The sequence below is a fragment of the Fictibacillus sp. 23RED33 genome (genome assembly GCF_015903925.1).
In the GTDB taxonomy this organism is placed as follows: domain Bacteria; phylum Bacillota; class Bacilli; order Bacillales; family Fictibacillaceae; genus Fictibacillus; species Fictibacillus phosphorivorans.
In genome coordinates, this window is sequence record NZ_JACZDX010000005.1 from 115,343 (window position 1) to 173,013 (window position 57,671).

Consider the following 57,671-nt stretch of genomic DNA (forward strand, 5'->3'; position numbering starts at 1 on the left):
TTCCCTTCAGCTATTCGATTCCTTCACCGATTACAAATGATAAACCAATTGAGATGATCATTGATATGAAACCAACTGCTCGGTTATCGTTCTCAATCTCTTTATCGATCTGAAACTTTGGGGTTAAGAATTCAAAAATAAAATAACCGATCAAGAGCAGAATGAACCCATAGGCACTCCACATTATCATCATAAGTATGGAATCATTTTGAGCGATCGAGTAACGAAAGATGTTCGCGATACCGAAAATCTTGCCCCCTGTTGCCATAGCAACGGAAAAGTTTCCTTTCTTGATCTCGACCCAGTTTTTATAACGCGTAACCAGTTCAAACACAGCCAAAAAAACGACTAAACATAGCACGACAACGCTATAGTTTGCTGCTGTTCTAATAAAAGCGTTACTCATAAAATCCATTCAACAATACCCCTTTGTAAACGGCTTGGTTTAATTCACTATACTATTTCAATACAGCGACTGTTACTCCGCCTCCGCCTTCACCAGCTGCACCCATACGAGTGGATTTAACATTACGATGCGTTTTCAACAGCTCTTGAACACCTTTTCTAAGTGCACCTGTCCCTTTACCATGTATGATATATACTTGGTTAAAACCAGCTAGAAGTGCTTCATCTAGATATCGATCCACCTCTAGCATCGCATCTTCATACCTTTTTCCTCTTAGGTCAAGTTCAGGACGAGAAGAATCAGAGTTTCCAGATACTTTTACGAATGAACGCGGTTCAGGTTTCGGTTTACTTTGTTTTACCCACTCTAAATCTTTTTCAGATACATTCATCTTTAGAATTCCAATCTGAACTTGGTATTCGTTGTTGCTTACTTTTTCAACAATATGTCCTTTTTGACCTACAGTAAGTACTCTTACCTCGTCACCTGGAACATACTCTTCCTTTGTAGATACTGCTTTTTGCTTCTTGTTTTTTGCTTTTGATTTCGGAACAGCTTCTTCTAATCTCTTTTTTGCTTCGATCAGTTTATGTTCTTTAATCTGTCCTCCAGATTTTTGAAGTTCACGAATCTCATGGATGATCTCTTCTGCCGTTTCACGTGCTTTTTCAATTGCTTGTTCCGCTTCCTGCTTCGCTTTTTCATACAATCGATCTTTTTCATTCTGAAACAGTTCGAGTTCTCTTTCTAGATCACCCTTAATAGACTCTGCTTCTTTTCTTTGGTTCTCTGCTTCTTCCATCTCTTTTTCTGCGTTTTTACGATTATCTTCTAGAGACTTTATCATATTATCAATCTTGTTCTCATCTTCACTGATCTGAGAACGAGCTGAATCAATGATATCTTGACGGAGTCCGAGTCTTTTAGAGATCTCAAACGCATTGCTTCGGCCTGGCACTCCCACTAATAATCGATATGTAGGTCTTAACGTCTGCACATCAAATTCTACAGATGCGTTCATAACACCAGGTCGGTTGTATGCATATGCTTTTAACTCACTATAATGGGTTGTAGCTACGACACGTGCTCCCCGCGCAAAAACGAAGTCTAGAATCGAAATAGCAAGGGCAGCCCCTTCTTGAGGATCAGTTCCTGCTCCTAGTTCATCAAAGAGAACGAGTGATTCGAAATCGATCTTGTTTAAGATGTCTACGATGTTAACCATATGTGAAGAGAATGTACTCAATGATTGTTCAATAGACTGTTCATCACCAATGTCAGCATAGATATTCTTAAAGACAGCCATTTCTGATTCTTCTCCAGCAGGTATCTGCAGGCCACATTGTGCCATAAGAGTAAGCAGTCCGATCGTTTTTAGGGTAACTGTTTTACCACCTGTATTCGGACCTGTTATAACGAGTGATTGATACTCACCACCTAACATCACACTCGTTGGAACAACCGTTTCTTGATCGAGCAGAGGATGCCTGCCGCTATTCAGTGATATAAATCCTTTGTCATTCATAATCGGACGCGTACATTTTAGCTCATTGGCAAACCTAGCTTTTGCTAGAATAAAATCCATCTCTGCTAAAATATCTACGTTCAACAGAATATCATCAGCATGTTCTGCTACTCCAGCAGTTAGTTCTCTTAATATCTTCTCGATCTCACGAGCCTCTTTCGCTTTAGCTTCTTTCACTTGATTGTTAACTGTCATAACAGATTGAGGTTCAATGAACAAAGTTGCTCCACTCGCTGATTGATCATGGACCATTCCGCCAAAATTACCTCTGTACTCTTGTTTAACAGGAATAACGAATCGGTCGTTACGAATCGTGATAATCGAGTCAGACAACATTTTTTGATAACTGGATGATCTAACGATTGATTCCAGTTTTTCTCTTACGCGTGTTTCATACGTACGCAACTGCTGACGAATCGCACGAAGTTCAGGGCTAGCGCTATCCATCATATGTCCGTTGTCATCGATACAGCTTTTAATTTCTTGTTCTAGCTCATGAAGAGGAATGATGTTTTCTGCTGCATTCTTAAGAATACGCAGTTCAATTCCATCCTCAACCAAGCCTTCGATAAACCGCTTAAAGCGTCTACCACCATAAAGAGTTGAAGCGATGTCCATTAAATCTTCTTCGTTTAGGAGACTGCCAATCTTTGATCGCTTAACATTTGATGAAACATCAAAGATCCCGCCGAATGGAACTTGTCCTTTTAATCGGAGAACTTTTACCCCTTCATCTGTAGCATCTTGAGCTTCGTTTACTTCTTCAAGAGCTGTAAACGGCATTAAAGAATCTATTTTATTTAGTCCAAGTGAGCAGCTTGCATGCTTTTTTAGACGGTCTATCACTTTTCTTAGTTCTAAAACACGTAGCATTTTTTCTTGCATATATTCTTCCCCCTGATCATAGGATCTAGAGCTTTCTACGGTTTAAATAGGTTTTGAGTTCTTTTAAAGTCATTGTGTTTAACACATTGCTTTTTTGAATGTAACCTTTTCGGGCAACCGCTGCTCCAATCTCCATATGTTTCATCGTGTCTTTATAATGTGCATCTGTATTAATCGCTATCTTAACCCCAAGATCCTGAGCTTTCCTTAACCAGTGTGGAGCAAGATCAAGACGATTCGGATTCGCATTCAACTCAACAGCGGTACCTGTTTCATAAGCAAGCTGCAGCAGTGTTTCAACATCCACGTCATAACCTTCTCTGCGTCCGATCAAACGCCCTGTTGGGTGGGCGATCAGATCAACTTTCTTATGTGTTAACGCTGTCTTTAAACGATCCATGATTTTGCTTTGATCTTGAGAAAACGCAGAATGGATGCTTGCAATAACAAAATCCATTTCCTCTAACAATTCATCATTATAATCAAGTGTACCATCTGGGAGAATATCCATCTCGATTCCAGCGAGTATCTTAAAATCTGTATACTTTTTATTTAACTTATTAATCTCTTGCCGTTGCATACGTACTCTCTCTGGAGTTAGACCGTTCGCTACTCTTAAATATTGAGAATGATCCGTAATCGCCATATATTCATAGCCTTTACTTCGTGCTTCTTCAGCCATTTCTTCGATCGAGAACGCCCCATCGCTCCAAGTAGAATGCAGATGAAGATCGCCTTTTATATCAGATAACTGAATAAGGTCATGACCATCCTTAAATAACTCTATTTCTTCACCAGTCTCTCTCGCTTCAGGCGGAATCCAACTTAACGAGAAATGAGCATAGAAATCCTGTTCCGTTTCAAACGTAAGAATTTCACCTGTCTCTACATTTTCTACACCATATTCACTGATCTTTTCGCCTCTTGCTTTTGCGAGCTGACGCATTTTAACGTTATGCTCCATCGAGCCTGTAAAATGATGCAGTGTAGTAGCAAACTGAGAGGGTTGGACAATACGAAAATCTACGGATACAGAAAGCTTTTCATCTAGTACGAGGGAAACCTTCGTATCTCCGCTCGCAATCACATCGATAACCCCATCAAGTTTCAATAGTTGCTCTTTTACTTCATTCGGATGTTCACTTGAAATAATAAAATCCAAGTCTTTGATCGTTTCACGGTATCGTCTTAGACTTCCTGCTCTAGAGTATTTCTCAATACTTTTCATTCTTTTTAACTGAGATTCTATTTTCTCTGCGATTGGCAGCATATAGGCAATAGGAAGCCTCTCTGGTCTTTTCCCAAGATCTTTTAAGGATGCTAAGATCTTCTCTTCCGTTTTAGCGCCGAACCCTGCCAATTCTCTTACTTTACCATTTTCACATGCATCTTTTAGAGATTCAATATTCGTTACACCTAACTCGGAATAAAGTTTAGCGATTTTCTTACCTCCGAGATTTGGAACTTGCAGCAGTGTAATCAATTCAGACGGAACTTTTTCCTGTAGTTCACCTAAAAGATCCGACTCACCCTTATCAATCATTTCAATAATTACAGCAGCTGTACCTTTGCCTATTCCTTTTAGTTTTGAGACATCCCCGATCTCTTCCATCGTTCGCTCATCACTCTCAAGAGCGTTCGCTGCTTTACGATATGCAGAAACTTTAAACGAGTTCTCTCCTAAGATCTCAAGGTACAAAGCAATCTGTTCAAGTGCACGTACTACCTCTTTTTTATTTACCATAATGAGCTCACCTCTATTTCATTGTCATGCTAGTATGATAATGGCTTTAATAATTTGTGTTATTATCCCTATAGCACTTTACACTCTTGCTTCATCGACCAAAGTTGATTGTAGCGTAAGGTTGCTGACTCCTGCGGGACAGGCGGGCAGGTGAGACACTTATACGGGAAGCGTACGAATGTGGCTCACCGCCTGCCCCGCGGAAAGCATGCAACCTGAAGCGGAAAACAACCACTTTCAAGAACAACTGAGTATAAACTGCAAAGAAAAAAACTTCTCCGCTTTGGGAGAAGTTATGCCATATGTTTCATCCACATTTCCTTTACGGACTCAGAAAATACGGGGGTGTTTTTGACCATTCCCTGTGCGATCCATGAATTTTCATAATGAGCTTGAAATGCCTCAATTGGAACTAATGTTGCGATATACAATAAAATAAACACGATCAAATAGACTTCTACAAAACCTAATAAACCACCGAGCCATCTGTTGAACGTGTGAAGGATCGGTAAGTTTGCAAGAAAATCGAGCATAGACCCTAAAATCTGTAGGATAATCTTGGTTGCGAAGAACAGAATCGCAAAGGCTATTGCATTATAATAAGCTTGTTCAAGTGATATGCTGTTCATTAAAAAGGAAACAGAACTATCATTTGAAGAAGGGTATGGAATCCACAACTCTAGCTTTGGCGCAAGTTCATCATAATAAAGATAAGCAACGATATACGCTGCTATGAATCCGATCAAATGAACAAGCTGCATGATGAAGCCTCTTTTTAAACCGATTAAAAATCCACCTGCTAATACGATAATTAAAATTAAATCCAACATACTAACTTTCCTCTTTTCCAATTCGCTGTTGCAATTTTTTCAGCTCTTCTTTAATCTTTAAATATTCGTTCATTGTATTTACTGCTGTAAGTACAGCTAGTTGTTTCGTGTCGAGAAACCGGTTATGAGATTGAATCTCTCTCATTTTCAAGTCTACTTTATCAGCTACTAAATGAATGTGGCTGGAGGATTCGGTCCCTGCAATTACATATCGTTGTCCATAGATTTCGACCGTCGTACGGTTTTTCTTTTTCTCTTCCGCCACAAAATAACCTCCTTAACATACAAAGGATCATTCATTTAATGAATACTCTAATCTTTATCTTATCAAATATCGTTCATAGTTGAAAATATTTCTGTTCTATTGTAGCGTTTTTTTGATATATTTGGAAATCTCTTCATTTTTAGGAGGATCACTATTATGTCTCACGTTGTTAAAAAAATGACAAATGCAGAAATACTTAAGATGAAAAAAGAACTCACTTCCGTTCTATCAGCTAAGACGCCACCTGGAGCTGTTTTTTCTGCAAAACTCTCAGATTGCACAGTTACAGCTTACCAATCAGGCAAAGTCCTGTTCCAAGGAAAGGGAGCAGAAGCTGCTTCTCAAAAATATTCGGGTGAAGTTGCTATTCCAAAAGAGAAAACCAAAACAGTTAAACCGCCTCATCAGTATGCCCCACCACAGAACGCTGCAGAATTGTCGATGATCGGAAGTGACGAAGTTGGAACAGGAGATTATTTTGGTCCGATGACTGTTGCTGCGGCTTATGTTTCTCGGGAAAATCTAGAACTTGTAAAAGAACTCGGGGTGAAAGATTCTAAGCACTTAAATGACAAACAGATCATTCAGATTGCAAAGGAACTGATTCATACCGTTCCATACTCACTTCTCGTACTGAATAATGAAAAGTATAACGAACTTCAGCAAAAAGGTATGACTCAAGGTAAGATTAAGGCTATCCTTCATAACCGAGCTCTGCAAAATGTAAAAGCAAAAATTGAAGGTGAAGAGATCGAAGGTATATTAGTCGATCAGTTTTGTGAACCTGGTGTTTACTTTAACTACTTAACAAGAGAGAAGAATCTCTTAAAAGAAGGTCTTTATTTTGCCACAAAAGGCGAATCGATTCATCTTTCTGTTGCTGCTGCTTCAATCTTGGCCAGATATAGCTTTTTAAAGGAAATGGATAAGTTAGGGCACCGATTTAATACCGTTATTCCAAAAGGGGCAGGTCCTCACGTGGATGTGAAGGCGGCTGAGCTGGTAGAAAAATATGGAGAGACTGTATTTGATACCGCAACAAAGAAGCATTTTGCAAATACTCAAAAAGCGCTAAAATTATTACGTAAAAAGAAGATTTAAGGAGCGGAGAGGATGAATTCATAAGGAATCATCCTCTTTTTCGCAGAACGAGCATCCGCTATTGGTTACTAAAAAGTTATAATCACATAAAAAATGAAGTCCATCACATAAAAATGATCCCTTTTCACATAAAAGTGTCCAGTTCGCATTGACACCATTTTCAAGAACAGCAAAATATGCAAAAACAGCCTAATAATAAAGACAAAAAAACTGGCCATCTCTCGATGAACCAGCTTCTTCAACAATTATTTTCTTAGCTGAGCGCCGAAGCGTTCTTCTAAGCTCTTTAATACGCGGTTATGCGCCGTTACTACTTCTTCATCTGTTAACGTTCGTTCTGGATCAAAATATTTCAGTGAGAATGCAAGTGATTTCTTGCCTTCTTCCATCTTTTCTCCTTCATACAGATCAAAAAGATTCACTTCTTTTAACAGCTCTCCACCTGCAGCTTGAATCACAGTTGTCAAGTCTCCTGCTGGAAGTTGTTGATCTACAACAAGAGCGATATCTCGTGTAATAGATGGATAACGCGGCAATGTTTGATAAACCATCTGATCTGTTTCTTTGTCTAAAAGACTTGTTGCGTTCAACTCGAACACGTACGTATCTTTTACATCCAACTCTTTTTGAAGAGCTGGGTGAAGTTGACCTACAAACCCTACAGAAATACCATCGAGTTTCACGATCGCCGTTCTTCCTGGATGCATGTTTTCTATTTCTCCAGCTTCATACGTGATTCGTTCAGATAGGTTCAATTCACCCATGAGACCTTCTAGAATTCCTTTTAACACATAAAAATCAACAGTCTTTCTCTCTCCTTGCCATAGATGCTCGTTAAATACACCTGTAACAGCGCCTGAAACGAATACATACTCTTCTGGAAGATCCGTTAGTACCTCTTGGCGATTGATGAAGACAGATCCCATCTCATAAATAGCGAGATCTTCCATCGAGCGATTTCTGTTGTATTGAAGCACTTCAAGAAGCTGTGGCAATAAGCTCATTCTTAACGTACTGCGTTCTTCACTCATCGGATGTGCAACAGAGATCGGATATACCTTCTCATCACTAAACGAAAAATGAGTAGACTTTGCCGGAGTAGTCAATGCGTAAGTTACAGCTTGATATAGTCCAGCTCCTTCTAGATACGTTCTGATATTACGGCGTAGTGCCTGATTCTTCGTTAGTCCACCAGGACGCGCTTCTGATAAAAGATACGTAGTTGGGATGCGATCATATCCGTAGATACGTCCTACTTCCTCAATTAAGTCCGCTTCAATCGTTATGTCTGGTCTTCGTGAAGGAACGTTTACTTCGAACTGTCCGTCCGACTCTTTATATGCAAAACCTAAACGATTAAAGATCGATGCTGTCTGTTCTGATGTGATCTCTGTCCCTAAAAGATTATTCATTCTAGAAACATCCATCTTCACGCTGTAAGAGTTGACTTCACGCTTACCTGCTTCAACGATTCCTTCAGCAACTTGACCACCAGCAAGATCTGCCATAAGGCTAGCCGCTCTCATTGCTGCAGCGTATACTCGGTTACGATCGATGCCTTTTTCATATCTCGAACTTGCTTCACTGCGTAAACCAAGGTCTTTAGAAGCTGCTCTTACACGACCTGAAGTGAAATAAGCTGCTTCTAAAAGTACGTTTGTTGTGTCAGATTGAACTTCACTCGTAGCCCCGCCCATAACACCTGCTACTGCAATTGGATCTTTACCATTTGTGATTACTAGATGAGATTCTTTAAGCTTACGATCTTGATCGTCAAGCGTTTGAATGTGTTCACCTTCTGCTGCACGACGGATCACAATCTCTTTTGAACCTAATCGGTTATAGTCAAATGCGTGTAGTGGCTGACCATACTCAAGAAGTACGTAGTTTGTGATATCAACAATGTTATTGATCGGACGAATGCCAGATGCCATCAGTCGATTCTGCATCCAAAGCGGAGAAGGACCAATTTTAACATCACGGATGATCATCGCTCCGTAATATGGATTGTCTTCAAGCGACTCGATATGAACAGAAATAAAATCCTCTGCTTTTTCTTCTGTCGTAGTGATCGATGTGTTTGGAAGTTTCACTTCTTGTTCTAAAATCGCAGCTACTTCATTCGCTACACCGATCACGTTCAGACAGTCAGCACGGTTTGGTGTCAGTCCAAGTTCCAACACATGGTCATTGAGATTTAAGTATTCTAAAGCATCGCTTCCTGGCTCTGCATCAGATGGCATCACAAAGATTCCTGTTGAATATTCTTTTGGTACTAATTTTGTATCTACACCTAACTCTGTAAGTGAACAAATCATTCCGTGAGATTCTTCACCGCGAAGTTTTGCTTTTTTTATTTTAAAGTTACCCGGAAGCACGGCACCAGGTACAGCAACAGCAACCTTTTGCCCTTGAGCTACGTTTGGTGCACCGCAAACGATCTGTGAGACTTCTCCTTGACCCACATCTACTTTACAAACTCTCAGCTTGTCAGCGTTAGGGTGCTGGATGCATTCTTCAACATATCCAACAACTACTCCACTGATTCCTTTGTTTAGTGACTCGACCATCTCAACTTCAATACCGCTTTTTGTTATCTTATCTGCGAGTTCAGACGGTGAGATTTCTACGTTTACATATTCTTTTAGCCAGTTATAAGAGATTAGCATATAATTCCCCTCCTCAAGTTATGCATTTTTGAATTGTTTTAAAAACCGGATATCGTTCGCATAGAAATGACGAATATCATCAATTCCATATTTGAGCATCGCGATACGCTCAGGTCCCATACCAAATGCAAAACCTGTGTATTTCTTTGAATCGAACCCTGCCATCTCAAGCACGTTCGGATGAACCATTCCTGCTCCTAATATTTCAATCCAACCTGTTTGTTTACAGATCGAACAGCCTTTTCCACTGCACTTAAAGCAAGAGATATCCATTTCGACAGATGGTTCTGTAAAAGGGAAGAAACTTGGACGAAGACGAATTTTACGATCTTCACCAAACATTTTTTTAGCGAACGTTTCAAGTACACCTTTTAAATCACTTAAACGAACATTTTGGTCAACAACTAGCCCTTCAATCTGCATGAACTGATGCGAGTGTGTAGCATCATCATTATCTCTTCTGTAAACCTTACCAGGAGAAATGATTTTCACAGGGCCTTCTCCTTCATGTTTTTCCATCGTACGTGCTTGAACAGGTGAAGTTTGTGTACGAAGAAGGATATCTTCTGTAATAAAGAAAGAGTCCTGCATATCACGCGCAGGGTGTCCTTTTGGCAAGTTTAACGCTTCAAAATTGTAATAATCTGTTTCGACTTCAGGACCTTCAGCGATTGTAAAGCCCATGCTCAAGAAAAGATCTTCAATCTCCGTAACAACAGCTGTTAAAGGATGGGGATTTCCTTTCTTTACAGGTCTTCCTGGTAATGAAACATCAATCGTTTCTTTTGAAAGCTTTTCAGCAATTGCTGCATTTTCAAGCTCTGCCTGTTTTTTATCTAATTCCTGCTGGATGCTGTCACGAACTTCGTTAGCATAAGCACCAACAACAGGTCTTTCTTCAGCAGACAATTTCCCCATCCCTTTTAATACTTCAGTAATGGGTCCTTTCTTTCCTAAATAAGCTACCTTAACAGCTTGCAGATCTTTTAGATCCTGGGCTTCTTTGATCTGGCCGATCGCTTCTACTTTTAGAGCTTCTAAACGGTCTTTCACCGTGCAACCCCTCCTTAAAAATATAAAAACTCCTCATCCAATAAGGGACGAGGAGTTCGCGGTACCACCCAATTTAACAATGAAAAATACACTGTTCACTTCATTTTAATAACGGCTCTTCACCGGTCAGCCCTACTTAACGTTTCAGGTGACAACTCAGGAGTGAATTCAATAACACCTACCAAAGAAATGCTCACAGTCCAGGACATTTCCTCCCTTTTTGGCGGAATCATTATCTACTTTTCTCCATCTTCGTTTTTGACACTATTCCATTCATCTTTTTCATTATATATGAAAAAATTCTATAATTGCAACGCTATGTCACAAATTACATGCGATTTCGCTGCAATTCATACAAAAGGATACCTGTTGCTACAGAAACGTTCAGAGACTCAGCACTGCCGAAGATCGGGATCTTCACATTCAATGTTGATTCCTGCTGAAGGATCTCCTGCACACCTGCGCCTTCATTGCCCATGATTAAGGCAAAGCCATCCACTTCAGCCAATTCTCGCATATCTACAGCGTTTTGAAGGGAAGTAGATAATACCGGTAAATCATGTTCCTTACATTGCTCAATTATCTCCAGAAGGTTCGCTTTCACGATCGGTAGATGAAACAACGATCCTTGTGTTGATCGAACGGTTTTACCATTATAAAGATCCGCTGTACCTTCACCTAAGAATACACCATCGAGGCCCGCGCTATCAGCTGTTCGAATAATAGTACCAAGATTTCCAGGGTCTTGAACACCGTCGATTAAAAGGTAGCGTCCTCCGTTTTTAATGAGTTCTTCAGATTGATCCATCATTTCACAAACGGCAATGATCCCTTGAGGTTTTTCCGTTTCAGAAAGCTGTTTCATTAATTTCGCCGTAACAGACCATAGGCTGAATTTTTCCTTTAACCACGTCTCGTTGATTTCAAAATTTTCTTCAACGATCACATGTTGAAGTTTTGCACCAGACGCGATTGCTTCTTCTATAAGATGTGGACCTTCAAGTAAAAAGGTCCCGGATTTTTCACGTTCCTTTTTGGTATGAAGTTTTTTCCATTGCTTCAAGGAAGCGTTGGATTCTGATTCAATGTGCTTCATTTTCAAGTGTTCTCCTTTAAATCATAAATATTTTACTTTTTTCTCATAAAACATACTCAAATCGTACACAATAAAAAAAGAAAAAATTAATAGAGGTGCATATCCATGAATCTAGACTTAAGAAAAGCTGTATTGCATAACGTTACTGGCAATAATAAAGAGCAGTTACAAGATACGATCGTAGATGCTATCGAGAGTGGAGAAGAAAAAATGCTTCCTGGTCTTGGTGTTCTTTTTGAAGTAATCTGGAAAAACTCTGATCAGCAAAAGAAGGAAGAAATTTTAAACACCCTTTCAGACGGCTTGAAGTAAAACCCGGATTCCCGGGTTTTTTTGTTTAATGTTAATTATTTTATTAATAGCCAGTATCTTGACGTTCATGATTTACTCTATTCTTTGCAAAGTAAGCTTCTTCGATCTCTTCAAAAGAAAAGCCGAACTTCACACCGAGCCCTAAAAATGTGTCAAAAAACGATTGGAATTCTTCGTTTAATAAAGATTTAGACCCCGATTGATATAGAGTTAAAAATAAAGTATTGATATCTATCTTGTCCATTTTCTCGCCAAGATCAACCTCAGTGGTTATCTCTACCTCTTTAAAGCCCAAATCTAATCCTATTGATAAGACAAAATGTAGTCCGTCTACATATTCTTCTAAAATTACTTCTTTTTCAGAAGCAGGACGTTTACTCCAATATTTAAAGCATCTTGTTTCATTCGCTAGTTCACCTAGCTCAACAAGAAATGCTAATCTTCTTTGTTCAAATAATGATGAGTTATCAAGTTTATGTTCTTTTACTATGCGCATATTTAATTCGTTCTGCATCGAAAAGAGTTCTTTAATTTTCATGGTCCATCCCTGCCTTTCATACCTAAGCTATTATAACGTTAACTAGCCCTACATTCGAGGATGAATTTTTAGTTGTTCTTAATACAAAGGATTCCATATTGAGAAAGGCCTGTTAAGATTGGTGCTTTGATTTTATTAAATAACTTCATTTGCAAGTTGGTTGGAGCGGAAGGTGAGTGCCAACTACTTGAGATACTTCTTGTAAGGCATGCGACGAGGAAAATTTTCTACTAAGCATTAACGTGTAGGCGCAGGAGCAAGAAAACTCTTAAGAGTACAAATGTGGCTCACCGTTCGCCCCGAAGCGAGCAACATGGAGTGGAAATCAACCACTCAAAGAGCTCCATCTTATGCAAAAAAATTTCTAATAAAAAAGCACACCTTATGCAGGCATGCGTTGTTTTTGCTGATCTTCTCTCTCTTCCTCAAAGAACTCACTCCATTTAATCACCCATTCTTTTCTTCTCAATAAATAAAACAATACAGATAACGCGACAATGATAGCTGCAGAAGTAACGAGCGAGAGAGAAAGTAATACCGATCCGAACGAAGAATAGAAAATAGCGATCGGAACGTTTGATATGATACTAGCTTTTGTATACTCTTTGAAATTTGACGAGATCTCGATCAAGCATAGACTCAACAGATGAAAATGCATAAAGGGTATCATTTTTAAAATAGCAATCTGACCTACCGAGAACGGCATTCGTTTACCAATCCACTTTTTCTGCAGTTTTTTTACTTTTTTCATAAGCTTCGGCATACTTTTCATTCCCCAGTAAAAAAGAACACTCGAGAGCGTGATCCCTATGACTGAATAGAATGCGCCGGCAACTGCACCAAACAAGATTCCTCCTGTAAGACAGATCAGCCCTACCGGTAGAAAGAAGAACTGTCGAAACGCTTGAAGAAGAATGAACAATAAAGGGGCAAAGATTCCACTGAACTTGAGCACCTCGATGAACACACTACTATTGTCTAACACGCACTCATCCCCCCTTTAAGTCAGCATATGACAGAAGACGAGCTCTATATGACAGAATGTTCGTATGCATAAACCATACTTCTTTTTGACACCTTAAAGATAGATTGTTTGCTTACATAGTTCTTAGTTTTTTAGGAGGAGTCCATCATGGATACAGTTGTACTCGCGAGAGCATTCTTTGGAACATCGCTAGGTTTTCATATTATTTTTGCAACCCTTGGTGTTGGTCTTCCTTTGATGATCGTCATCGCAGAAATCATACATCAAGTTAAAGGTGACAACGATTACGCTATTATGGCTAAGCGTTGGACAAAGGCGTTTGCCGTTTTATTGGGTGTTGCCATTCCATCAGGAACGATTGTCGGTGTTCAATTATCATTGCTCTGGCCTGGATTTATGGAAATTGTAGGAAAGGTTATTTCCCTTCCCTTTCAGATCGAGATCTTCGCTTTCTTCTTAGAAGCCTTATTCATGTCTATTTACGTATATGCGGCTGACAGGTTACCGAGATATTTCCGGTTGATCTCAGTATTCTTTGTTGCACTTGGAGCTGTTGCGTCAGCCATCTTAATTTCAGCCGTTAATACGTGGATGAATACACCGGATGGATTTAAGATCAAACCAGATGGGACGATCTATGATGTCTCCCCTTGGGATGCTTTCTTCAATCCTAGCTTTCTATCCTCTTCCTTTCATGTTGCCATAACCGCTTATATGACCGGCGCTTTTGCCGTTGCTTCTGTAGCAGCATTTAAACTTTTAAAGAAGCGACCTGAACGTGAACGATCTTATCACTTGAAAGGGTTGTTCATGTCTCTTACCGTCGCTCTTTTGATGAGCTTTGTCTCTGCGGTTTCTGGGCATCATTCCGCCCAAATTTTGCATCAGCATTCTCCTGAAAAACTAGCTGCTGCAGAAGGTCTGTTTGAGACTCAAAGATATGCACCACTCGCAATAGGTGGTTATACAGATCCTAAGACTGAGGAAGTGAAGTACGGGATCGAGATACCTTGGGCTCTTAGCTGGCTTGCTGCCGGCAAGTTTGATACAGAAGTGAAAGGACTGTACGAATTTCCTCGGGAAACATGGCCACCTTTTTATGTACACACGCTCTTTAACTTAATGGTCGGGATCGGAACACTTTTATTAGGTCTTGCAGCAGTGGCTTTAGCCTACTGGTGGTTCTTCGTAAAAAGAAGAGGAAAACCTTTTCCAAAGTGGCTGTTATGGTCTCTTGTTTTATCCGGACCACTTTCTATGCTCGGCATTGAGTTCGGGTGGGTTTTCAGCTGTAGCGGAAGACAACCATGGACCATCTATCGCGTTCAGACGACAGCGGAAGCTGCGACTAAGAATGAAGACCTTGGCGTGCTCTTCCTGTTATTTTTAGGTCTATATGCGCTACTCAGCGTGTTAACCGTTTTAATTTTAACAGCTTATTTCAAACGAAACCCTGTTTCAAAAGATATGGAAAAACTTCAGAGTTAGAAAGGAGGAATGAAGGATGAGCGAAGAAGTTTTAGCGATTCTGATGATGTGGACCTTTATCTTTATCTATAGCATTTTCGGTTCAATCGATTTTGGTGCTGGATTCTGGGCGATGATTTATAACAATCATAAGACGATGGCTGGAAGAATAGCGAATCGTTTCTTGTCTCCCACTTGGGAAATCACAAACACGTTCTTAGTTCTTTTAGTGGTTGCGTTCGTTGGTTTCTTTCCAAAGGGCGCGTACACTCTCGGAACGGTCATGCTCGTTCCAGTTTCTTTGATTCTCTTTTTACTCGCTATCCGAAGTGCATTTATGGTGTTCTCGTATTCCGTTCAAGGATATCGCAGAACGATGTTTATCATCTCGGGTATCTCTGGCCTGCTTATTCCATCCTTGCTAATAGCCGTTCTTCCTATTTCACAAGGGGGATTCATCGCTGTTGATGGTGATACTCAGAGCCTACTTCTATCAAAACTTCTCACAAGTCCAACCCTCTATTTGTATGTGCTTTTCGGGCTTACATCTGAGTTGTATCTTTCTTCGTTGTTTTTAGCAGATTACGCAAGAGTCTCGAAAAAAGAAGATGCCTATAGGTTATATCGGAGCAATGCGATTCTGTTAGGACCACTTACGCTACTCGCCGCTCTGTTCACTTTGTTATTTATAACACCAGAATCTCGATGGCTCATCGATAATTTAATGGATCACAAGATCTGGTTTATTCTTTCTTTGATCGCCTTTCTTATTGCATACGCTTCTCTTTGGTGGCCAAAACAAAACCGCCCAGGAATTGGACGGCCGCGTCTTACACTATTAGCAACTGTTTTACAATACGGTCTTGCAAGTGTGGGTTATGGATTAGCTCATCTGCCTTATATCGTATATCCTGATTTAACCATCTATGAGGCATTTACCGCACCAGAAACGTTTTATTCCTTAATGATTATGTATATCGTTGGTCTTGCCATCTTAGCACCAGGTTTCTATATTTTCTGGAGATTGTTCTTAAAAGACAAACGATACCTGCAACAGGAATAGTTTCTATATGAACCAGCCTGCTAAAACCGTTATAAACATACTTAAAAGAGGCAGCCCGTAACGAAATGAAGGATGTTTAGTCTTATGACGCAACTTCTTCATAGCAAGCCACATACCGGGTGCTCCACCAATAATAGCAATTAGCCAAAGTCTCGCTTCAGGGGTGCGCCATTCGCCTTTTTTGGCAGATAATTTGTCTCTTTTCATAACATAATAGGCGGCTACGTTTAAAATGATTAAATATATGATTAACACCTTGTTGTTTCCCTTCAGAATGAAAAAAGATCATCTCCATCAAATGAGGAAATGATCTTTTCTTTTTTTACTTAAGCTTTTAGGCTGTCTTTTGCTTTTGAAGCTAATTCAGCGAAAGCTTTTTCGTCTGTGATAGCAATTTCAGAAAGCATCTTACGGTTGATGTCGATACCCGCAAGTTTAAGACCGTGCATTAAACGGCTGTAAGAAAGACCGTTTGTACGAGCAGCAGCATTGATACGAGTGATCCAAAGTTTACGGAAATCACGCTTCTTTTGACGACGGTCACGGTAAGCGTACATAAGTGATTTGAATACTTGTTGTTGTGCTACTTTAAATAATTTATGTTTGGAACCGAAATAGCCTTTAGCTAGTTTAAGAACTTTCTTACGACGACGACGTGTTACATAGCCACCTTTTACTCTTGGCATATTAAAAACCTCCTATTTTTAAATCGATTGATGAACGATTAACGTTTTTTGTAAGTTAACAATGTGCGGATACGCTTGTAGTCACCGCTGTGAACAAGTTTCGCTTTACGAAGCTTACGCTTAGCTTTAGTTGACTTGTTAGCAAACAAGTGACTAGTATAAGCGCGAGCACGCTTTAATTTACCTGATCCAGTTTTTCTAAAGCGCTTCGCAGCACCTTTATGAGTTTTCATTTTAGGCATAATGGTTATCCTCCCTGGTAAAAATTATTTTTCGGCTTTAGGCGCAAGGATAAGGAACATGCTACGACCTTCCATCTTCGGTTTCGTTTCAACCGTAGAAAGATCTTCACATTCTTTCGCTAACTTTTCCAATACCGTTTTTCCGATTTGAGAATGAGTGATTGCACGTCCACGGAAACGAATACTTGCTTTTACTTTGTCACCTTTTTCAAGGAACTTACGTGCATTTCTAAGCTTTGTATTAAAGTCGTTTTCCTCAATCGTTGGACTTAGACGAATCTCTTTAGTCGTAATGACCTTTTGATTTTTTCGTGCTTCACGATCTTTACGTTGTTGCTCGTATTTAAACTTACCGTAGTCCATGATACGACATACTGGCGGTTTAGCAGTTGCAGCAACGAGTACAAGGTCAAGATTTGCGTTTGTAGCAAGATCCAAAGCTTCTTGTCTAGATTTAATGCCAAGCTGGCTTCCATCAGGACCGATTAAGCGAACCTCACGAGCACGAATACCTTCATTGACAGACATGTCCTTACTAATAGTAAGTCACCTCCAAATTTTTTCAGTGAGTGTTTTAAAACACTCGACTTGTTATTTCTGCAAATAAAAAAAGCGTCGGCGCAACGATCACCCACACATAGTAAACCGGCTATGTACACTTTGACATGCCTGAATATCCATCTACCCATCAACAGCCTTTATTAGCGTCGAGTCAGGTGAGAAGCGGGTGCTTCTGCTTGTTTGATGCTTTTGCTTATTTTATTAACCTTACATACTATAACACATTGGAGATATGCGTGTCAAACAACGAATGTAATAACAGCAACGAAATTAATTTTACTTCGTTTACGAAAGGAATGCAAGAGTTTTTTTATTCGCCTTTTATGTTTTGTTGTTTTACTGTCCACTCTTGAATAATTACTGTCCACTTTCAGTAATATACTGTCCACATTGAGCATTTTACTGTCCACTTTTCATTTCCCTATAAAAAAAGACGGCCAATTCAACATTGGCCGCTCTCTTTATAACCTTATCTCTTTTCGTTAATTTGAGCTAAAATCTTATCTCGGAAATCTTCATAAGAAACTGTCTCTGACTTTTGCTCACCATATTTACGAACGTTAACTGCATTGTCTTCGATCTCTTTATCACCTAGAACTAGCATGTAAGGGATCTTTTTCATCTGAGCTTCACGGATCTTATAGCCCATCTTTTCATTTCTAGTATCGATTTCAACACGAACAGCATGTTTCTTCAGATCTTCTTGTAGCTTATACGCATACTCATTATGAACATCAGATACAGGAATTAGTTTCACTTGAACAGGTGCTAACCAAGTTGGGAACGCTCCGGCAAAGTGCTCAACCAAGATCCCTAGGAAACGATCGATCGAACCATAGATCGCACGGTGGATAACGACCGGACGAACCTTTTGATTGTTTTCATCTACATACGTTAGATCGAACTTTTCTGGCATTTGGAAGTCTAACTGAATTGTTGCACACTGATGACTTCTCTTCAGAGCATCTTTAATATGGAAGTCAATTTTAGGACCGTAGAACGCTCCATCTCCCTCGTTCAGGTGATAGTTCATTCCAAGATCTTCTAGAACGTTTTTCAATGCGCCTTCAGCTTGTTCCCATAAACGGTCATCACCCATAGAATCCTCTGGACGAGTTGAAAGTTCTACGGAATATTCAAATCCAAACGTGCTGTAGATTTTATCAACTAACTTAAATACGTTCTTGATCTCACTTTCGATCTGCTGTGGTGTTACAAAGATATGCGCATCATCTTGGCAGAACGTACGAACACGGATCATACCGTTTAGTGCACCACTATATTCGTGACGGTGTACTTGACCGAACTCAGCCATACGTACTGGAAGATCTCTGTATGAATGTAGTTTGTTCTTAAAGATCAGCATGTGACCTGGACAGTTCATCGGTTTCATCGCAAACTTTGTATCGTCCACTTCAGAGAAGTACATGTTTTCATGATAATGATCCCAGTGGCCCGATTGTTCCCATAGACGCTGATTCATCATAAATGGAGTACGCACTTCATCGTAATCCACTTGGCGTTGAAGTTCGCGAGAGAAATTCTCAAGCTCAGTACGAATTGTTTGACCGTTAGGAAGATAGAACGGCATTCCCGGTGCTTCTTCTGAGAACATGAATAACTCTAGTTCTTTTCCTAGTTTACGGTGATCACGTTTTTGAGCTTCCTCAATAAAGTGAAGATACTCATCAAGATCTTTTTGGCTTAAGAACGCTGAACCATAAATACGTTGAAGCATTTGGTTATCGCTGTCTCCACGCCAGTATGCACCAGAAATGCTCATTAATTTATAAGCTTTGATTTTTCCTGTTGAAGGAACGTGCGGCCCTCGGCAAAGGTCAAAGAATTCACCTTGCTCATAAATCGTAATCTTTTCACCCTCTGGAAGGTCACGAATCAGCTCCAGCTTTAAGTGATCATTCAATTTTTCGTAAATCTCGAGAGCTTCTTCACGACTAACTTCTTTACGTACGATCGGAAGGTTTTCATTTACGATCTTCTTCATTTCTTTTTCGATCGCAGGCAGATCTTCTGGTGTTAAGTTATGAGACATATCTACATCATAGTAGAAGCCGTTATCGATAACTGGTCCAATCCCTAATTTCACGTCTGGGTAAAGACGCTTAAGTGCTTGAGCTAGTAGATGGGCATTCGAGTGTCTTGTCATTTCAAGACCTTCTTTAGAATCCTGCATTACGATCTCGATCGATGCATCTTCTTCGATAGGACGTGAAAAATCAAATAATTGTCCGTTTACTTTCCCTGCAACTGCTTTTTTCTTCAAACTAGGGCTGATACTCTCTGCTACTTGTTCAGAAGTAACGCCTTTAGGAAATTCCTTGACTGATCCGTCAGGGAACTTAATTGAAATTGACGACATGTAAAACATCTCCTTTTTAGTTTGGGTTCTTCTCTGATTGAAAACAAAAAACACCCGTCCCTATAGAAGGGACGAGTGATTATCTCGTGGTTCCACCCTTGTTCCGACAACTTTTAACAAGCCAATCGGCACTCGGACAGTATAACGGACTGCGGCCGTCAGCGATTACTATAAATTTTCACCGCTGAAGTTCCAAGGTGGTAAAGCACTTTTCCGTGTTAGGAAGCTTTCAGCCTAGACTTCCCTCTCTATGAACCGTAAAAATATGCTTCGTGTCCTTATCAATACAGATTGAATGATAAAATTATACACCTATTATATGCAGTCGTTTTTCAAAAAGCAAGAGGACTCTGTAAGTTTATGACTTTTTTTTACGATAAGACCGATGTTCTCTGTAGGACATCCTCTCAATTGGTGTAATCGTAACCTTTTCCTGAAAGATGTTCTTCACAGTATGAAGCAATGGATGATCGATATCATAAGCATAAATCCTAGCGGAATTTGGAGAGATTCCAACTAACGGACCTAAAAGTCTTTCATCTAGATTCGTTACATTTGTTAGCCGTAGTGCCTTTTCATGGAACATCATCAATTCAGTATGAGTTAATTGGTTTTGATGTTCATCAAAAAGAAGAATCTGCTCTTGTTCAAAAATAATTACGATGTCTGCTGAAGTAAATGTTCTTTGTTTCGTTAAGCACGTTCTTAATTGCTCTACGAACATTTGGTACTCTAGTTCTAGCTTGTACTCATCGATAGCACATTCAACAATCTTCAACAAAGTTGCTAAATACTCTTTCAGCCTGAATTTAATAAATGATTCAAACTCTAAAAAATCTGTCTTTGCCTCGAGAATCGATTTCCATTGACTTCGGATCAGTTCATTTAAGTCTGGCAGATGTTTGACATCAGGTATACCTTCAATCTCTCCGAGTATGATGCTTTTTGTGATAGATAAGATCTCTTTTTGTTCTGCTGAATCGGTGTAACAAAATGCTTGTTCGATCATTTCCTTCAAACAAATATCCTCTACTTTATTTCGAGTAAATTCCGTTAACACATCCAATATGAACGTTTTCCTCTGATGTATGTGCAGTTCAAGAATTTTTGAAGAAGCTTCAGATAATTTGGCAAAGGAAGGGTTTATTCTATGCTCAGCTGCCATTCTGATCATTTTCTTCAAAACAGCTATACCATCTGATGGGTGTGAAAAAGCAATCGCGACCAAATAAGTCCCCCCCATATAAAATCCTCAATAATACACTATATGGGACGAGGTCCTAAAACATGTTACTTACAAAAGAAAAAACAACCCTTTGGGTAGGGTTGTTTAATCGTAAACAAATTTCCGTTCGATCTTGGACAGGACGAATGCCATTCCAAGTGTCAAGATCAGATACATCAATGCTGCTGTCATATAGGGTTCCCATGGCCGGTAGTATTCGCCCATCATAGCCCTGGCGTAATACATCAATTCAGGGGTTGCAATAATGGAAACAAGAGATGAATCTTTAATCAGTACAATAAATTCATTACCAAGCGGAGGAATCATCCTTCTTGATGCTTGCGGCAGTATAACATGTTTCATCGCTTGCACATGATTCATCCCTAAAGAACGTGCAGCTTCCATCTGTCCTTTATCAATCGATTGAATACCTGCTCTGAAGATTTCTGCAATATATGCTGCAGCATTCAGGGACAGAGCGAGAACACTCGATACAAACACATTAGGCGGCTTCATAAAAATCGGCATTAGTGCTGAATGAATCAAAAGAATCTGAACTAATAATGGAGTTCCTCTAAAAAAACTAATATACCAAACGCAAGGAAGACTTATGTAAGACTGTTTCATCATCTTTCCGAGTCCAATAAATAATCCTAGAATGGTGCCAAAAAGTATGGCTAACAATGAAAGCTGGATTGTAATCCATGTCCCTTTTAAGAACAATGGCATATACTCCCCAATAATCTGTAAAGAGAATTGCATGTAGACCTCCTAGGTTAGTTTATTGTTTAAGTACATCTACATTCGGCTCTTCACCAAACCATTTTTTATAGATCTCAGCGTATTCGCCATCATCAATCACCTTTTTCAAAGCTTTGTTGACCTCATCTTGATGTTCACCGTCTTTAGGGAAGATGATTCCGTAAAATTCGCTTTCAAAACTATCTTTATCACTAATCGTCACTAGTTTTTTATCAGGATTATTCTTTTCATACTCCTGAACAACTGCATTATCTGCTACAACCGCTTCTACTTCCCCGTTCAATAATGCTTGGATTGCCAGCGTATTGTTATCAAACTTTTTGATGTTCTCATTTTTTCCGAACATTTTTTCTAAAGCTTCTTGACCAGTTGTCCCATTTTGAACACTCACTTTCTTTCCTTCGAGGTCTTTTGCACTCTTAATAGATGTTCCTTCTTTTGCTAGAATCATATTTACTGATTCGAAGTACGGTGAAGAAAAATCATACGTCTTTTTTCTTTTATCATTAATCGTGATGGCAGAAATACCTGCAGCTACTTCTTTGTTTTTTAAAGCAATAAACAGAGGCTCCCATCCTGTGTTCTTGATTTCATATTCTAATCCCGCTTCTTTCATAACAGCATCAAGCAAATCTACATCAAATCCAACAATCTTTTCCCCATCCAAGGATTCAAAAGGGGCGTAGGCCGCATCTGTTCCAACCGTTAACTTATCTCCGGAACCAGACGAGCAAGCTACAAGAAACGCAGCAGATAAACCTATTAGTCCCATTTTAAATTTTCGTTTCATTTCCATTCTTTTATTTCCCCCTTTGTTCTAAATATTCTTATATTATACACAAAATTTTAAATATAAGGAAAATTAAGATAATTATTTTTAATACGAAAGTCACTCATTACCATTGGGATATAAAACAAAAGCCCAGTCTTGTAGTCATTTGTGTCATCTAAATTCGGCTTGTGCCTCTTATGACAATCATAAAAGCTAAATCATCCATCCAAACGAACGAAAAAAGCACTCGACATAAATATGCCAAGTGCTTCACTGTTAATTTTGCATAACAAAATCTTTTTCAGCTTTTTCTTCATCTTCAAACACACGAAGTGTTTCATATTTTGTATTTCGTTGAGCAGGAATCTTACCTGCTTCACGAATCAATCGAAGTGTTAAATTCGTGTTTACCTTGTGAGTCGTTCCAGCTGCTGAAACAACGTTCTCTTCCATCATCGTGCTGCCAAAGTCATTGCAGCCATAGTGGAGAGATTTTTTACCAACTTCTGGCCCCATCGTAACCCATGAAGATTGGAAGTTAGGAATGTTATCTAGGAAGATTCGAGAGATCGCAACATTTTTGAGATATTCTCTCGGCGTTGTCTTTTCAGCCTTCATATTCGTGTTATCTGGCTGGAATGTCCAAGAGATGAAAGCCAAGAAACAATCCGTCTCGTCTTGTGCATCACGAACACGCTGTAAATGAAGGGCACGTTCTTCGAATGTTTCTCCAAATCCAATGACCATCGTAGCAGTAGAATGCAATCCAACTTTTTTAGCTGTTTTCATACAGTCAATCCACTCTGTCCACGAGCCTTTAAGTTTGCTAATCTTCTTACGAGTGCGGTCATCTAAAATTTCTGCTCCCCCACCTGGAAGAGAATCAAGTCCAGCTTCTTTCAGTTCTCTGAGCACTTCCTCTAGAGACAGACCAGATACTTCAACCATCTTCCATACTTCTGCTGGAGAAAATGAATGCATCGTGATATCAAAGCGCTTTTTGATCTCTCTTAATAAGTCCGTATAGTAACTGAATGGCAAGTTAGGATTTGTTCCACCTTGCATTAGAATTTCTGTACCGCCTACATCAACTGTCTCTTGAATCTTTTGGAAGATCACATCATCATCCAACACATAACCTTCACTGCTTCCTGGCGCTCTATAGAACGCGCAGAATCTGCAATATGTATCACAAAAATTTGTATAGTTTACGTTACGGCCAATTACGAATGAGGTGATCGGTTCAGGATGCCACCTTTTCATAATAATATCCGCAACTTCTCCCATGCGTTCTACTTCATCACTTTCATAAAGTTTAACGGCATCTTCTACCGATAAACGTTCGCCATCTAAAGCTTTTTGTAAAATAGATTCTATACTCATCGGTAACCTCCGAATACAATGTCTTAAGATCTTGTCTGTTCTTATCCTATCATATTTTAGTATAAGAGACAGCTTTGGGTTTTCAAGAAAAAAGCTTCTGCCCTTTAAAAGAGCAGAAACTATATTAATAATCTTCTCTGAAATTTTTATTTCCGCCCATAAAAATCGGAGTACTTAAGTGTTTGATACGCTCCATGATCCTGAGAGCCTTCAGTTCATCGAGTCCGCCTTTTTGGGAATACGATAAGTGCTGCTGCAACATATCATAATCACAGTTAGACGTATAGAGAGTAGGTAGTTTTTCCATCATTCGATATTGAAGGATAACCCCAATAATCTCATCCCTGACCCAATTCGTCATATTTTCAGCTCCAAGATCATCAAGCATAAGTACTGGAACGGTCTTTAAGAGTTCCATCTTAGAGTCAAATGTTCCGTCAGAGAGTGAAGATTTCATTTCACGAAGAAATTCTGGTGTATGAATGATCAAAGAGTGAACGCCTTTTTCTGCTAAACCATTCGCGATGGCACCGAGAAGATACGTTTTACCAACGCCAAACTTCCCATAAAAGTAGATCCCTTTTGCTTGCTGACCCGAGCCTGCCATCTGGACAAATTCATAAGCCTTCGAGATCGCATTACGTCTTGTATCATCAATACTATGTTTGTACAAACGATCAAATCTCGCTTCTAGTATCTCTTTCGGTATAAAGTAACTCTTTATCAATGAAGTCATAGATTTCTTTTGCTCATCAATAATCTTTAATTCACAAGGTTTGTATCTAAGTTCTACAGTATGTCTAACTTTTGTTAGTTCAGAACGATACCCTTGCATGAGATTCGGACAGTTATCTAAACCTGGACAATTGCGGCAAGCATTCTGTTCGTTCTTAAAGGTGTAAAAACTGGACAATAATTTTTCCGCATGGACATCTGATATGTCAGGATTCTCTCTTAGAAAACGCATGACTCCTGGGTCTGTAAGCACTTCTTGTTTCATTCGCTCAAATCTTTCTTGAAACTTATCAAAACCCGGCATATTCTTAACAGATTCCTTAATAGATTCCATATTATCCCCCCTTATTTCGAACTATTTAACAAGCTTTCAAGCCACTTACGATTCTCGTCCTCTGTAGCATCAGTGTTTGAATGATCGGTTTGACTAGTGGCCACTTTATCCTGTTTAAGCCAGTCAGGAACAGTTACGTTACTCTTTTTATTACCCTTATTGTAAGAACCTGAATTTACTTTCTTTTCTTGCCATTCTTTATATTTTCGTTTTTCATCGCGTGCCAACGCCATTGCTTCTGTTACCGTTTGTGCTTTTTTTCGAGCCCAATGTGAAGCGATCCGTTCGATCAACCCTTTTGCAAGCTTCATATCATTCTCAGATAAGACATAATCTAAAAGAACATTCGTAACCCCTGGTGTTAAATTCTGATCGATCATACAGTAAGCAACAAGCTTCAAATCTACTTCTGAAGGAGTTGTACCTGAATAATCTTCTAACAAACGATAAGGTGACACTTCTTCAAAGTATTTGATAAGTTCTTCTTCTTTTGTTTGAGGTTGCATGCCATGAAGTGCCTTTAATGGAACCGGCTGCGTTTTTAATGCTAGAACTGGTAGACCTTCTTCATGTTCAAATCGATACCATTTTTGAATTTCTTTCCTTAAGCTCTCTGCAGAAATTTCTCCTGTGGAATAATATACGTTTTGAATCTGCTTACTCATATCCATCGGCTGTAACTGATAGATGTATGCCAGCTTATAGATGGCTTCCTTTAGTTTTGGAGTGAGCACCTCTTTAGGTACGATAAATGATGAGATCTGATTCACCATCGCTTCAAAATCAAAGGTAGATTCACTTAGTACAACTTTCCCATGAATGTCTTTTTCCTGTAAAGAGACATCTTTTGGAAGAACATTTTCGTTAATCTCAGCATAACTCTTTGATGACATTTCAGATGGATGCAAAGAAGTAAACACATCACTGAAAGAAGCGGTCACATCTCTATAATCTGACACATCCGTTTGAGAGATATAAAAAGATTCTCTAACTTCATTAAACTTCGCTTTTCCCAATCGATTAAAGAGATATATACTTAAAAAGCCATCTGTAAAAAAAGCATTCGGCGAAAGCGGGAGTTGAAGCTCATAAATGTACTCCCTGGAGCTATCACCGTCTTTTTTGAACGTCTTCAAAAGACCGATCGCTTCTAGCTTCTTTCTTCCCGATAAAATATCTTTTAACGAGAACTGAGTCACGTTCATGAGGTGCTGATGTTTTTGTGTCTGCCGATCCATATTTACTTCGCACCACAATGTCATGTATAAACTATGTGCAAATGCGCCAACCAACGGCTGATATAGCATGGTAAGAACTTTATGATCTATTTCATGCAACATACCCTTGCACTGGACGGAATACGTATCAACGGGCACAACTTCTTGAAAATGTACCGTCATCGTTTTCACCCTTTGTTAAAAAGTCTTAAAAGTAATGTGGCCGACGGATTTTAGTATCGTCAGCCAGAGTACTTTGTTCATATAATTTATTCTGAAAAGCAGAATACGGAGTTAGATTGGAATAAAAAGAGCGTTACAGCAGTCTAAGATACGCTTTAACGCTCCTCCTTGTTAATTAGTTCTTTCAATTCCTGTATAAAAACATTAATATCTTTAAATTGACGGTATACAGAGGCAAATCTTACATATGCAACCTCATCTGTTTTAGACAGATGCTCCATCACCTGTTCACCAACAGCTGTACTCGAAACTTCAGATGCACCTGAGTTCCGCAATTCTTTTTCGATACTATCTACTATATTTTCAAGTGTTTCCAAGGGGACTGGCCTTTTTTCGCAAGCTTTAATAAGCCCTCTAAGGATCTTTTCACGGCTGAACTCTTCTCGTTCCCCGCCTTTTTTAACAATGATAAGCGGTGTTTGTTCTACCGTTTCAAATGTAGTAAATCTATAGCTGCAAGATTCACATTCCCTTCTGCGGCGAATGGATCTTCCGCTATGTACAGGTCTTGAATCAAGCACTTTTGTTCCGTTGTGCTGGCAAGTAGGACACCTCATTGTAATCATCCCCAAAAAATTTTCTGTTCTCTATCTATCTTAAAGAAAAGGGAGGAATGTGACAAGCTATTCCTACAATTTTTCAGCCATTGACGTCCCAACAAACGTTAGTTTTTCTTTTAAGATTTCATAAATATTTACAATAAGTCTTTGATTGTTGCCAAAATTGAAAGGAAGAGCAGATTCTGTTGATACGTTTAAATCTACAGCAGTTCGATTCGCTTTAACTGTTACTACACTAATAACGACAAACGCACTCTTAGGCTGTCTAACTTCAAACGTTATCTCTCCCCTTTCTTCTGAAAAACCTAGCTCATGGAAATTCATGTCTTCATCTAAAATCTGTTTGATCACTTTCATTACTTCAGGTTTATTAGCTTTAAAATAATGGGTTCTAAGTCTTTCGTCCACATGCTGTTCACTCGTTTCTGCATGATTTTCCATTAGATTTTGAAGTTTTCTAAACATAGTAGTCCTCCAAAGCAATATAATTTGTATCCTATTATTCCCTATAATGAGTGAAATAAAAAAGAGGTGTGATTTCTCACACCTCACGTACATTCTGTTTTTAAATTATTGAGCAGTAACTTTTGATTTGGCAACAGAAATTGGACCCATTCCACGAGGAACTTCCAAGTTTTCGCGCTTTTTAGCGCCAAGTGCCTCCGAAATGTAATCAGCAGCTACGTTAGGATCGATTCGATCTCCACACGTATATACATCAATACTTGCATAACCATGCTCAGGAAAACTGTGAATAGTTAGATGAGATTCAGAAATAATAACAACTCCACTTACACCATGTGGAGCAAATTTATGAAAAGCAACCTCACGAATTTCTGCACCTGCTTTCAATGCAGCGTCAACGAATGTCTCTTCAATAAATTTCATGTCATTTAGTTTTTCAGAATCACAACCCCATAACTCAGCAATTACGTGTCTTCCCATTGTATCCATTAGCATAGTCCCCCTTTTAAAAATAATCATGCCTTCAAGCATGCGGTATCGAACATCTACCACGGGGGCAAGTTAGTCCAAAGAGGTCCTAACCCTTTAAGTAGCATTCAATGCCTTTGTTTGCTTTATTTGAAGTTCACGAATCATAGTATACTTCTTTTAAAATTTATTTGCAATAACTATGGGCAAATTTTTTTGCGTCAATTTTATATTGTTTTTTAAGGATAAGGATCAATTGAAACATACTAGTTCGTTTAAACGTAGAAAAGAGCTGGTGTGATATCCAGCTCTCACTCATTTATTTATTTTAACTGACTGTTTTTATGATACTGACACATTTTTTTCTTGTACCGGCATATTCAAAGCAACACTTACATGTTTCGCAAGATCTACTACTCGGCATGAATAACCCCATTCATTGTCATACCAAGCAAGGACCTTTACTTTATTACCGTCCATCACCATAGTTGATAAGCCGTCAATGATTGAAGAGTTTTCATTTCCATTATAATCAATCGATACTAGCGGCAGATCGCTGTACCCTAAGATTCCACGCATTGATCCTTCAGATGCCGATTGTAGAGCATGATTGACTTGGTCTTTAGATACAGGAGTCTTTAACTCCACAACAACGTCAACCAATGAAACGTTAGGTGTTGGAACGCGTAGTGCCATACCATTCAGTTTGCCTTCTAAGTGAGGCAAGACTTTTGCAATAGCTTTTGCAGCACCTGTAGAAGTTGGAATAATAGAAGTGCCACATGCACGTGCACGTCTTAAGTCTTTATGTGGGTTATCAATATTTTTCTGGTCATTCGTATATGCATGTACAGTCGTCATCATTCCGGACTGTACCCCGAACTGATCATCAAGCACTTTAATCACAGGGGCTAAACAGTTCGTCGTGCACGATGCATTAGATATAATATGGTGTTTCGAAGAAATGTAATCGCTATCATTTACTCCCATAACAATTGTAATGTCTTCATCTTTCCCTGGAGCAGTGATAATTACTTTCTTTGCACCTGCTTCAATATGAAGACCAGCAGATTCTTGTGAAACAAATTTCCCAGTTGCTTCTATAACAATATCAACACCTAACGTTCCCCAAGGAAGTTCACGAGGATCGCGAGAGTTAACTAATTGAACTTTTTTTCCATCAACAAAAAGGGCATCTTCTCCAGCAACAACTTCTCCCGGGTACGTCCCATGTATAGAATCGTACTTAACCATATGAGCAAGAGTCTCTGCAGGATAGCTGGCATTAACAGCTACAACCTCAAATTCATCGTTCTCCATCATTTTGCGGAAGACCATTCTTCCGATTCTCCCCAAGCCATTAATTGCAATTTTTGCTTTCATGAAGCTGCTCCTTCCAATGTGTTATACTCTTTCTTGTATCTATCTGTAATTAGTATATCATATTAACGCTTGAAAAGAACATACTTTTATTTAATTTAGGCTGAAAAAGGGCTTATATAGATAAAAACAGACCTGAAATGGTTATCAGGTCTGTTTTTTTGTTTGTTTTAGCAAGGAAAGAACATCATTTTCTAATGCAGAAAGAGATCCATTATTGTTGATTACTACATCTGCTAATTCCTTTTTTGCTGTGATCGGCATCTGGGAATGGATTCTAGACTTCGCTTGCTTCTCAGAAAAATGATCACGATTTATCAATCTTTGAAGTTGTATTTCGGGCGTTGCATATACTAACCACGTTTGATCTACCATATGTGTAAGCTTACTCTCAAATAAAAGTGGTATATCCATAACCACTATAGACTCTCCTGAACGTAGATAATCATCTGCTTGCTGTCTCATTTCCTTTCTAACAGCAGGATGAACAATCTCGTTCAGCATCGTCCTCTTTTCAGTATCGTTAAAAATAATCTCTCCTAATCCTGCTCTGTTTATTGTCTTGTCATCATTTAGTATCTGTTCACCAAAGCAGGCAACGATCTTCTCATACGCTTCTTTCTCTGGCATAACAACTTCTCTAGAAATGATATCAGCATCGACTACAGGAATTCCTTGACCTCTGATGATGTTACTGACTGTTGATTTTCCCGTTGCAATGCCTCCAGTTAATCCAATAATCACAAGTTATCCTCCAGTGTTACATTTTTAATAATCCCATTACAATCAACAAAACGCCTGGCAGAATGGATAATCCCTTCATCCAGTTTGTTTTGTTAAAAAGATATAATCCTAAAACCATACCACCCCATAAGAATAAAGCGCTCATCACCGCAATTGTAATGGTTGTTAATGAAGGAGACAAGTCGATGAGTGCTGCACCTATTCCCGCTCCAAAGGCATCAAGCGATAATGCTATTCCAAGCAGTACAGCTTCTAAGCCCGTAATTGAACCAGACTTATCGATATCTGCCATAACTGGTTTTTTAAGTATGTGTATGACGATTCCCAACGACTTAATTTCAAAAAGCACAATGTTCTTAGGTTCTTTTTCCATGCACTCAACGTTTTCTTTCTCTGGTAAGAAAACCTGCCATAGAGAGTAGATTCCGATTCCGAGAAGAATCACGCCTCCCAATATCTCACCTGTTTTAGGTGAAATAAATTGTTCTAACGTAAATCCAAGCAACATCGAAAGTAAAAAGGTAACAGCTGAACAAATTGCGATGATCATAATGGAGCGAAAAGGAATTTTAATGGATTTCATTCCATACGTTAATCCGGCTCCAAAACTGTCCAGGCTGACGGCTAGTGCCAGTAATACAAATGAGTAAGCCACCATTGTTCCTGTACTCCTTTCAGTTAACGGTAAACGTAGTATATGAAAGGAGTACAGAAATGGTTTATTTTTGACAAGTCTTACAGATGTGAGTTCCTCTACCCGCTACAACTAATCGTTCGATCTCAGTACCACACACACGGCATGCTTCATTTTTTCTGCCATAAACAAATAATTTCAGCTGAAAACCGCCTGTCTCACCCACTGCGTTCGTATAGGAACGGATTGAGCTTCCTCCGTGCTTCACAGACTCAGAAAGGATTTCAGTAATCGCTGTTTTCAACTTCTTTAACCGAGGTAGAGTTAGAGAATTAGCTGGTGTCTCTGGATGGATTCCTGCCTGAAACAGTACTTCATCTACATAAATGTTGCCTAAACCAGCCAGAAGAGTCTGATCAAGCAATACCGATTTTATGTTACGTTTCCGATTAGCAAACAGCTTTTTTAGTAGAGCGGCTGTTAAGGAATCCGAAAGTGGTTCTACACCTAAAGTTTTTAACGGAGCATGACTTTCCTCTGTTCCTTTTGGATACAGATGCATCGTCCCAAATTTTCTCACATCTCGATATCTTAGTTCAGTTCCATCAGAAAACTGAAAAATAACGTGAGTATGCTTATCAGCTGGCTCATCGCTTTGATTCAAGCCATATTTCCCTTCCATCCTAAGGTGAGACACCAATACATCTTCATCAAGATGAAATATTATAAATTTCCCTCTTCGATACGCATTTTGAAAGGTTTGACCTTTCAACTTCAAGATGAATTCTTCAGTACCTGGATGTTTAATAATATTTTCCCAGTATATTTTTACATCTGTAATCATTTTTCCTGGTAGGAATTGATTCAGTGTGTTTTTAACATTTTCGACTTCTGGTAACTCAGGCATCCTTTCACCAACCTTATTAGAAAAACAGCACCCTGGATCTATAGGATGCTGTTTCTTTATTATTTTGCTTCGAACCAGGAATCTCCCCAGTTCACATCTACTTTTAAAGGTACATCAAGTTCTACTGCTGATTCCATTACTTCACAAACGATTTCTTCAAGTTTTTGCAGCTCATTTTCTGGTACTTCAAAAATAAGTTCATCATGTACAGTGAGCAGCATTTTAGCTTCAAGTTTCTCGTCAGTTAACCGCTGATCCATATCAACCATCGCTTTTTTAATGATATCTGCAGCAGTTCCTTGAATCGGCGTATTCATAGCTGTTCTCTCCGCGAAACTACGCAGGTTAAAGTTTCTGCTATTAATTTCGGGCAGATAACGTCGTCTATGAAGCAGAGTTGAAACAAAACCATTATGTTTTGCCTCAGAAACGCTGTCCTTCATGTACTGCTGGACACCAGGAAAACTATCTAAATAGGACGCTATAAATTCTCCAGCTTCTTTCCTCGTGATACCTAGGCTTTGTGATAGGCCATAATCACTAATTCCGTATACAATACCAAAGTTAACGGCTTTAGCGTGTCTTCTCATTTCAGATGTAACTTCACTCTCTTCCACATGAAAAACATCCATGGCCGTTTTCGTGTGAACATCCATCTCCAACTTAAAAGCTTCCATCAAGTTTTCATCCTGAGAGATATGAGCCAATACGCGCAGTTCGATCTGTGAATAATCAGCGGCAAGAATCTTCCAGCCAGGCTGTGATGCAACGAAGGCATGTCTGATTTTTCTTCCTGCTTCTAAACGAATAGGGATGTTTTGAAGATTAGGATCGATAGAACTCAGTCTTCCTGTTTGAGCAAGTACCTGATTGAAGCGTGTATGAATCTTACCCGTATCTTCTTTAACTACTTTTAACAGACCTTCAATATAAGTAGACCTTAACTTACCAAGTTGACGATAGATAAGAATCTTGTTAATGATCTCATGCTTGCCTTCTAATTTCTCTAATACATCAACAGAAGTCGAGTAACCTGTCTTAGTTTTCTTAACAGGCGGCAGGTTCAACTTCTCAAATAATATTTCTCCTAGTTGTTTAGGCGAGTTAATATTGAAGGATACTCCAGCTAGTTCGTGAATGTCTTTTTCAAGTGTTGTTAACTGTATATCTAAGTCAGCACCCATTTTTTGAAGTGTGTCTGATTTTACTTTAACGCCGAACTCTTCCATCTTAGCTAAAACGAGAGCTAATGGCATCTCTAACTGATAGAACAGATCACTCTGTTCATTTTCTTTTAACTTCTCATCCAAAAGGTCGCTCAATTGAAAGACAGTATGAGCTTTTCTACAGAGGTGCTCAGCGAGGACAGCTTCATCTTCTGGCAGTTTCTTCTTAGCACCTTTACCGTATACAGCTTCGTTTACGTCTACATTAGACTTGCCATACTGCTTCGCAACATCTGCTACTTCATCTAACGATTCAGAAGGATTTAGCAGATATGAAGCGAGTTGAATATCAAAATCGATTCCGTTCAACACGATTCCTTGCCCATGTAAGGCAACATGAGCTCTCTTGGCATCAAACATTCTCTTCTTTTGATTGTCGTCTTGCAGCCATTCCTGAAATTCTTCTGATTGATCTGCAAGACTTGAAGGAATATAATATGTTCCAGCATCATTACTTACAGCGAAACCATGAATTTTAGCTTTATGATAATCTTCAGTAAGCGTTTCTACAATAAGGGATGAAGGGCTTTTTAGCATATCAGCCTCGATTTTGGTTACCGTTTTAAAGTTAAGCTCTTCTTTTTCTTCATCCTGAAGAATTTCTTCATCGCCACCCAATCGTTCGAGCAATGAATTAAATCCTAATTCTTTGAAAAGAGGAAAAACAGAAGACGTTTCATAACCCTCGTAATCCGTCTCATCTAGACCGATTTTAATAGGAGCTTCCTTCGTTATCGTAGCAAGCTCTTTACTAATAATGGCTTGTTCTTTGTTCTCTGTTAATCTCTCTTTAAGCTTAGCACCTGAGATTTCATCAATTGAATCTAGAACTTTTTCGATCGTTCCATATTGTTTGATCAATTTGATCGCAGTCTTTTCTCCGACCCCAGGTACTCCTGGAATATTGTCAGAAGGGTCTCCCATGAGCCCCTTCATATCAATGATTTGGTGCGGCGTAATTCCGTACCGCTCATTCACTTGTTCAACGGTATATGCCTCAACCTCAGTGATTCCTTTTCTTGTCAACACCACTTCAACATCAGGAGTAACAAGTTGAAGTAAGTCTTTATCACCGGTGAACACTTTTACATCCCAGTTCCCATCGGCAGCATAAGAAGCAAGTGTTCCAATAATGTCATCTGCTTCATAATTTTCAAGCTCATACCGTTTGATTTTAAATGCATCTAACAACTGTCTGATAAAAGGAAACTGCTCTGACAATTCGGGTGGCGTTTTCTGACGACCGCCTTTATATTCACCAAATGTCTTATGTCGGAATGTCGTTTTCCCTGCATCAAAAGCGACGAGGATATGAGTAGGCTTTTCATCTTCTAAAATTTTCAGAAGCATCTGAGTAAACCCGTATACTGCGTTTGTATAAATACCTTTATCGTTGTTTAAAAGTGGTAGAGCAAAAAAAGCTCTATATGCAATACTATTTCCATCAATAAGTACTAATTTGTTTGTTTTTGCCAAGTCCGTTACCTCCTGAGGACATTTCTTCTATCATCTATTGTATCACGATGACAACCAGAAACAAAAAAGTAGGAATAGAAGAGTTCTTGGCCATAAAAAAGGCGAGAATCCATGAAGGACTCTCGCTAAGGGGGTACTGAAAAAGGATAACTTAATCATAAGATGTAACTGTTAATTAAAGAAAACAAGCGTGTTAAGGAATTGTAAATCTTATAACTCGAACTTTTTTGGAAATAGAATTGTAAACTGAGAACCTTCACCTGGCTTACTTTGAACTTCAATGGTTCCGTGATGAGCTTCTACAAGGTGTTTAACGATCGCAAGCCCTAATCCAGTGCCTCCCGAATTCCTGCTTCTTGCTTTATCCACACGGTAAAAACGTTCGAATATTCGAGGGATCTCACTTTCCTTGATGCCAATTCCAGTATCTTTAATCAGCAACCTCACATGATCTTGTAGTTCTTCCACCACTACGTTTACACGGCCACCAACAGGCGTGTACGTTAAGCTGTTTGAAACAAGGTTAATGATGATCTGCTTCAATCGAGGTGAATCTCCGTCCATAATGGTTTGGCCAGTAACATCAACGGATAGAATAATGCCTTTCTTTTCAGCTTTAGGCTGAAGAATCTCAAAGGTATCGTTTACTAAAGCACCAAGATCAATAGATTGAGTTTCTAGGTGAAAACCTTGCTCACTTTTAGAAAGGTCTAACAAGTCTTGGATAAGCGCCTGAAGCCTATCACTTTCATTTAACATGATCGTTAAAAATTTATTTCTAAACTCTTCATTTTCACCTGCACCATCTAATAAAGTCTCAGCAAACCCTTTTAAAGAAGTGATCGGCGTTTTGAGTTCATGTGAAACATTAGCCACAAAATCTTTTCTTACTTGCTCAAGTTTCTTAAGCTCTGTTATATCGTGAAATACAAGCACGATCCCTTTTAGCTTACCTCTTGCGTTCAGGACAGGTGCACTATAGACATCGAAATGTTTCGTATCGATGTGAATTGGAATAACTGTGTTTCTTCTAACTTTTTTTTCAGTTAAATACGTTTCTTTTACAATATCCTTAATAGATGTGTAAGGAAACACTTCATAGAAGAGATGACCCGTCCAATAATCCGTATGCTCTTTAAACAGTTCTTTGAACGTTTTGTTTACTAAGTTGATATATCCATTTTTATCAATAAGAATAAGTCCGCTTCCCATGTTTTCGATCAATGTTATCAAGCGATCGTGCTGTGATTCTTGGGATTTTGTCATCTTCTCTAGGTTACGGGCTAATACATTTAATGAGTAGTTTAACTCACCAATATCTTCCCCAAAATACTCATACGTTCTTGCTTTGAAATTACCTTTGGCAAGCTCTTTCGCAGTCTGAGTAGCCTCTTCTACAGGTCTAACAATCTTATGAATCACTTTGAGAGATACGTACAGAATGATGATAAAGCAGATAAGGAAACCGATCGACATCATGATCCAAATCGATCTCTCTTCAGATTCCGCAGCACCTTCAGGAATTGCAAACTGTATATATCCTGTTTCATCTTTCTTTTTTAACGTATAAAATAATTTACCGTTGTCATTCTTTAGCAAAAGATTTTGATCATTCATTTTTTTATCTTTTGGGTAATACGAAGACATGTTTCTTGGACTGTCTCCGTCAGATGTGTATTTTACATTCCAATCTGAATCAAGTATATAAATCTCACCCTTAAGATCTTCAGCGGCCGTTCTTAATAAGTTCGTTATGATTGATTTTGATTTTTCAGTCTTAATAACTTGTTCAATTAGACTTAATTCACCTTTATAAAATTCCATACGCTTATCTTTCACACTATGATGAACGATGTTCCCCATAATGAGAGCTAATAGAATAAAAACCAATAAAATACCGAGCAGGAAAAAGGTAAGTACTCGGTTCTTAAAATCATGCATTATTGAGGCTCCTCTAGCTTATAACCTAATCCCCTTATGGTTTTAATATAAATTGGCTTACGAGTATTATTCTCGATCTTCTCCCTTAAATGACTGATATGAACATCAACAATTCGTGTGTCACCTACAAAATCATAGTTCCATACTGCAGAAAGCAGCTGTTCCCTCGAAAGAACTCGGCTCTTATGTCTAGCAAGATAAACGAGCAGTTCGAATTCTTTTGGTGTAAGTTCTAGTGCTTTTTCCTTAAAATACGCTTCATAGTTTTCTGGGTAAATATCAACTTCTCCAATTTTAAGATGTTCTACTTCTTCTTTTTTCTTTTCTGAGTCCGTATTCGTTGATGATGATCTTCGTAGGATTGCCTTCACCCTTGCAACCACTTCACGTGGACTGAACGGTTTCGTCATATAATCATCTGCACCTAACTCAAGTCCTAACACTTTATCAAACTCATCATCCTTAGCCGTTAACATGAGAATAGGAATATTTAATTTTCTTAGACGGAGTTCTTTACATACTTCTATTCCATCCATTTCCGGCAGCATAAGGTCTAATATGATTAGATTAGGTTCTTCGCTTTCTGCTTTTTCTAATCCACTCTTGCCATCCATTGCCGTAACTACTTGAAATCCTGCTTGTTCTAAGTTAAATTGCAACAATGTTGAGATCGAAATTTCATCTTCTACTACGAGTAACTTTTGGCTCATCATATTCCCACCTTTTTACGACTTGTACAGATTCATCATACTATTTTTTTTATAGTGTGTACAAAAATCGCAAAATTTTCATAGTGGCTTTACATATCCTTAACATTCCCTTTACATTGATAAGTTTTTTTTATATTTATTGTTCAAATTGGGACAGATAAATCGGATAAAAAATTTTATATCCGTAATTAATCGGTAGTTTTACGGATATATGGTTCTTATCTACGGATATAATGGTGTTTACCTCGTATAAAATCCCCTTGTATGCCTCCTATGTACTTTTACATCATATTTGTATATTTAAAGAGGACATAGTAAATTTATCACCTTTATAAGAGCAAAAAAATAAACCTTTCATATGAAAGGTTTAGAAATTTTCCATTGTATTAGATGTAATCGATTTTGGAGCATATGGAGGACAAACGTGTAAATGACTCTTTAACACTTCGATTCCTTCCTCATTCTCTGCTCTAACGTTCATATGCACAATATGCTTGTCTCTATTTACTTCTGTAATTTCAAATAAAAAGGTTAATTTGGAATAATGATAAACGGGTTTAATAAATGTGAAACTTGATTCAACGATCGAACTTCCAGGACCCGGTAAATATTTTGATACTGCTGAAGTGACCATACCCATCAGCATGACTTGTGGCACGACAGGCTTTTTATAAGGTGTCAATGTTGCATAATCGTGTTGGATGAATAGTGGGTTGTTATCGTTTGTTAAGCCTAAATACAATAGAAGATCTTTATCTTCAATTGTTTCTTGCATCTCTAATTTTTCCCCAGCTTGGATCTCGTCTATTTTTCTTCCGAGTTTTCGCTTTTTTCCGATCAGCATTTAAAGACCCCCTCTAGATGATAACGCTTTCATAATTATCTGGAGAAAAGATTCGGGGATCTGCCCGAACCTCTCACACGCTTATGCTAATACTTTCATAACGGATTTAACAGATTCTGCCGATTGATCAAGCGCTGCTTTCTCTTCTGCCGTCAGCTCAAGTTCAATGATTTCTTCTAGACCGCCACCGCCTAGGATCGTTGGGACGCCAAGACAGATACCATCATAACCATACTCACCCTCTAAAAAGGCGATTGAAGGAAGCACTCTGCGTTGATCTTTAACGATCGCTTCTACCATCTCAACTAATGAAGCAGCTGGTGCATAATAGGCAGATCCGTTACCTAAGAGATTAACGATTTCTCCTCCACCTTTACGTGTGCGCTCAACAATAGCATCTAAACGCTCTTTAGAGATTAATTTCTCTAACGGGATTCCACCTGCATAAGAGTAGCGTACGAGTGGCACCATATCGTCTCCATGACCACCAAGAACAAAACCAGTAACATCTTTTACAGATACGTTAAGTTCCATAGCAACAAATGTACGGAAACGTGCTGTATCTAGTATTCCTGATTGTCCGATTACACGGCTTTTAGGAAAACCAGATTCTTTTAATACTGTGTAAGTCATGGCATCAACTGGATTTGTTAAGACGATAATCGTGCAATCCGGAGAATGTTTAACGATCTCCTTCGTTACGCTCTTCATGATTCCAGCGTTTGTGTTTACAAGATCATCACGACTCATACCAGGCTTGCGAGCAATTCCTGCTGTTATAACAACTACATCAGATTCTGCTGTATCTGCATAATCGCTCGTACCCGTAATCGATGCATCAAAACCTTGAACAGGACTTGCTTCCATCATGTCTAGCGCTTTACCTTTTGTAGGGTTTTCCATTTGAGGAATATCAACTAATACTACATCCCCAACTTCTTTTTGTCCTAGGATAAAAGCCGTTGTTGCTCCTGTAAATCCTCCACCAATAACCGAAATCTTTTTTCGTTTGTTAGCCATGTCTTTCCCTCCAGGAACAGTTTAAAAAACATAAAATATGTTGAGAAGACCCCTTATAAAAAGGGGTCAGTTAGATTACATGTTTTTGATTAGTTCGTCAGCAAACTCAGAACATTTAACTTCTGTAGCGCCGTCCATCAAACGTGCAAAGTCGTAAGTAACAACTTTACTTTCGATTGTGTTTTCCATTGAAGAAAGTACTAATTTAGCAGCTTCTCCCCATCCTAGATGTTCAAGCATCAACACACCCGAAAGAATTACAGATGATGGATTTACTTTATCAAGACCAGCATATTTTGGAGCAGTACCATGAGTTGCTTCAAAGATTGCATGTCCTGTTTCGTAGTTGATGTTTGCACCTGGTGCGATACCGATACCACCAACTTGTGCAGCAAGAGCATCAGAGATGTAATCTCCATTTAAGTTCATTGTAGCTACTACATCAAACTCAGCTGGACGAGTTAAGATCTGTTGTAAGAAGATATCAGCGATAGAGTCTTTAACAATGATCTTACCTGCAGCTTCTGCATCTGCTTGTGCTTTGTTCGCAGCATCTTTTCCGCTTTCTTCAACAATGCGGTCATACTGAGCCCATGTGAATACTTTGTCACCAAACTCAGCTTCAGCTAACTCATAACCCCAGTTCTTGAAAGCACCTTCTGTATATTTCATGATGTTTCCTTTATGAACAAGTGTTACACTCTTACGTCCTTCGTTGATCGCATATTGAATCGCTGCACGAACTAGACGTTGAGTACCTTCTGAAGAAACCGGTTTAATACCGATACCTGAAGTTTCAGGGAAACGGATTTTGTTAGCACCCATTTCATCTTGTAGGAATTGAATCAACTTTTTCACTTCATCAGATCCACTCGCATACTCGATACCAGCATAGATATCTTCTGTATTCTCACGGAAAATAACCATGTTTGTATCTTCAGGGCGTTTTACTGGCGAAGGCACACCTTTGAAGTATTGAACTGGACGAAGACAAGTAAATAGATCTAACTCTTGTCTAAGTGCAACGTTTAAAGAACGGATTCCTCCGCCTACTGGCGTTGTTAATGGTCCTTTAATCGCAATTATGTAATCGCGAATCACATCAAGCGTTTCTGCAGGAAGCCATTCTCCTGTTTGGTTAAACGCTTTTTCTCCTGCTAATACTTCTTTCCAAACGATCTTTTTCTCACCGTTATATGCTTTTTCAACAGCAGCTTCTAATACACGTGAAGCAGCAGCCCAAATATCAGGACCCGTTCCGTCACCTTCGATAAAAGGGATCACCGGTTGATTTGGTACGTTTAATACACCATTGTCGACTGTAATACGTTCTCCGTTAGACATTTCTAAATTCCTCCTAATTCTTGTATTGCATGTACTATACTAGTCTACTAAAAAACATAGGGAAAAGAGAAGAAGAATCCCTTCTCTTTTAAAGATATAACCTATAGTTTTTATATTATCTTTGTTCTAAAGCAACATACTGCTGCATGTCAGGTCCGATATATTCAGCACGAGGGCGGATTAAACGGTTGTTTTCATATTGTTCTAAGATATGTGCAATCCAGCCAGAAACACGGCTGATCGCAAAGATTGGCGTGAATAAGTCATGGTCGATACCTAAGCTGTGGTAAACACTAGCAGAATAGAAATCTACGTTTGGCAGCAAGCCTTTCTTCTGCTTAAGCGTATCATCAATCTTTACGCTCATTGTGTACCATTTTTCTTCACCTGTAATCGATGTTAGCTGTTTAGACATTTCACGCAAATGTTTTGCACGTGGATCGCCGTTCTTGTATACACGGTGACCAAAGCCCATAATCTTTTGTTTGTTCTCAATCGCGTTGTCCAAGTAAGATTCTACGTTTGCTTCTTCACCGATCTCAGAAAGCATCTTCATTACTTGTTCGTTTGCTCCACCATGAAGTGGTCCTTTTAAAGCACCGATCGCTGCTGTAATGCCTGAATAGATATCAGAAAGAGTAGCTACACAAACACGTGCAGTGAACGTGGATGCATTTAGCTCATGGTCAGCATGTAGAACTAATGCTTTATTAAAGGCTGTTTCAGAAATTTCATCAGGTTCTTTACCTGTAAGCATATATAGGAAGTTAGCTGCATAGCTAAGTTCTTTTTTAGGAGCAATCGGATCTTTTCCTTCCCTAATACGTGCAAATGCCGTTACAAGTGATGACATCTGTGCTTGAAGACGGATGGCTTTTTTGTAGTTTCCATCTGTAGACATATCCTCTGCTTCTGAATCATACATCGCTAATGTTGACACGATTGTACGCAATACAGTCATAGGATGTGTATTCTTCAAAGGAAGCGATTTCATTTGTTCCAACAATTCTGCGGGCAGCTCACTAGCCTCAGCAAGTTCTGATTTAAAAGATTCTAGTTCAGATTGGGAAGGCAGTTTACCATTCCAAAGCAAGTATACAACTTCCTCAAAAGTTGCATGTTCAGCTAAGTCATCAATGCTATATCCTCTATAGGTTAATACATCGTCAATGATAGAGCTGACAGAAGAAGTCGTTGCAACAATTCCTTCTAATCCTCTTGTAGCTGTCATGGCTATCTCTCCTTTTTTTCTGTTATTCTCTCTTCTCCTTTAATTGTTTCACTTTTTAAAAAATAGAAAGAGCTTACATTTTCCATGTAATAAAAAAGCCGGATTCAAGGTTACATTCCCAACTTTTTTAATCTCGAAACTGAGACTTGAAAAATGAAAGACTATTTAAAGGAAATGGGACATACACATCAATTATAAACAATAATCTGATATTTGTGAACGGATATCACTTATTTCGTGCGGAAAGCGTCATGAACCTGAAAACATTCCAACGACTTTCATAGCCATATATGCAATTCCTGCCCCGATCAATGGTCCTACAGCAACTCCTTTAAAAAGAGCGACGGCCAGGATCGTTCCAAAGACCAAAGCAGCAGTAATATGAGGATCATTCTGAAGAAGATGAAGTCCTTTACTTGCGATTACCGCTACGAAAATGCCCGATAATAGAGCAACCCACGCATAATAAGAACGCAATGATTCAGACAACTGTTTAAACCCAATCTCACCAGATGCTATCGGAACTAATACGGCAATTGTAATGATCGTCACACCCCAATTTATCCCTTTTTGCTGTATAACAGAAAACCATTTATCACCCATACCGGTAAATTTTAACACTAACAAAAAGGCGACCGCGACGATTAAAGATTGATTTTTTGCCAATAAGCCAATGATTAATAATCCGAATAAAAACAGTAAAGGTCCCATAGATTTTCATTCCTTTCTCACTAATTTATATGTACGTAAAGGCAGGTGGAAAATTTGTATGCTGAACTGACACATCGTTTATTGCGTATTGGATTTATTCTATCCCTCGCTGTTGCCCTTATTTTTTCTGGCTATTATGTTTCTGCTATTCTTTATCCTTTCATAGCAGGCGCAATCATAGCGCTTATGATCAACCCGTTTGTAGACTTTATCGTAAATCGTTTTAAAGTGAATCGAGCACTTGCCGTTATTCTTTCTATATTAGGCCTTTTAGGTGTAATTGTCTTGTTACTAACCTTGCTCATTCAAGAGATGATGACTGGTTTTGCCTATATTGCACATGAGTTACCCGCTTATATTCAAGAATTGGTCTTTTACTTTGAACGATCATTTAAAATGAACGTTCTCCCTTTATATCAAGATTTACTCTCTATCTATAGCAAGTTGGGAACCGATCAACAAGAAACGGTCATGGATAATATCGAAAAGATTGGAACAGGAATAACCACGAATGCATCTAGTATGACACAGGCCGTGATTAATAGTGTCTCTCTAATGATCGTAAGTCTCCCAACTTTTTTAACGGTTTTTATCTTTTCTCTTCTCGCTGCTTTTTTTATAAGTAAAGACTGGTACCGACTGATAGGGTTTCTTAACGCGCTCTTTCCTGAAAAATTAATCCACACCGTCACAACGGTATATGTAGAACTAAGAAAAGCTTTATTCGGTTTTTTAAAAGCACAGTTAACCTTAATCTCTATCACAGCATGTATCGTATTAGTAGGTCTTTTGTTGATGCGAATTGATTATGCAGTTACCATATCTGTTCTGATTGGGGCGATAGATCTACTGCCATACCTTGGGACAGGTGCTGTCTTTCTGCCATGGATCGCTTATTGTTTCTTAACAGGAAATTATACGCTGACGATCGGACTATCCATTTTGTATGGAGTTGTTGTTATACAAAGACAGATTATGGAACCAAAGCTTTTATCAAAAACGATCGGACTCGATCCTCTTGCTACACTAGTCTCTTTATTTGCTGGATTCCAGCTTCTTGGGTTTGTTGGCCTTATCATCGGACCTGTTATCCTAGTTGTTATTCGTGCACTCTACGAAGCAAAGTTCTTTCATGAGATCTATCAATTTGTTATGAAGCCTGTACACAAATAAAAAGAACGATTGCTGAAAGTGAGCATCGTTCTTTTTGTTATGTTTTTGTATTCATTGGTGTTCTTGTTAGTGGTTGGTTTCCGCTCCAGGTTGCACGCTTTCCACGGGGCGAACGGTGAGTCTCCTGCCGCTTTGCGCCATTAGGAGTCTCCACCTGTCTAGTTGCAGTGGCTAGCCCCTCGAGATCAAAAGTTAAACGGACAAGAAGGCAAAATGCGCCTTCCTAGCCCATTCAACTTTTGCTGGTCGGGGCTGAACGAGCCACTTTTACATTTCGGACTGACCGCTCGTCCCGTAGGAGTCGGCAACCTTCCACTACAACCAACTGTCTAAGAAGAACTTCAAAGAACTTAAAAGAAAAAACTCTTAGAAAACCTTTTCTAAGCTGACTCTCTGTCAGTAGCTAGTAACTCTACCTTCTTTTTATGAAGTAAAACTGTCCTGATTGCATCTTTTGGAAGAGTTTCGCTTTCATCCACAACTTCACTGGTTTTCTTAGTGGAGGGATAAGTAAGAAGAAACCTATAATGTCAGTTAGAAATCCAGGTGCTAAGAGTAATGCACCACCGACCAGAATACATGCCCCATCAAGAACTGCTTCTCCTGGCATCTGACCGCTCTCGAGCTGCATCTTCACGCGTTGAAGCGTCTCTACCCCTTCTTTTTTTGCCAAATAAGCACCTAATATACCGGTAATAAATATTCCAGCAATCGTTGCAGGGATTCCTATATATTGCCCTGCCAAGATAAACAGAGCTACTTCAATAGCAGGAATAAGAATAAATATAGGTAATAGCTTACGGAACATTTAAATCACCGCTTTCGTTAAACAAATAATAAGGAGATCTAGCCTATGCCATTTTTTACGTATCAAAAAAGAGAAGGTTTCACCCTTCTCTTTTCGTATAATTAGATAACGTTCTTTCTTCCGTCATAAATGTATCCAACAGAAGCATCAATCGTAATCTCTTGGCCATCTTTAAAGATTTCCGTAGCATTTTGTAAGCCAACGATAACAGGAATACTTAGAGATACTCCACATACAGCAGCATGGCTTGTTAATCCGCCTTCTTCTGTAATAACAGCTGATGCTTTTTCAAATGCACCAATCATATCACGGTCCGTTCCAACTGTTACAAGAATTGCGCCTTCAGTCATCTTTTCCATCGCTTCTTGAGCTGTTTTAGCTACTACTACTTTCCCTGAAGCTGATGATTGTCCGATTCCTTGAGCTTTAGCAAGCACATCACCAATAATGTGAACTTTCATTAAGTTTGTAGATCCAGATTCACCTACTGGTACACCTGCGGTAATCACTACAAGATTGCCATGTTGAACAGCTTCAGCTTTAATCGCTGAATCAATCGCAATTTGGAACATTTCATCTGTTGTTCCAGCTTTCTCACCTTTTACAGGTGTTACTCCCCAAACAAGTGCAAGCTTACGGCAAACGTCTTCGTTGCTTGTTACAGCGATAATAGGAGCTTTGGGACGATATTTCGAAATCATACGAGCTGTTTGTCCTTTTTCAGTAGCAGTAATAACAGCATCTGCATCAAGGTTAAGAGCTGTAAAGGAAACAGATTGAGAAATCGCGTCTGTAATTGTCGTTTTGCTTTCTTTGCTTCTTGAAGATAATAATGTTTTATAGTTCAAAGAACTCTCAGCACGGCTAGCAATCTTATGCATGGTAAGAACCGCTTCAACTGGATAAGTACCAGCAGCTGTTTCACCTGAAAGCATGATGGCATCTGTTCCGTCAAAGATCGCGTTTGCTACGTCACTTGCTTCAGCACGTGTTGGACGCGGGTTACGCTGCATAGAATCTAACATTTGAGTTGCTGTAATAACAGGCTTTCCAAGCTCGTTACACTTTTTAATCAGCATCTTTTGTACAAGAGGTACTTCTTCAGCCGGAATTTCAACACCAAGGTCACCACGTGCTACCATAAGACCGTCAGAAACAGCAAGGATCTCATCGATATTGTCTACACCTTCTTGGTTCTCGATCTTAGGGATGATTTGAATATGGTTAGCGTTGTGTCGATCTAAGATCTCACGAATTTCAAGAACATCTGTTGCACGACGTACGAATGACGCAGCAATAAAATCAACACCTTGCTCGATACCAAATTCGATATCTTTTGCATCTTTGTCTGTGATACCAGGAAGTTTCACGCTTACGTTAGGTACGTTTACACCTTTTTTATTTTTTAATGTACCGGAGTTTAAGATTTTTGTAGTCAGTTCTTTTTCGCCGATCGCTGTTACTTCAAGTTCGATCAGTCCGTCATCAAGCAGGATTCTTGATCCAACATGTACGTCTTCAACAAGACCTGGATATGTTACAGAGATCTTTTTGTCGTTACCCACTACTTCTTCCATAGAAACGATTAATTCGTTTCCAGCAACAAGTTCAGCTACTCCGCCTTCTAGCGTTTGAGTACGGATTTCAGGTCCCTTTGTATCTAACAGGATCGCAACTGTTTTTCCAAGCTCTTTCGATGCTTCACGAATGTTGATGATTCGTTGACCGTGCTCATCAAAGTCACCGTGAGAGAAATTTAGGCGGGAAACGTTCATCCCAGCATTCATTAATTCTTTTAACTTATCAATACTTTCGCTTGCCGGTCCTATCGTACAAACGATTTTTGTTTTGCGCATCATGTAAATGGCCTCCTGATTTTCTTTTTTCGCAGAAAGGCATCGTAAGGCTTCTGCAGTTAACCCGCAGCCGTACGATGCATTAAGCAGATTATATGGATAGTTCTTGTGATAACTTGTACATTTGTCTATCTATCGAATGTTTTCTAGATAATACCTCTGTAATGTCATAATCAACAAGTTTGTTATTTTCAATACCTACTGTACGACCAGCTTTGCCTTCTAATAAGAGTTCAACCGCTTGCGCACCTAGACGGCTTGCTAATACCCGGTCAAAAGCTGTAGGTGAACCACCGCGTTGAATGTGCCCCAGAACAGTAACCCTTGTTTCGAAGTCTGTAAGCCTTTCGATCTCTTTAGCAACATCCACGCCGCTTCCACAGCCTTCTGCGACAATAATGATACTATGTTTCTTACCGCGCTCGTGTCCTCGTTGCAGCTTTTGTACGACTTGATCCATCTTGTGGTCTTCTTCTGGAATGAGAATCGTCTCAGCTCCATCTGCAAGGCCAGCCCATAGAGCCAAGTCACCAGCGTCACGTCCCATAACTTCAATGATATAAGTACGCTCATGTGAAGTAGCTGTGTCACGAATCTTGTCGATAGCATCGATAATCGTGTTTAGTGCTGTATCAAAACCGATTGTGAAATCTGTACCAGGGATGTCATTGTCGATCGTACCAGGTACACCAATCGTTGGATAACCTTGTTCAGACAATTTCTTAGCACCTTGGAAAGAGCCGTCTCCACCAATAACGACTAATCCTTCGATACCGAATTTTTTTAACTGCTCGATACCTTTTTGTTGTCCTTCTGGTGTTTTGAACTCTAAACAACGTGCTGAATGAAGCATTGTGCCTCCACGATGTATAATATCTCCAACAGATCCTAATTCTAGTTTCTTAATATTCCCCGAAATTAGTCCTGCATAACCATTGTATATCCCATAAACTTCTAAGTCATGGTAGATTCCTTTTCGAACAACCGCCCGAATCGCAGCGTTCATGCCTGGTGAATCGCCACCACTTGTTAGAACTCCTATCCGCTTCATGAAACATTTCACCTCTCTAGTTCTCTCGTCTTATTAAAATATCATGTTCAAATGTTGAACACAATAGACAACAATAGGCAAAAAAATGCGCCTTTCTACAAGCAGAAAGGCACATTCCCTATTTAACAACAATGGAATCGTTTACAAACCCAAATTGTCCGATTTTTTTATATTTTTCATAGCGTTGATTTATGAGCTCTTCTTGAGACATAGACAACAGAGAATCTAAAGAAGTTTCCAAAACCTGGTCGATCAATTCCGCCTGGTACTTAGCATCTTTATGTGCTCCGCCCTTAACTTCTTCAATAATCTCGTCTATAATTCCTAACTCCTTTAAGTCTGGAGCAGTGATTCTCATCGATTCTGCTGCTTTTTTCGCCATCGAAGCATCTTTCCAAAGAATGGCAGCTGCACCTTCTGGGGAGATAACAGAGTAGGTTGAGTTCTCGAGCATGTGTACATAATTCCCTACACCTAATGCTAATGCTCCACCGCTTCCACCTTCTCCGATCACAACACAAATAACAGGAACAGTTAATCCTGCCATCTCAACTAGGTTACGAGCGATCGCTTCACTCTGCCCTCTTTCCTCAGCTGCTTTTCCTGGATATGCTCCTTTTGTATCAATGAAACAGATAATAGGTCTATTAAACTTCTCCGCTTGTTTCATTAAGCGAAGTGCCTTACGATAGCCTTCTGGATGTGGCATCCCAAAATTTCGACGAAGATTTTCTTTCGTATCTTTCCCTCTTTGGTGTCCGATGATCGTTATAGGTAGATTCTTATAAAAAGCTACGCCTCCAACGATCGCTTCATCGTCACCAAAAAGACGGTCTCCATGTAATTCGATGAAATCCGTAAACAGATAGTTAATATAATCAAGGGTGGTTGGGCGTTCAGCATGTCTGGCAATTTGAACACGATCCCAAGGTTTCATCTCTGAATACGTACTGTTTTCTAGGTTAGACAATTTTTCTTCTAGCCTTTTGATCTCATCAGTTAAATCAATATCTTTTTCATCCATAAATGATTTAAGTTCTGCGATCTTTTTCTCCAGCTCGTGTATCGGTCTTTCAAATTCTAGTTCTGCAGCCATGCCTTACACCCTCCCTTCTGTATGAATCTTTAATAGCGTACTCAATGTTTTCTTCATTTCGCTTCTATGAATGACTTTATCTAACTGTCCATGCTTCAATAGAAACTCAGCAGTCTGAAAATCATCTGGTAATTCTTGGCGAATGGTTTGCTCGATGATTCTTCTGCCAGCAAACCCAATTAAGGCTTTAGGTTCAGCAAAATTGTAATCACCAACAGATGCGAAACTTGCGGAAACTCCCCCAGTAGTTGGGTGTGTCATGATAGAGATGAAAAGCAACCCTCTGTCACTTAATCGTTTAAGAGCGACACTCGTTTTAGCCATCTGCATCAGGCTTAAAACGCCTTCTTGCATTCTAGCTCCACCTGATGCTGTAAAGATAATAAACGGTGTTTCTTTATCGATCGCGTGCTCGATCGCACGTGTGATCTTCTCACCTACAACAGAACCCATGCTACCCATTCTAAAGCGAGAATCCATAACCGCTAATGTTACATCAAGGCCATCTATCTGACCTGCACCTGTAACAACAGCTTCGTTAATTTTGGTTTTCTTTCGGTCGCCTTCTAGTTTCTCCACATAATCAGGAAACTCTAAAGGATTTCCTGAAATCATATCTGCGTCATATTCTGTGAATGTTCCTTCATCAATCAGTGCAGCTATTCGTTCTTGTGATGACATTGGATAATGGTATTGACAACCTTGACAAACAAGCAAGTTTTTTCTTAGTTCTTTTGTTACCATGATGTGCTTGCATTCTGGACATTTACTCATAATCCCTTCTGGTACGTCTTGTTTAACTTTACCAGTCGGTATTGTGGCATATTTTTTCTTTTTTACAAACAATCCTTTTATCATAAATGAATAACACCACCTATTCGATTGCGTTTAGAGCATCGTTTTGTTTTGATAACAAACTCGTCAGCTTCACAGCATCTTTTTGTTGAAGGAGTGTTAAAACTTCCTCACAAAATGCTTGTGGCCAATACGAATTTGCTCGTTGCAATGAAGACCCATAACCCGTTAGTTCAACATATAAACGATAAAGAAGATGATTGCCGCATGCTTGAATCACAATCTTTTCAAATTGCTTGCAAGCTTCATTAACTTGTTCATGTTCGTTCGGATCCATCTGCTTAATTAGTTGTGTAAGTTTTGAGATGGTCGAAGATTTGCACCTTCGTACTGCAAGCTCTACACAGTCTTTAATAACAATATGCCTTGTTTCCTGAAGATCGTGTCTAGCTTTATTATCATTTAGAATGAAAGATGCTAGTACTTCAACAAGTCGATGACCGGTTGCTTCACGTATAAAGGTTCCTTCCCCTCTTCGTGTCTCAATCAGACCTAGAAGCTCTAGAGATCGCAGTGCTTCACGGACAGATGATCTTCCAACCTTCAGGCGGTCACTCAGCTCCCTTTCAGAAGGGAGCTTGTCACCCGCTTGAAGACCATCCTCAACAATAATAGCTTTAATTTGTTTAAGAATTTCAATATATACTTTTTCGGTAGGCTGGACAGACATTCCTCTCTCCTCTACCGGTTTCATTCATCTTTTCCGATGATCGCTAGTTTCTTAGTCTTTTCAGCGATGTCTTCAGGATTCACCCGAAGTCTTGCAACGCCTGTTTCCATAGCCGCAGTCGCTACAGCTGCCGCAACAGCAGGTGCAACGCGCGGATCGAATGGTGCAGGAATTACATAATCTGCAGTCAATTCTACTGGGTTCACTAGATTTGCAATCGCATGTACGGCTGCAATCTTCATTTCTTCATTGATATGTGTTGCACGAACATCAAGCGCACCACGGAAAATACCAGGAAACGCTAAAACGTTATTTACTTGGTTAGGAAAATCAGAACGTCCTGTTCCAATGACCATAGCACCTGCTTCACGCGCTTCATGAGGCATGATCTCAGGGTTTGGATTGGCCATAGCAAAGATGATCGGTTCTGGATTCATTGACTCAACCATTGATTTTGTTAATGCACCTTCTACTGAAACACCGACGAAAACATCTGAGCCGCTGATTACATCAGCAAGTGTTCCCTCTTGTTTTGTACGGTTCGTAAAGTTTGCAACTTCTTTTTTTACAGAGTTCATTCCGAACGGACGACCTTCATAGATCGCACCTTTCGTATCACACATGATAATATCTTTCACACCAAAACGATCTAGCAACTTAATAATAGCTATCCCAGCTGCTCCCGCTCCATTAACAACGACCTTAATCTTAGACATTTCACGCCCTGTTAATTTGAGCGCATTAACTAGACCAGCTAGTGTAACAATGGCAGTGCCATGCTGATCATCATGGAAAATTGGAATATTTGTTTCTTTCTTTAAACGTTCCTCAACTACAAAACAATTCGGCGCAGCGATATCTTCTAAGTTCACACCACCAAATGTAGGTTCAAGCAATTTTACCGTTTCAACGATCTTGTCCACATCTGTAGTATTCAAGCAGATTGGGAACGCATCAACACCAGCAAAACTCTTGAATAATACTGCCTTTCCTTCCATTACAGGAAGTGCAGCTTCAGGTCCTATATTTCCTAGACCCAATACAGCTGTCCCATCAGAAACGACAGCTACAGTATTGCCTTTCATCGTATAGTCATAGACTTTCGTTTTGTCATCATAAATATCTTTACACGGCTCTGCCACACCAGGAGAATACGCTAAGCTCAAGTCTTTCGCGTTACGTACAGGTACCTTTGATTTCGATTCTAATTTCCCTTGATGTGTGCGGTGCATGTGTAGTGCTTCTTCTCTTAATGTAGACATTTTTTCATCTCCTAATGATTTTAAATTTAAGGTTGATGAGCCAATTAGGAGGTGGTCAGACCACTAATATTGACTCATCCATTATAACAAAAGTTAACAAGCTGTAAAGGTTTTTAATTTCTTCTAAATACGACATTACCCTCACCAATAACAGATTGCAATTCTAACAACAAATTTTCAGAAACATTTACTTTCTGAGAGATCTGGACCTTTTGTCTATTTTCTTCATAGATAAGAACAACAGATGTACTTCCTTTTGATTCATCAAAAATCGCCTTCACAGCATTAAGATGCTGAGGTGATTGATGGTCTTTATCTATCTTAAGAAATAGTGTTGGCTGCTCGTTTGACTTCAGATCTTGGAGCAGTCTGCATTTGTTCACAAGTATCTGTAATGTTTCGTTACGGTGTTCCACACTTCCTTCTATGAACAATTGTTGTCCTTTCTGCAGAAGAGAGTGATTGGCTTCATAAACTTTTGGAAAAGCCACGGCTTCTATCTCACCGCTCTCATCGCTAATCGTCAGGAATGCCATGAGTTCTCCCTTTTTTGTTTTAATCGCTCGTACTTTGTCAACTAATACACCAAGACGAACGGAAGATCTTTTTTCGTTTAATTCATTTATGTGGACGGCTTTCCAGCTGCTTAACGTCGTTCGATATCGTTGCAGCGGATGTGAGGAAAGGAAGAAACCTAGAGCTTCTTTTTCAAATTTAAGCTTCTCGCCTTCTTGAAAAGTTTGAACGGAAACGTAAGAAGGTTTAGGTAAATTAATATCATCATCAAAAAGATACATCTGATTCTTTCGCGAGATTTCCTGAACCTCTTCTCCATATTCTATCGCAGTTTCTAATGAAGCTAGCAACACTGCTCTATCTTGTCCCAATTCATCCATTGCTCCAGCAAAAATTAATGATTCGAGTGTACGCTTATTCACAACTTTTTGAGGACAGCGTGAACAAATATCGAACAGATCTTGAAACGGTTCTTTTTCATTTTCTGCCATCAGCATCCTAATGGCATTGTATCCAACATTTTTAATAGCCAATAACCCGAATGAAATATGAGATCCGTTTGAAATGAAAATTTCGCTGCCTTTTTTTATAGATGGTGAGAGTACAGGTATGCCTCTTTGCTCGGATTCTTTAATATATTGATTTACTTTATCATGATTGCCGATAACACTTGAAAGCAGGGCAGCCATAAAGTGGGCAGGATAGTTTGCTTTTAAGAATGCAAGCTGATAGGCGATGACACTGTATGCAACAGCATGGCTCCTCGGGAACCCGTAATCAGCAAAGCGTACGATCAAGTCATATAGCGCATCTGCAGATTTTTCATCATAGCCTTGCTTTAAACAACCTTCAACAAAGTGTTGTCGCTCCCGAAGAAGAATATCCCGTTTCTTCTTACCTACTGCTCTTCTCAGTAAATCTGCTTCTCCTAGTGTGAAACCAGCCGCTTTTGTTGCAATCTGCATGATCTGTTCTTGATAGACAATTACTCCGTACGTGGATTTTAAAATCGGTTCAAGATCAGGATGCATGTAGTGTACGGTCTTCAGACGATGTTTACCCGCGATATAGTCAGGAATATTCTGCATCGGACCCGGCCGGTAGAGAGCATTTACTGCTACGATATCTTCAAACTCTGTCGGCTTAAGCTGCTGAAGAACTTTTCTCATCCCATCAGACTCAAGCTGAAACACACCTGTAGTATCTCCTTTCGCAAGAAGATCAAATGTTTTCACGTCGTCGAATGGTATATCATTTAGATCGATCTTCACATTTTCATTTTCTTCGATCGCCAATAAGATATTTTCAATAAGCGATAAATTCCGCAAACCCAAAAAGTCCATCTTCAAAAGACCTGCAGCTTCAAGCCACTCCATACTGTATTGTGTAAGAGGTATACCGTCATGCCCGGTTTGTAAGGGTACTTTTTGAACAAGTGGAGCTCCCGACAAGACTACACCTGCAGCATGAGTTGATGCGTGTCTCGGTAAACCTTCAAGTGTCATCGCGATCTCAACAAGCTTTCTCACATCCGGCTCTGTTTTGTACGCCTGTTGCAGGCCAGCTGACTCTTTCAATGCATTTTCCAACGTGATTCCAGGTCTTGATGGAATATTCTTTGCGGTAAGATCGATGAGCGCAGGAGCAAAATCCATCACTCTGCCCGCATCCCTTATAGCAGCTCTTGCTGCTAGGGTACCAAATGTAATAATCTGTGCGACATAATCTGTACCATACTTACGAGCTACGTAGCTTAGTACTTCGTCCCGACGGTTATCAGGAAAATCGATATCAATATCGGGCATCGTAACCCGCTCCGGATTTAAGAAACGCTCAAAGATCAACTGATGATGGATCGGGTCAACGTTCGTAATCTGAAGAACGTAAGCTACTAGTGATCCTGCTGCCGAACCCCTTCCTGGCCCTGTAATCATCTTTTCGTCGTGTGCAAATTTCATAAAATCCCAAACGATTAAGAAATAATCTTCAAAGTTCATACTCTTAATAATGTTAAGTTCATATGATAATCGTTCGTTTATTTCAGGTGTTACCGTTTCATAACGCTTCAAAAGTCCTTCATTACAAAGCTCAGTCAGATATTCATAGCTGTTCTTATTATTTGGTACAGGATATTTGGGCAAAGCAATGCTACCAAGCTCAAGCTCGAGTGAACATCTTTCAGCCAGTTTAACCGTTTCATCTAATGCATCCTCCGCATGAGAAAATACACGTTTCATCTCTAATGGGGATTTAAAATAAAAGTCATCTGTCTGCAGTTTAAATCGATCACGATTGCTTTTCTTTTCGCCTTGTTTGATGCAAAGCAGGATATCATGTGCGTTTGCATCCTCTCTTCTCATATAATACGTTTCATGCATGCAGACGAGTGGAATGAGAGACTTCCTTGAAAGGTTTTGAAGTTGGAGATTAATTGTTTTTTCTATACCTGTATCATGATCTTCTAGTCCAAGATAAAAACGATCTTTAAAGCACGTTTTATAAAAGTGAAGTAGCTTATCTAATCGTTGATCGTCAAGATTTTCACGAGTAAGAAATTGCTGAATCTCACCTTCCATACCTGAAGAAACAGCGATAAGGCCCGCTGCATGATTTGAAATTTCTTCATAAGAAAGAGATGACACTTCACCGTCCAGCTTTGTCTGCATAAGCGTTGTGAGTTTTAATAAATTTTCATAGCCTTCTATGTTCATCGCATACAAAAGAAGTTTATTGCCTGAACTTATCTTCTCTTTTGTATCCTCTTGATCACTTCCAACCTCTGCTTCCAATCCAATGATAGGTTTGATGCCAGCTTTTACACATGTAGTATAAAACTTTAAGGCACCATGCATGTTTGATTTATCTGTTAAGGCTAAAGACGTATACCCAAGCTCTTTTGCATACTGAACAAGCTCTTCGATCCGACAAGAGCTTTCAAGAAGCGAGTATTCACTATGTATATGCAGTGGGACAAACCCCATACCATCACTTCCTTTACGCACCTGTTTGCATTCCATTATAGTACAGAAGTTCGTATGTGTTAATGAAACAGTTTTCAACAGCGAGCGGTTATTCATTTTCTATCATATAAGCATACACTCCACCTATTATCCATACATTGAGTAAGAGGGGAGGTTGTCTCATGGTGCGTGAATTTTTTGCGAATATCATATTAGATTTTGCTATAGCTTTCGGCGTGTTGTTGGGTGGAGCGTTAATCGGCGGTCTTGCCGCTTTTCTTGTAGGAAAAGCACCTATATATGAAATGATGGAGCTTGCAAAAAGACTTAAAATATGGGCAATCGTCGCTGCTATCGGTGGAACGTTTGATACGATCACTAATTTTGAGCGAAGCTTTGAAAACGGCGCTACTATAGAGATTTTCAAACAATTAACCTATATTTTCGTTGCCATTGCTGGTGCTAATTCTGCCATGCAACTGATTCAATGGCTCAGCCAGGAGAACATTAACTGATGAGGATCCCACCGCTATATCAACGAAAAGGCTACCAGCGTTTTTTTGCTGGGATAGCGATCGGGTTTATTATCGGCTGGGCATTTTTTTTAATACAAGGCGGCTTAGCTCATGAAAGGCTGATTGTAAAAATTGAAAAGCAACGAGTAAAAATTAATGATTTGGAAAAGAAGAACAAGATCTTAACCTCGGATGATGAAAAAGCAAATAAAGAACTCGCCAAGAAGTTTAAACTTCATGAAGTGAATGCTAGGTTCTCAAACCAGGATTCTTCAAAGTTATCAAATTTAACAAGGCTGCACATAGCAAAAGCAGTTGAAGACGATCTAGAGCATCTAATAGGAGAAGATACAGAAACACTTGCTAAAAGCCATTCCTTACTTGTACAAGCTATTGAAAATAAAACATACCGTCTTGATGACGACGAGCAAACTTATGAGGTGAAAATCGATCACTTGTATTTATACACAGGTGTTCTTCGAATCTATATATCAGCTAAAATCAGTGAATGATTATGCATAAATAATGGTCGAAATATTACGTTTTTATGAATCTTTGGGCAAAGAAATGGCAATCCCTCCTTCAATTGTATAAAATATGTGTAAAGAATAATTCTAGAGTGATTATTGGGGGGAAACTACATGATTATCAATCGAAAAGAACTTGCCCGTGAAAAGGTAAAGGAATTACAGAATGGCTTTTCTGCTTTTGCAGAAACGAAAGAAGTAGCAGACCTAATCAAGAGAGAGCTTGCAAAATTAAACTTAAAAGTGCATGAAGATGTAACAGATGTTGGCTCTTGGTTTATCCCTGAAAAAGCTAACTAAATCTATTTCATGCTAAAGCATAAAAAGGCCCCCCCGATGAGGCCTTTTTTATTTAGATTTATATTCTTTACAGAGGTTTCGAAGTTCAGCGAGTACAGACATCGTTTCGTCTTCTGTATATACGGTTGCTCCTGATGCTCTCGGATGTCCACCACCATTGAATTTAGTTGCGATCTTATTAACTACAGGACCCTTGGACCTTAATCTTACTCTGATCTGATCTGGTTCATCCACAAAAAACACCCACGCTAACAAGCCTTCAACATGTGAAAAAGAATTCACTAAAAGGGATGCTTCACCTGCTGACGTGCCGAACTTTTTCAATGTATCTTTTTTTAAGTGGATATACCCTACGCAATTATCAACAATTGAAAAGTTTTGAAGAACATAACCGTTCAACCTCACAAGTTTCTCAGAAATTTTATATAGATTTTCGTGAATTTCTGATGGCGAGAATCCTGTCTCTAATAACGCCGCTGTATAATGATGAGTCTTCTGAGTCGTATTTGAAAACAAAAAGCGACCAGTGTCCCCAATAATACCAGCATAGATAAGTCTTGCTGCATGTTCATCAAGCTTAAGTCCAGACGTTGCTCCGAAAAGATAAAGATCCATTATCATCTCAGATGTAGAACTTGCTTCAGTATCCACCCAGATTAAATCTCCATAAGGATCTTCGTTAGGATGATGATCAATTTTAATAATAAAATCTCCAAGTGAATACCGATGATCACTGATACGAGGTGAGTTTGCTGTATCGCAAATGATGACTAAAGCACCTTTGTAAACATCGTCTTCTATGACATCCATTGTATTTAAGAAGGTAAGACCCGCTTCCTCTTCCCCTACAACATACACTTCTTTTTGAGGATAGCTCGCCCTAAGGATCGCTGAAAGCCCACCTTGTGATCCAAGCGCATCTGGGTCTGGTCTGACATGTCGATGAATGATTATTTTTTCATACTGTTCGATTACTTGTAAGATTTGTTCTTTCATAGCAGACTCCTTTTAGATGTCGTTGTGGCAATTATGGTTTTAAACGTTTACAATATAGTGGAGTAAATACGTGGGGGAATTTTCAATGCCTATTTTTATTATCCTAATTATACTTTCTTTTGCTCTATATGTGTTCTATAAAGTTTCTGAAGTACGTGCAAAAGAACCATTCTTAAAGCGCTGGACAGGCACAAAAGCAAAAATGGCACTCGGTTCATTCTTAGCTTCCTTCGGTCTGAACGAACTAACAGCAGTTGAAGGACGTGTACAGCTTTGGGTGGCACTAGTCTTTTTAATTTACGGAATCGTTCTTTTAATCATGAATTATAAAATGTACAAGCATTTCCTTACGCTTGCACGTGAAGAAGCACAGAAAAATTAAATACGTATGGATAAAAAGTCCCTGCAGGAGGGACTTTTTTTTATGAACGATGATCAAGAAGTTGTGCCATCATCATTGCTTTTCCAACAATCTTTCCATCATGATGGATTTCCACATCTACTTTTCCAAATTTCCGACTCACTTCAAGCACTCTTGGAATCAGTTCGATATCACTATCAATCTGTACAGGCTTAATATAGTAAAACGTTACGTTCTCCACAACGAGGTCGCCTTTTTTAATTTTTCTGAGTGCTTTCCGTGCGGTTTCAGTAACGATGGTCATCAATACACCATATGAAACAGTACCTAGGTGGTTGGTCATCTGCGGTGTAATTCTACAGAAGTACGTAACCTCGTTATCCACCTTTTGTTCTTTTAACTCTGTAGTTATCAAATCATCAAAGGTCGCGCCCACTTGAGGCTGCTTTTGCATCATTTGCATCGCTTTTAATACATCTTGCCTTGTTAAGATTCCGATCAGTTTATGAGAAGTTCCGATAACAGGGAGCAGTTCGATCCCTTCCCAGATCATCATATGAGCACATGCTGCAACAGATGTTTTTT

General features: G+C 39.2%; 56 protein-coding genes and 3 other annotated features (1 of these 59 cut by a window edge). Of the genes, 10 read left to right on the forward strand and 46 right to left on the reverse strand.

All coding sequences use genetic code 11. The features are described 5' to 3' along the window. Positions 1-10: 10 nt before the first annotated feature. The 5 genes from IHV09_RS16495 to zapA form a co-directional block, all read right to left on the reverse strand. On the reverse strand, positions 11-415 hold the full coding sequence (locus IHV09_RS16495; protein ID WP_197131471.1) for a DUF350 domain-containing protein: 405 nt from the start codon (positions 413-415) through the stop codon (positions 11-13). Positions 416-458: 43 nt separating this feature from the next. Further along, positions 459-2,816 (reverse strand): endonuclease MutS2, encoded by a 2,358-nt coding sequence (locus IHV09_RS16500; protein WP_197131473.1) that lies wholly within the window; start codon positions 2,814-2,816, stop codon positions 459-461. Positions 2,817-2,841: 25 nt separating this feature from the next. Further along, a complete protein-coding gene (gene polX, locus IHV09_RS16505; protein WP_197132115.1) occupies positions 2,842-4,563 on the reverse strand; it encodes a DNA polymerase/3'-5' exonuclease PolX in 1,722 nt (573 codons plus the stop codon). A 290-nt stretch (positions 4,564-4,853) separates the two neighbouring features. Next, positions 4,854-5,390 carry a CvpA family protein gene (locus IHV09_RS16510; protein WP_197189551.1) on the reverse strand — a complete coding sequence of 179 codons (537 nt, stop codon included), beginning with the start codon at positions 5,388-5,390 and terminating at the stop codon, positions 4,854-4,856. A 1-nt stretch (position 5,391) separates the two neighbouring features. After that, a complete protein-coding gene (zapA, locus tag IHV09_RS16515) occupies positions 5,392-5,655 on the reverse strand; it encodes a cell division protein ZapA (RefSeq protein ID WP_144698705.1) in 264 nt (87 codons plus the stop codon). Positions 5,656-5,811: 156 nt separating this feature from the next. On the opposite strand from zapA, the gene rnhC reads away from it, so the two are divergent. Next, positions 5,812-6,756 (forward strand): ribonuclease HIII, encoded by a 945-nt coding sequence (rnhC, locus tag IHV09_RS16520; RefSeq protein WP_197264981.1) that lies wholly within the window; start codon positions 5,812-5,814, stop codon positions 6,754-6,756. Between the two features lie 245 nt (positions 6,757-7,001). Here the strand turns inward: rnhC and pheT are convergent, their stop codons facing one another. The 3 genes from pheT to IHV09_RS16535 all read right to left on the reverse strand — a co-directional run bounded on the left by pheT (position 7,002) and on the right by IHV09_RS16535 (position 11,574). After that, positions 7,002-9,425 carry a phenylalanine--tRNA ligase subunit beta gene (pheT, locus tag IHV09_RS16525; protein ID WP_197264982.1) on the reverse strand — a complete coding sequence of 808 codons (2,424 nt, stop codon included), beginning with the start codon at positions 9,423-9,425 and terminating at the stop codon, positions 7,002-7,004. A gap of 18 nt (positions 9,426-9,443) precedes the next feature. Further along, positions 9,444-10,478 (reverse strand): phenylalanine--tRNA ligase subunit alpha, encoded by a 1,035-nt coding sequence (gene pheS, locus IHV09_RS16530; protein WP_197131483.1) that lies wholly within the window; start codon positions 10,476-10,478, stop codon positions 9,444-9,446. 40 nt (positions 10,479-10,518) lie between these two features. Beyond that, positions 10,519-10,740 (reverse strand) — a binding site (T-box leader). A 66-nt stretch (positions 10,741-10,806) separates the two neighbouring features. Continuing rightward, complete coding sequence (locus IHV09_RS16535) at positions 10,807-11,574, reverse strand: TrmH family RNA methyltransferase (protein ID WP_197264983.1); 768 nt, start codon at positions 11,572-11,574, stop codon at positions 10,807-10,809. 105 nt (positions 11,575-11,679) lie between these two features. Between IHV09_RS16535 and sspI the strand changes: the two genes are divergently transcribed. Beyond that, positions 11,680-11,886: a small acid-soluble spore protein SspI gene (gene sspI / locus IHV09_RS16540; protein ID WP_066396708.1), complete on the forward strand. Its 207-nt coding sequence runs from the start codon at positions 11,680-11,682 to the stop codon at positions 11,884-11,886. 43 nt (positions 11,887-11,929) lie between these two features. Here sspI and IHV09_RS16545 read toward each other — a convergent pair whose 3' ends face one another. Both IHV09_RS16545 and IHV09_RS16550 read right to left on the reverse strand, forming a co-directional pair. Continuing rightward, a complete protein-coding gene (locus IHV09_RS16545; protein WP_197264984.1) occupies positions 11,930-12,424 on the reverse strand; it encodes a dUTP diphosphatase in 495 nt (164 codons plus the stop codon). Between the two features lie 382 nt (positions 12,425-12,806). Then, the gene (locus IHV09_RS16550; RefSeq protein WP_197189555.1) at positions 12,807-13,409 is read right to left on the reverse strand and encodes a TVP38/TMEM64 family protein; all 603 of its coding nucleotides are present in this window, start codon (positions 13,407-13,409) and stop codon (positions 12,807-12,809) included. A gap of 147 nt (positions 13,410-13,556) precedes the next feature. On the opposite strand from IHV09_RS16550, the gene IHV09_RS16555 reads away from it, so the two are divergent. Both IHV09_RS16555 and IHV09_RS16560 read left to right on the forward strand, forming a co-directional pair. Continuing rightward, entirely contained in the window at positions 13,557-14,897 is a 1,341-nt protein-coding gene (locus IHV09_RS16555) for a cytochrome ubiquinol oxidase subunit I (protein WP_197264985.1), read from the forward strand. 16 nt (positions 14,898-14,913) lie between these two features. Further along, positions 14,914-15,939 (forward strand): cytochrome d ubiquinol oxidase subunit II, encoded by a 1,026-nt coding sequence (locus tag IHV09_RS16560; RefSeq protein ID WP_197131498.1) that lies wholly within the window; start codon positions 14,914-14,916, stop codon positions 15,937-15,939. Positions 15,940-15,942: 3 nt separating this feature from the next. Here the strand turns inward: IHV09_RS16560 and IHV09_RS16565 are convergent, their stop codons facing one another. From IHV09_RS16565 to IHV09_RS16690, 26 genes are all read right to left on the reverse strand, one after another. Next, positions 15,943-16,194, reverse strand: a complete 252-nt coding sequence (locus IHV09_RS16565; protein WP_269148762.1) for a DUF1294 domain-containing protein — start codon at positions 16,192-16,194, stop codon at positions 15,943-15,945. A 71-nt stretch (positions 16,195-16,265) separates the two neighbouring features. Continuing rightward, positions 16,266-16,625 carry a 50S ribosomal protein L20 gene (gene rplT / locus IHV09_RS16570; RefSeq protein WP_066291543.1) on the reverse strand — a complete coding sequence of 120 codons (360 nt, stop codon included), beginning with the start codon at positions 16,623-16,625 and terminating at the stop codon, positions 16,266-16,268. 38 nt (positions 16,626-16,663) lie between these two features. After that, positions 16,664-16,867, reverse strand: a complete 204-nt coding sequence (gene rpmI / locus IHV09_RS16575; RefSeq protein ID WP_066243622.1) for a 50S ribosomal protein L35 — start codon at positions 16,865-16,867, stop codon at positions 16,664-16,666. Positions 16,868-16,891: 24 nt separating this feature from the next. Next, positions 16,892-17,395 (reverse strand): translation initiation factor IF-3, encoded by a 504-nt coding sequence (infC, locus tag IHV09_RS16580; protein WP_066396718.1) that lies wholly within the window; start codon positions 17,393-17,395, stop codon positions 16,892-16,894. A 72-nt stretch (positions 17,396-17,467) separates the two neighbouring features. Beyond that, positions 17,468-17,612 (reverse strand) — a sequence feature (ribosomal protein L20 leader region). A gap of 285 nt (positions 17,613-17,897) precedes the next feature. Then, a complete protein-coding gene (gene thrS / locus IHV09_RS16585) occupies positions 17,898-19,808 on the reverse strand; it encodes a threonine--tRNA ligase (RefSeq protein WP_197131501.1) in 1,911 nt (636 codons plus the stop codon). A gap of 64 nt (positions 19,809-19,872) precedes the next feature. Next, positions 19,873-20,102: a binding site (T-box leader), on the reverse strand. Between the two features lie 64 nt (positions 20,103-20,166). Continuing rightward, on the reverse strand, positions 20,167-21,036 hold the full coding sequence (ytxC, locus tag IHV09_RS16590) for a sporulation protein YtxC (RefSeq protein WP_197264986.1): 870 nt from the start codon (positions 21,034-21,036) through the stop codon (positions 20,167-20,169). A 102-nt stretch (positions 21,037-21,138) separates the two neighbouring features. Beyond that, entirely contained in the window at positions 21,139-21,795 is a 657-nt protein-coding gene (locus IHV09_RS16595) for an amino acid ABC transporter permease (RefSeq protein ID WP_197189558.1), read from the reverse strand. A gap of 19 nt (positions 21,796-21,814) precedes the next feature. Beyond that, complete coding sequence (locus IHV09_RS16600) at positions 21,815-22,585, reverse strand: basic amino acid ABC transporter substrate-binding protein (RefSeq protein ID WP_197190327.1); 771 nt, start codon at positions 22,583-22,585, stop codon at positions 21,815-21,817. Between the two features lie 258 nt (positions 22,586-22,843). After that, complete coding sequence (gene mqnC / locus IHV09_RS16605; protein WP_197131506.1) at positions 22,844-23,950, reverse strand: cyclic dehypoxanthinyl futalosine synthase; 1,107 nt, start codon at positions 23,948-23,950, stop codon at positions 22,844-22,846. Positions 23,951-24,074: 124 nt separating this feature from the next. After that, on the reverse strand, positions 24,075-25,019 hold the full coding sequence (gene dnaI / locus IHV09_RS16610; RefSeq protein WP_197131508.1) for a primosomal protein DnaI: 945 nt from the start codon (positions 25,017-25,019) through the stop codon (positions 24,075-24,077). An 11-nt stretch (positions 25,020-25,030) separates the two neighbouring features. After that, positions 25,031-26,419: a replication initiation and membrane attachment family protein gene (locus IHV09_RS16615; RefSeq protein WP_197264987.1), complete on the reverse strand. Its 1,389-nt coding sequence runs from the start codon at positions 26,417-26,419 to the stop codon at positions 25,031-25,033. A 155-nt stretch (positions 26,420-26,574) separates the two neighbouring features. Beyond that, complete coding sequence (nrdR, locus tag IHV09_RS16620; protein ID WP_066396742.1) at positions 26,575-27,036, reverse strand: transcriptional regulator NrdR; 462 nt, start codon at positions 27,034-27,036, stop codon at positions 26,575-26,577. Between the two features lie 72 nt (positions 27,037-27,108). Next, complete coding sequence (locus IHV09_RS16625; RefSeq protein ID WP_197189560.1) at positions 27,109-27,504, reverse strand: cytosolic protein; 396 nt, start codon at positions 27,502-27,504, stop codon at positions 27,109-27,111. 105 nt (positions 27,505-27,609) lie between these two features. Then, a complete protein-coding gene (gene speD / locus IHV09_RS16630; RefSeq protein WP_066396744.1) occupies positions 27,610-27,993 on the reverse strand; it encodes an adenosylmethionine decarboxylase in 384 nt (127 codons plus the stop codon). A 321-nt stretch (positions 27,994-28,314) separates the two neighbouring features. Further along, positions 28,315-29,355: a glyceraldehyde-3-phosphate dehydrogenase gene (locus tag IHV09_RS16635; protein ID WP_197131514.1), complete on the reverse strand. Its 1,041-nt coding sequence runs from the start codon at positions 29,353-29,355 to the stop codon at positions 28,315-28,317. A 144-nt stretch (positions 29,356-29,499) separates the two neighbouring features. Then, entirely contained in the window at positions 29,500-30,096 is a 597-nt protein-coding gene (gene coaE / locus IHV09_RS16640) for a dephospho-CoA kinase (protein WP_197189561.1), read from the reverse strand. A gap of 16 nt (positions 30,097-30,112) precedes the next feature. Further along, positions 30,113-30,754: a sporulation membrane protein YtaF gene (gene ytaF, locus IHV09_RS16645; protein WP_197131520.1), complete on the reverse strand. Its 642-nt coding sequence runs from the start codon at positions 30,752-30,754 to the stop codon at positions 30,113-30,115. 61 nt (positions 30,755-30,815) lie between these two features. After that, positions 30,816-31,637, reverse strand: a complete 822-nt coding sequence (gene mutM / locus IHV09_RS16650) for a DNA-formamidopyrimidine glycosylase (RefSeq protein WP_197189562.1) — start codon at positions 31,635-31,637, stop codon at positions 30,816-30,818. 59 nt (positions 31,638-31,696) lie between these two features. Continuing rightward, entirely contained in the window at positions 31,697-34,339 is a 2,643-nt protein-coding gene (gene polA / locus IHV09_RS16655) for a DNA polymerase I (RefSeq protein ID WP_197264988.1), read from the reverse strand. A gap of 210 nt (positions 34,340-34,549) precedes the next feature. After that, the gene (gene pnpS / locus IHV09_RS16660; RefSeq protein WP_197264989.1) at positions 34,550-36,280 is read right to left on the reverse strand and encodes a two-component system histidine kinase PnpS; all 1,731 of its coding nucleotides are present in this window, start codon (positions 36,278-36,280) and stop codon (positions 34,550-34,552) included. Further along, positions 36,280-36,990: a response regulator transcription factor gene (locus IHV09_RS16665; protein WP_197264990.1), complete on the reverse strand. Its 711-nt coding sequence runs from the start codon at positions 36,988-36,990 to the stop codon at positions 36,280-36,282. The genes pnpS and IHV09_RS16665 overlap by 1 nt, the downstream gene beginning before the upstream one ends. A gap of 367 nt (positions 36,991-37,357) precedes the next feature. Further along, the gene (locus tag IHV09_RS16670) at positions 37,358-37,834 is read right to left on the reverse strand and encodes a MaoC family dehydratase (protein ID WP_197131547.1); all 477 of its coding nucleotides are present in this window, start codon (positions 37,832-37,834) and stop codon (positions 37,358-37,360) included. Between the two features lie 81 nt (positions 37,835-37,915). Further along, a complete protein-coding gene (gene mdh / locus IHV09_RS16675) occupies positions 37,916-38,854 on the reverse strand; it encodes a malate dehydrogenase (RefSeq protein WP_066396759.1) in 939 nt (312 codons plus the stop codon). Positions 38,855-38,929: 75 nt separating this feature from the next. Further along, positions 38,930-40,198, reverse strand: coding sequence for an NADP-dependent isocitrate dehydrogenase (icd, locus tag IHV09_RS16680; protein WP_197131549.1), 1,269 nt, complete (start codon positions 40,196-40,198; stop codon positions 38,930-38,932). Positions 40,199-40,313: 115 nt separating this feature from the next. Beyond that, positions 40,314-41,429: a citrate synthase gene (gene citZ / locus IHV09_RS16685; protein WP_197131552.1), complete on the reverse strand. Its 1,116-nt coding sequence runs from the start codon at positions 41,427-41,429 to the stop codon at positions 40,314-40,316. A 249-nt stretch (positions 41,430-41,678) separates the two neighbouring features. After that, positions 41,679-42,140 carry a DUF441 domain-containing protein gene (locus tag IHV09_RS16690; RefSeq protein ID WP_197131555.1) on the reverse strand — a complete coding sequence of 154 codons (462 nt, stop codon included), beginning with the start codon at positions 42,138-42,140 and terminating at the stop codon, positions 41,679-41,681. Between the two features lie 54 nt (positions 42,141-42,194). Here IHV09_RS16690 and ytvI point away from each other — a divergent pair, with 54 nt between their 5' ends. After that, positions 42,195-43,313, forward strand: a complete 1,119-nt coding sequence (gene ytvI, locus IHV09_RS16695) for a sporulation integral membrane protein YtvI (RefSeq protein ID WP_231618366.1) — start codon at positions 42,195-42,197, stop codon at positions 43,311-43,313. Positions 43,314-43,475: 162 nt separating this feature from the next. After that, entirely contained in the window at positions 43,476-43,646 is a 171-nt protein-coding gene (locus tag IHV09_RS16700) for a hypothetical protein (protein WP_197264992.1), read from the forward strand. 79 nt (positions 43,647-43,725) lie between these two features. Here the strand turns inward: IHV09_RS16700 and IHV09_RS16705 are convergent, their stop codons facing one another. The 8 genes from IHV09_RS16705 to dnaE all read right to left on the reverse strand — a co-directional run bounded on the left by IHV09_RS16705 (position 43,726) and on the right by dnaE (position 54,408). Beyond that, entirely contained in the window at positions 43,726-44,121 is a 396-nt protein-coding gene (locus IHV09_RS16705; protein WP_197131562.1) for an FxsA family protein, read from the reverse strand. Positions 44,122-44,222: 101 nt separating this feature from the next. Then, positions 44,223-45,977 carry a pyruvate kinase gene (pyk, locus tag IHV09_RS16710; RefSeq protein ID WP_197265023.1) on the reverse strand — a complete coding sequence of 585 codons (1,755 nt, stop codon included), beginning with the start codon at positions 45,975-45,977 and terminating at the stop codon, positions 44,223-44,225. Positions 45,978-46,068: 91 nt separating this feature from the next. Beyond that, positions 46,069-47,028, reverse strand: a complete 960-nt coding sequence (gene pfkA / locus IHV09_RS16715; protein WP_137788670.1) for a 6-phosphofructokinase — start codon at positions 47,026-47,028, stop codon at positions 46,069-46,071. Between the two features lie 118 nt (positions 47,029-47,146). Beyond that, positions 47,147-48,124, reverse strand: a complete 978-nt coding sequence (accA, locus tag IHV09_RS16720; protein WP_197131565.1) for an acetyl-CoA carboxylase carboxyl transferase subunit alpha — start codon at positions 48,122-48,124, stop codon at positions 47,147-47,149. A gap of 3 nt (positions 48,125-48,127) precedes the next feature. Then, positions 48,128-48,982 carry an acetyl-CoA carboxylase, carboxyltransferase subunit beta gene (accD, locus tag IHV09_RS16725; protein ID WP_197131568.1) on the reverse strand — a complete coding sequence of 285 codons (855 nt, stop codon included), beginning with the start codon at positions 48,980-48,982 and terminating at the stop codon, positions 48,128-48,130. 16 nt (positions 48,983-48,998) lie between these two features. Continuing rightward, positions 48,999-49,649: a FadR/GntR family transcriptional regulator gene (locus tag IHV09_RS16730; protein WP_197131573.1), complete on the reverse strand. Its 651-nt coding sequence runs from the start codon at positions 49,647-49,649 to the stop codon at positions 48,999-49,001. 20 nt (positions 49,650-49,669) lie between these two features. Further along, on the reverse strand, positions 49,670-50,911 hold the full coding sequence (locus IHV09_RS16735; RefSeq protein ID WP_066396784.1) for an NAD(P)-dependent malic enzyme: 1,242 nt from the start codon (positions 50,909-50,911) through the stop codon (positions 49,670-49,672). Positions 50,912-51,024: 113 nt separating this feature from the next. Then, positions 51,025-54,408, reverse strand: a complete 3,384-nt coding sequence (dnaE, locus tag IHV09_RS16740; RefSeq protein WP_197264993.1) for a DNA polymerase III subunit alpha — start codon at positions 54,406-54,408, stop codon at positions 51,025-51,027. A gap of 161 nt (positions 54,409-54,569) precedes the next feature. Between dnaE and IHV09_RS16745 the strand changes: the two genes are divergently transcribed. The 3 genes from IHV09_RS16745 (at position 54,570) to IHV09_RS16755 (ending at position 55,729) form a co-directional block, all read left to right on the forward strand. Then, positions 54,570-54,902 carry a YtrH family sporulation protein gene (locus tag IHV09_RS16745; RefSeq protein ID WP_197131579.1) on the forward strand — a complete coding sequence of 111 codons (333 nt, stop codon included), beginning with the start codon at positions 54,570-54,572 and terminating at the stop codon, positions 54,900-54,902. Next, positions 54,902-55,414, forward strand: coding sequence for a sporulation membrane protein YtrI (gene ytrI, locus IHV09_RS16750; protein WP_197131582.1), 513 nt, complete (start codon positions 54,902-54,904; stop codon positions 55,412-55,414). Before IHV09_RS16745 ends, ytrI begins: the two co-directional genes overlap by 1 nt. Before the next feature lie 129 nt (positions 55,415-55,543). Further along, entirely contained in the window at positions 55,544-55,729 is a 186-nt protein-coding gene (locus tag IHV09_RS16755; protein WP_066396796.1) for a hypothetical protein, read from the forward strand. 48 nt (positions 55,730-55,777) lie between these two features. Here the strand turns inward: IHV09_RS16755 and IHV09_RS16760 are convergent, their stop codons facing one another. Further along, on the reverse strand, positions 55,778-56,725 hold the full coding sequence (locus tag IHV09_RS16760; RefSeq protein ID WP_197264994.1) for a DHH family phosphoesterase: 948 nt from the start codon (positions 56,723-56,725) through the stop codon (positions 55,778-55,780). Between the two features lie 85 nt (positions 56,726-56,810). Between IHV09_RS16760 and IHV09_RS16765 the strand changes: the two genes are divergently transcribed. Next, positions 56,811-57,107, forward strand: coding sequence for a YtpI family protein (locus IHV09_RS16765; protein ID WP_197131588.1), 297 nt, complete (start codon positions 56,811-56,813; stop codon positions 57,105-57,107). A 40-nt stretch (positions 57,108-57,147) separates the two neighbouring features. Here IHV09_RS16765 and IHV09_RS16770 read toward each other — a convergent pair whose 3' ends face one another. Continuing rightward, positions 57,148-57,671: the end of a DRTGG domain-containing protein gene (locus tag IHV09_RS16770; RefSeq protein ID WP_197265024.1), read on the reverse strand. 793 nt of this gene lie beyond the right edge of the window; 524 of the gene's 1,317 nt are visible here — the last part of the coding sequence; its start codon lies beyond the right edge, outside the window; its stop codon occupies positions 57,148-57,150.

What these genes read in the sequence shown, in the direction of transcription:
- IHV09_RS16495 (WP_197131471.1), bottom strand. Translation starts at nt 415, where the DNA reads ATGGATTTTATGAGTAACGCTTTTATTAGAACAGCAGCAAACTATAGC.
- IHV09_RS16500 (WP_197131473.1), bottom strand. Translation starts at nt 2,816, where the DNA reads ATGCAAGAAAAAATGCTACGTGTTTTAGAACTAAGAAAAGTGATAGAC.
- IHV09_RS16510 (WP_197189551.1), bottom strand. Translation starts at nt 5,390, where the DNA reads ATGTTGGATTTAATTTTAATTATCGTATTAGCAGGTGGATTTTTAATC.
- rnhC (WP_197264981.1), top strand. Translation starts at nt 5,812, where the DNA reads ATGTCTCACGTTGTTAAAAAAATGACAAATGCAGAAATACTTAAGATG.
- pheT (WP_197264982.1), bottom strand. Translation starts at nt 9,425, where the DNA reads ATGCTAATCTCTTATAACTGGCTAAAAGAATATGTAAACGTAGAAATC.
- IHV09_RS16535 (WP_197264983.1), bottom strand. Translation starts at nt 11,574, where the DNA reads ATGAAGCACATTGAATCAGAATCCAACGCTTCCTTGAAGCAATGGAAA.
- sspI (WP_066396708.1), top strand. Translation starts at nt 11,680, where the DNA reads ATGAATCTAGACTTAAGAAAAGCTGTATTGCATAACGTTACTGGCAAT.
- IHV09_RS16545 (WP_197264984.1), bottom strand. Translation starts at nt 12,424, where the DNA reads ATGAAAATTAAAGAACTCTTTTCGATGCAGAACGAATTAAATATGCGC.
- IHV09_RS16555 (WP_197264985.1), top strand. Translation starts at nt 13,557, where the DNA reads ATGGATACAGTTGTACTCGCGAGAGCATTCTTTGGAACATCGCTAGGT.
- IHV09_RS16560 (WP_197131498.1), top strand. Translation starts at nt 14,914, where the DNA reads ATGAGCGAAGAAGTTTTAGCGATTCTGATGATGTGGACCTTTATCTTT.
- rplT (WP_066291543.1), bottom strand. Translation starts at nt 16,625, where the DNA reads ATGCCAAGAGTAAAAGGTGGCTATGTAACACGTCGTCGTCGTAAGAAA.
- rpmI (WP_066243622.1), bottom strand. Translation starts at nt 16,867, where the DNA reads ATGCCTAAAATGAAAACTCATAAAGGTGCTGCGAAGCGCTTTAGAAAA.
- infC (WP_066396718.1), bottom strand. Translation starts at nt 17,395, where the DNA reads ATGTCTGTCAATGAAGGTATTCGTGCTCGTGAGGTTCGCTTAATCGGT.
- thrS (WP_197131501.1), bottom strand. Translation starts at nt 19,808, where the DNA reads ATGTCGTCAATTTCAATTAAGTTCCCTGACGGATCAGTCAAGGAATTT.
- IHV09_RS16595 (WP_197189558.1), bottom strand. Translation starts at nt 21,795, where the DNA reads ATGCAATTCTCTTTACAGATTATTGGGGAGTATATGCCATTGTTCTTA.
- IHV09_RS16600 (WP_197190327.1), bottom strand. Translation starts at nt 22,585, where the DNA reads ATGAAACGAAAATTTAAAATGGGACTAATAGGTTTATCTGCTGCGTTT.
- mqnC (WP_197131506.1), bottom strand. Translation starts at nt 23,950, where the DNA reads ATGAGTATAGAATCTATTTTACAAAAAGCTTTAGATGGCGAACGTTTA.
- dnaI (WP_197131508.1), bottom strand. Translation starts at nt 25,019, where the DNA reads ATGGAATCTATTAAGGAATCTGTTAAGAATATGCCGGGTTTTGATAAG.
- IHV09_RS16615 (WP_197264987.1), bottom strand. Translation starts at nt 26,419, where the DNA reads ATGACGGTACATTTTCAAGAAGTTGTGCCCGTTGATACGTATTCCGTC.
- nrdR (WP_066396742.1), bottom strand. Translation starts at nt 27,036, where the DNA reads ATGAGGTGTCCTACTTGCCAGCACAACGGAACAAAAGTGCTTGATTCA.
- IHV09_RS16625 (WP_197189560.1), bottom strand. Translation starts at nt 27,504, where the DNA reads ATGTTTAGAAAACTTCAAAATCTAATGGAAAATCATGCAGAAACGAGT.
- speD (WP_066396744.1), bottom strand. Translation starts at nt 27,993, where the DNA reads ATGGATACAATGGGAAGACACGTAATTGCTGAGTTATGGGGTTGTGAT.
- IHV09_RS16635 (WP_197131514.1), bottom strand. Translation starts at nt 29,355, where the DNA reads ATGAAAGCAAAAATTGCAATTAATGGCTTGGGGAGAATCGGAAGAATG.
- ytaF (WP_197131520.1), bottom strand. Translation starts at nt 30,754, where the DNA reads ATGGTGGCTTACTCATTTGTATTACTGGCACTAGCCGTCAGCCTGGAC.
- mutM (WP_197189562.1), bottom strand. Translation starts at nt 31,637, where the DNA reads ATGCCTGAGTTACCAGAAGTCGAAAATGTTAAAAACACACTGAATCAA.
- pnpS (WP_197264989.1), bottom strand. Translation starts at nt 36,280, where the DNA reads ATGCATGATTTTAAGAACCGAGTACTTACCTTTTTCCTGCTCGGTATT.
- IHV09_RS16665 (WP_197264990.1), bottom strand. Translation starts at nt 36,990, where the DNA reads ATGAGCCAAAAGTTACTCGTAGTAGAAGATGAAATTTCGATCTCAACA.
- IHV09_RS16670 (WP_197131547.1), bottom strand. Translation starts at nt 37,834, where the DNA reads ATGCTGATCGGAAAAAAGCGAAAACTCGGAAGAAAAATAGACGAGATC.
- mdh (WP_066396759.1), bottom strand. Translation starts at nt 38,854, where the DNA reads ATGGCTAACAAACGAAAAAAGATTTCGGTTATTGGTGGAGGATTTACA.
- icd (WP_197131549.1), bottom strand. Translation starts at nt 40,198, where the DNA reads ATGTCTAACGGAGAACGTATTACAGTCGACAATGGTGTATTAAACGTA.
- citZ (WP_197131552.1), bottom strand. Translation starts at nt 41,429, where the DNA reads ATGACAGCTACAAGAGGATTAGAAGGAATTGTTGCAACGACTTCTTCT.
- IHV09_RS16690 (WP_197131555.1), bottom strand. Translation starts at nt 42,140, where the DNA reads ATGGGACCTTTACTGTTTTTATTCGGATTATTAATCATTGGCTTATTG.
- IHV09_RS16705 (WP_197131562.1), bottom strand. Translation starts at nt 44,121, where the DNA reads ATGTTCCGTAAGCTATTACCTATATTTATTCTTATTCCTGCTATTGAA.
- pyk (WP_197265023.1), bottom strand. Translation starts at nt 45,977, where the DNA reads ATGCGCAAAACAAAAATCGTTTGTACGATAGGACCGGCAAGCGAAAGT.
- pfkA (WP_137788670.1), bottom strand. Translation starts at nt 47,028, where the DNA reads ATGAAGCGGATAGGAGTTCTAACAAGTGGTGGCGATTCACCAGGCATG.
- accA (WP_197131565.1), bottom strand. Translation starts at nt 48,124, where the DNA reads ATGGCTGCAGAACTAGAATTTGAAAGACCGATACACGAGCTGGAGAAA.
- accD (WP_197131568.1), bottom strand. Translation starts at nt 48,982, where the DNA reads ATGATAAAAGGATTGTTTGTAAAAAAGAAAAAATATGCCACAATACCG.
- IHV09_RS16730 (WP_197131573.1), bottom strand. Translation starts at nt 49,649, where the DNA reads ATGTCTGTCCAGCCTACCGAAAAAGTATATATTGAAATTCTTAAACAA.
- IHV09_RS16735 (WP_066396784.1), bottom strand. Translation starts at nt 50,911, where the DNA reads ATGTCTACATTAAGAGAAGAAGCACTACACATGCACCGCACACATCAA.
- dnaE (WP_197264993.1), bottom strand. Translation starts at nt 54,408, where the DNA reads ATGGGGTTTGTCCCACTGCATATACATAGTGAATACTCGCTTCTTGAA.
- IHV09_RS16745 (WP_197131579.1), top strand. Translation starts at nt 54,570, where the DNA reads ATGGTGCGTGAATTTTTTGCGAATATCATATTAGATTTTGCTATAGCT.
- ytrI (WP_197131582.1), top strand. Translation starts at nt 54,902, where the DNA reads ATGAGGATCCCACCGCTATATCAACGAAAAGGCTACCAGCGTTTTTTT.
- IHV09_RS16755 (WP_066396796.1), top strand. Translation starts at nt 55,544, where the DNA reads ATGATTATCAATCGAAAAGAACTTGCCCGTGAAAAGGTAAAGGAATTA.
- IHV09_RS16760 (WP_197264994.1), bottom strand. Translation starts at nt 56,725, where the DNA reads ATGAAAGAACAAATCTTACAAGTAATCGAACAGTATGAAAAAATAATC.
- IHV09_RS16765 (WP_197131588.1), top strand. Translation starts at nt 56,811, where the DNA reads ATGCCTATTTTTATTATCCTAATTATACTTTCTTTTGCTCTATATGTG.